Raw genomic sequence first — 57,671 nt, 5'->3', positions numbered from 1 at the left:
GGCGCAGAGAAGGCGGGGTGACCTGCGATGACGGTGGGGCGGCGGGGACGTAGACCGGCGGGCGGCACGGTGTTGCTGACGTTCGAGGTCATCGCCGAGGCCCTGCGGGAGCGGATCCGCTCCGGGGAGCTGAAGCCGGGGGACGCGCTGCCGACGCAGGCCGTGTTGATGGCGGAGTACGGGGCCTCCAGCCTGTCCGTGCAGAAGGCCATGGCCTTGCTGAAGCAGGACGGCTACGCGATTTCCCGTCCCGGCAAGGGAGCCTTCGTCGCCCACCCCGACGCCGACGCCGACACTGACTCAGGTGACGGGGAGGCGGGGCCCACGCCCGTCGGCGGGACGGCGGCGCGCGTCGAGGCACTGGAGCTGGCACTGACCGAGACGCTTGATCAGCTCACCGCTCTGCGTGCCCGCGTCGAAGCTCTTGAGGCGGGCGGCACCGAGCGAGGTTGCTGACCCGTCGGCCGCTGGACGGCCAGGGGCCGGGGTGCGTCCAGATTTTCTCTACGAGGTTCAAGGCGGGCCCCGCCCGCTGGAACCGGCCCGGCATCGCCGACCGACCCAGGGCCAGACCGGCCCCGAGGTCTTCACGGGTGTCGGCGGTCAGTGGTCTGCCAGGTCATGGCGGGGCTCGACTGGTGCCCGATGGGAGCAAGTTGTGGGGTAAGCGCTGCTTACCCCGAGCCCCGGCCAGCCGGAGCAAGTTGTGGGCTATGGACTCCTTGCCCGCGATGCGGAGCAAGATGTCGCCCACGACCGTCCTACGGCCGGTCGTTCGAGATGGCCGGCCAGGGGTTCGACCATCAAGGCCCGTCGCCGAGCCGGCCATCGGTGGGTGACTGGCGTTCGCCTCCGGCGGGAGCGAAGCTCCCGGAGCCTCGCCGTCGACCGACCCCCTCCCGTCCCGGCCCTCGCGCTGCGAGACTGGCCGACGCACGAGCCCGGCCCCGAGCCTGCCCGAGAGCATCACCGGCGGCCGAGAGCCCCCCCGACCCACCAGATTGGTCTAGACCCTTGACGGCAGCGGTGACGGCAACAATCACGAACAGCCCCGGCCGAACCCGCACTCCAGCGGAACCGTCGAACACCGTTTGACCTGCGAAAACACAGGTAGAGAGGGGTCGCGTAGCACACGTACTATGTTGTGGCAGATGGCATCCCGATCTTGGTTCATAACACCAATACGGGCTGCCCTACCTCCTATGCATTGTCACTTAATACCGGAGCCCCGAAGGGGAGCGGCGCGAATCAGGCATATCAGATCAGGACGGTCGGTTCGACTGAATATCACGCCACAGGTGGCGGAACGCAGGTGTGGGCGGACGGCCTAGACATCAATTCATCCGAACTTCTGGATGCAAAATATGTTGGAAGCCCAGGCCGGAGCCCCTTCGTGCCAGGCGGCAAGGTTCCTCATTTCATCCAGGCAAAGATTGACGCCAAGATAGACGATGAATTCTCGCGATATTCAGCTGTCGTCAACGACTCTGGAAATCCCTTGACTGGCTTGCGAGTGATCACCAATGAGTCAGGTGCCGTGCCATACTTCAAGGGCCTGATGCAGCAGCATGGAATACCCGGCTCAGTCGTCGTGGTCCCATAGAAAGGAGCAGATCAGTGACATACCTGGCCGCCTTCGAGGACCAGAGCCGTGGAGTTCAACGCTCGGCCCTGATCGCAGCCCTGGAGCGCGACTGGCCAACTGCTACGATCCGCGAACAGCAGGGCTCACAGGAGTCCAGAGATGTGGTTTGGGCCTTTTCGGAGGACAACCGGGAGCTCGAGGGATACTCCCATGTGGATGGAACCTGCATCTACCTTGAATCAAATCTTGACTTGGCCGCGAGATTTGTGCTGTGGTTTCGCAACTTGATTCCGGAAGATATCGATCTCGTATTCTGTGATGACGGATACAACTTCAGCGGAAACATCGAAATCGGCATGACTGTGGACGATGTACGCGCCATTGCCGTCGATTCATAAAGCCTTCTTCGGGAGTTCCGTCAGACTGATCATCGAACCTTCCTAGAAACTCAGCGGCCCCATCGGATTGCTTTCCGATGGGGCCGCTTGATCATTTGACGTCACCAACTGACGTCGCCGGGCTGAGTCCAAGATCCCACTTCCGGGCGGATCGTCGCCGCCGTCGTCGCAGCCACCAAGCCCGGTGTCGGGGTTGCGGAGTGCTTGGCCGAGGAGATCGATGGCGTTGCGTTGGATGCGAAGTCTGACGTGGGTGTAGACGGTGGCGGTGACGCCGATGTGGGCGTGGCCGAGGAGTTATTTGATGACGACGAGTTCGACGCCCTGGTCCAGGAGGAGGGTGGCGGTGGTGTGTCGGAGGTCGTGGAAGCGGATCCGGCGGAGGCCGGCTTGATGAAGCAGTGTGGCGAAGCGTCGGTTGAGGGTGCTGGGTTCTATCGGAAGCGCGCTGTAGGGCGCGGTGAAGACGTAGCCGCGAGGGTTCCGACGCAGTCCTGCCGCCTCATGGTCGGTCTGCTGGCGGGTCCGGTGCGCGTGCAGGGCCTGGACGCAGGCGGCGGGAAGGGCGATGCGTCGTTCGGAGGCTTTGGTCTTGGTGGGAAAGAGCACGAGGCCGTTGTCGCTGGTGCGTTGGAGTGAGCATCGGATCACAACCGTGCCAGCGTTGAGGTCGACGTCCTCCCAGGTGAGGCCCAGCAGTTCGCCCCTGCGCAGGCCGGTGTGGAGGGCGAGGTGCACCACGGGGTGGAGCGGATAGTCGCGGGTGGTGTCGATCAGGCGACGGGCCTCTTCCACGGTGAGGGGCTCGAACCGTCGCGGCCGGGGTGTGCCGAGCCGGACGTTGCGGGCGACGTTTCGAGGGATCTCCTCTTCCTGGACGGCGTGTTCCAGGGCGGTCTTGAGCACCGTGTGGATGTAGGTGAGCGTGAGCGCACTCAACACCCGGCGGCAGCAGTCACCCACGGCGCAGCACCGCTGCTTCGCCGCAGGCCGCTGGTGGTCGGTGCGGCGGGCGCAGCACTGGCAGCGAGTACGCAGGCCGTCGATCCAGGTGCGGATGTCCCGGGCGGTGAGTTTGGAGAGCTTCTTCGCACCGAGGCCCGGGATGATGTACAGGCGGGCGACGGCCGTGTAGCGAGTGTGGGTGGTCTCGCGCACGCGGTGCACCGCAACAGACTCAAGCCAGTACGTGACCCAGTTGCCGACGGTGCCTTGCGCATGGACGACCGGGGTGCCGCGGTTGCTGGCGGCTTTGGCGTCGGTGAGCTTGTCCATCGCCTGTTGGCGGGTCCTGCCGTAGACGTGGAGACGCTGTCGGTTCCCGTTGGAGGCGAGGACGTAGGCGGCGGCCTCCCATCGGCCGTCCTTGCGTTGGAAGACGGTTCCTTCGCCGTTGGCGCGGTTCTTCTTCTGGGCTGCCATCAGGCGGCTTCCTCCAGTCGGGAGGCCACGAACGAGCGGTACGAGCCGTACGGGATGCGGCGGGAGCGGCCGATGGTGATCGAACGCAGCCGGTTGGTGCGGATCAGGTCGTAGACCGCCGAGCGGCCGAGCCGCAGCCTGGCCATGACCTCGGGAACGGTCATCAGGTCGTCGTCGGACACGGCTCGCCTCCTGCTCGTTCGAGGGCCTGGTCAAGGGCGGCGCGCCATCGGACGCGTTCGTGTGGCGCCTTCGCCGGACAGCGTCCTGACCTCGCGGTCTGCAGCTTCTCGCCCATCTGATGCAATTCCCGAGGGTTATGACAGATGTCGGCTGTCGTAGGGAGAATCGAGTGACCCAGCAGTTCATGAGTGTCAAGGAGACTGCGGAGTACCTGAACATGTCTGTCGCGTGGGTGTACCGCGATGCTGCTCGTGCGGGTCTCGTGCCCTACAGGTTCGGGTGCGGGCGCAACGCCAAGCTCCATTTCAAGGTGTCCGAGGTCCAGGCATGGGTGAAGCAGCAGCGGCTGTCCGGCGGTTGAGGTCGTGTGACCGGCGTGCGCAGGCCCTGTCCCGCTCCGGGACAGGGCCTCCGCGCCTTTAGGCGGCGAGGCCGAGGTCGAGGAGTTCGGCGGCGCGGCTGATGGAGCCGGGCATGAGGTGGCGGTAGATCTTGAAGGTGATGTCGATGCTCTTGTGGCCCATCCACTCGGCGACGTCGGTGATGGGGAGGTTGTGGCCGAGACAGTTCGAGGCGAAGAAGTGGCGGAGGCCGTAGACGACCATGCCCTCGGGGATCTCGACGAGGCCGTCGTTCTTGATCCGCTTCCACTGGTTGGCGATGTAGTGGTTGGGCAGGGGCTTGGTCAGGTCGCTTGGGTGCCGGAGGAGGTAGCCGTCGATGGTGCCGTAGGTGTCGGCGTACGACTCGATGGAGTGCCGGACGCGGGCGGCGAGGGGGACGTCGCGGTAGTCGCCGGCCTTGCGGTGCTTGAGGGGCGCGTAGGCCTTGGTGGTCTGGTTGACCTGCTCGGTGATCCGGTAGACGTCGTCGGCGACGATGTTGTTGATGTTGACGGCCAGGGCTTCGCCGTTGCGTATGCCGCAGCCGCTCATGAGGTCGGCGACGAGGCGGAAGGTGTCGTCGCCGGCGGTGCGTATGTCCCGGACGTGGGCGGGGGAGGGGATGACGGCTCGCTTGGGGTCGTACTGGGGTGGCTTGACGCCGTCGAGGGGGCTGTCGTCGTAGAGGCCGAGCCGGTGGGCGTCGAGCAGGATCGACTTGAGCTTGTCGAAGGCGTTGGACTGGGTGGCCAGGCCGACGCCGTTGCGCTCCATGGTCTGGATGAAGGCCTCGACGACCTTGTGGTCGAAGGTGCCCATCCGGCGGCTGCGGAAGGCGGGGTAGAGGTGGTGGACGAGCAGTGAGTCGAGGTGGCGGAGGGAGCTGGGGCTGAGGTCGCGCTGGCCGGCCTTCCACTCGGCGACGTACGCGTGGAACTGCATCGGGCTGTACTGCTGGATCCGCGCCGCCTTGTGCTGGCTCTGCGGGTTGTTCTTGCGGGCCTGGTAGACCTCGGCGAGGCGGGACTTCGCCTTGTCCTGGGTGGCGAAGCCGGACTCCTCGGTCTGCCGTCCGGCCGCGTTGCGGTAGCGGATCTTGTACTCGTGCGGGCACCTGGGCCACCGGCTCTCGGGGTGCTCGCACTCCTTGAAGAGGCTGCCCATGCCGCGGACGAGGTTGATGGTGGCCATGGTGTCGACTCCCGGGCGTCTTGCTGACCTTTCGCTGACCCCGGATGGTCGATGAAGCCCCTGACCTGGGACGAAACGGCAGAGCCGTGGTATGTGGTGGAACTTCATCGCCCGCACCGGCGACGAAATCCGCCAGGCCCGCACCGACTGGGAAACCGGCACCCGCTTCGGCCAGGTCCACGGCTACGCCGGCCCCCGCCTCCACGCCCCGGCCCTCCCCGACATCCCCCTCAAAGCGCGCGGACGCGAGCGCTGACCTGCGGCAATTGAAGGAGGTTTGTAGGCCGCGGATTCCGAATTGTTCGGTGCGGCGGGGGAGGGTAGCGCCGTGATCATGGAAGCCTCGACCGGAAGCGCCATCGACCAGGCTCCGGCGGACCCGGCCGCCACCGACGACACGCTGGGCAGCCAGCCGGTCAGCTACTGGGCCGGCCCGGCCCAGGCGACCGTCACCCGGTACCTGCGCGACGCCATGGCCAAGGTCGATGTCACGCAGCCGCGGTACTGGGTGCTCAACCGGGTGAACGGCGGTCCTGCGGCACCGGGCCGCGAGGAGGCTGTCGCGCAGTTGGCGCTCCTCGCCGACGGACCACACGAAGTCTCCAGGGACATCGACCAGTTGCTCCAGCGAGGGCGGCTCAGGATCGACGACGGGCAGCGTCTGCACCTCACGGACGCCGGGGAGGCGGCCAGGGTGCGACTACGGGAACTCGCCACCGAGGTGCGGGCCGTGGCGCACCGGGGGCATCAGCGACGAGGAGTACGTGGCCGCGCTCAGGGTGCTGCGCCGGATGGTGGCAAACATCGAGGGCGACGGGACTCCGGCGGGCAGCGAGAGGTGACGGAAGCGCCTGTCCGCCCGCATCCTGGTGATCGGCGGCGACCTCGCCGCGGAGAGGACGCCCTGGCCGCCGACTGCGCCGCCGCTCGATTCACGGCGCGGGCCGACCGCCCGGATCTCCCCGCGGCGGGTGCCGGAGGGTCAGTACACGGCGGGGCGGAGGGGCCGGTCGGTGTGCCGGTGGGTGCTGAGGAGTTGGGCGCCTCCCCGGGTGAGCAGGCCGACGTCGGTGCCCACCGCGATGAACTGGCAGCCCGCCGTCCTGGCGGCCTCCGCGAGCTGTTCGCTGCCGGCCAGGGTCCCGACGGGTTTGCCCGCGTGGTGTGCGCGCTGGACCACGTGCCGGAAGGCCGCGAGGACGTCGCTGTGGGTCGGCTCGCCGAGGTGGCCCATGGTCGCGGCGAGGTCGGACAGGCCGACGAAGATCGCGTCGACCCCGTCCACGGCCGCGATGCCGTCGATCGAGGCGACAGCCTTCGGGGACTCGATCTGTGCGATCACGAAGGCGCGGTCGTTCGCGGTCGACAGGTACTCGGTGTCCTGCCCCCAGCGTGACGCGCGGGCCAGGGCGCTGCCGACACCACGTGTCCCCTCCGGTGGGTAGCGGGTGGCCGCGACCACCGCCGCGGCCTGCTCGGGCCCGTCGATCATGGGCAGCAGCAGGGTGTGGGCGCCGATGTCGAGGTAGCGCTTGACGGCCTCGGGCCGGGAGGTCGGCGGCCGTACCACCGCTGCGGTGGGTGTCGCGGCGACGGCTTGGAGCTGGGAGACGACGGTCTGCAGGGTGTTGGGCGCGTGTTCGGAGTCGATCAGCACCCAGTCGAATCCGATCGTCGCGCAGAGCTCGGCCGTGTACGGGTCGGCCAGGCCGAGCCACAGGCCGATCGACGGGGACTTCCGGCTGCCGTCGAGGAAGGCGTGCCCGTTCACGCGCCCGCCCCTGCGGTGCGCGTGCCGAACCGGCAGGCGACGGAACCCAGTGGCCCGTAGTCGACGTGGAAGGTGTCCCCGGGGCGGGCGAGGACCGGTCGGGTGAACGATCCCGACAGCACGACATGGCCCCTTTCGAGCACGACGCCGCGACGGGCCAGCCGGTTCGCCAGCCAGGCGACACCGGTCGCCGGATGGTTGAGCACCCCGGCGGCGATGCCGGTCTCCTCGATCACGGCGTTGCGGTGGCAGATGGCGCCGACCCACCGCAGGTCGATGTCGGCCGGGCGCACCGGCCGTCCGCCCAGGACCACTCCGGCGTTGGCGGCGTTGTCGGAGATGGTGTCCAGTACCGTCCGGGTCCGGCCGGTGTCCCGGTCCCGCTGTTCTATGCGCGCGTCGATGATTTCGAGCGCCGGCACGACGTAACGGGTGGCGTCGAGGACGTCCATGACATCGCAGTCCGGGCCGGACAGTTCGGCGCCGAGGACGAACGCGAGCTCCACTTCGACGCGGGGGACGATGAAGGAGTCGACGGGCAGGTTTGCGTCGTCGGCGAAGAACATCTCGTCGAGCAGGACCCCGTAGTCGGGTTCGGTGATGTTCGACGACATCTGCATGGCGCGGGAGGTCAGCCCGATCTTGTGGCCTCGAACGCGCTGTCCGGACTCGGCCTTGATGGCCATCCAGGCCCGCTGGACGGCATAGGCGTCGTCGATCGTCATCCGCGGATGCGACAGCGACAACTGCCGGATCTGCTGACGGGTGGTCTGCGCGGTTTCGAGGCTTTCGGCAGCGCTCTGAATTTCGGTCGCGGTCAGCACTGCTGCCATTCTCCATTCGGCTCGCGGTTTTTGTCGGTGGTTCCCGGGGGAGTGGTTCGGCGGGCTGACGGTCCGGCACCTAGACTGTGGGAATGCCTTTGCCACAGAACAGTGCTCTCGGCCGCCGCAGAAGGCTGGCGGCCACTCGGATCCGGCGGACCGCAGCGGAGGCGATGCGCCCGGTGCTGCGCGTGATGTCGCGGTCCGAGCCCGATCGCGACATCAGCGCGGCGGCACTCGGCCTGACCATGCTCTGGCTGTCGGACGATGTGATCACCACCGTGAACCGCAAGCTGGACCGGCTCGGCATCTCGGAGAACAAGCTCGACATCCTGATGATTTTCGCCGCGCAATCCGCCGAGGACGAGGAATCGCACGGGATGCGGCAGACGCCCAGCGGGATCTCGGACTACTTCGGGATCTCCAAGGCCAGTGCCACCGGCGTGATCGACTGGCTTGAGAAGCGCGGGCTCATCACCCGGACCCGTCAGGTCCAGGACCGCCGCAGCACACCCATCGAGATCACGCCGACCGGTGAGCGGTTCGTCGCCGACGCGGTGCCGGTCTTCGAGGAAGCGTGCCGGGACCTGGTCCGTACGCTCAGCGACCGGGACCGCGCGGACCTGCAGCGGATCCTCGGAAAGCTGTGGGTTCACCTCAAGGATTCCGATTCCCGGGAATCCGACGGCGATTGATTCCGACGCCATTCCCCGGCCTGGATTCGGGCCACCTGGAACGGTGCGGTGGTGGTCGTGTACCAGCCGCCGCCGTGCATCCGTCCCACCAGATTCATCCGGCCCGCGTCGACGTGTCCGCGGTCCGGATCGAGGACCACGTCGTCCTCGACGTGGGCATAGCAGATCTCGCCGATGATCAGATCGCGGTTCTGGCCGAGTTCGACGGTGCGCGTGTAGGTGCATTCCAGTGCGACCGGACTGCCGGCGATGCGCGGCGGTCCGACGGCGAACGAGGGAATCGTCGTGAGGCCGGCCTCGGCGATTTCGTCGACGTCCTCGGCGAATTCGACGGCGGTGACGTTCATCGCGTCCAGCAGATCCGCGCTGACCAGATTGATCACGAAATCGCCGGTTTCGACGATGTTGCGGGCGGAGTCCTTCGGACGCCCGTCGCGGTTCCCTATGCCGAGTACCACGACGGGAGGCGTCCCCGACACCAGGTTGAAGAGGGAGAACGGTGCCGCGTTGAGTCGGCCCTGCGCGTCGCCGCTGGTGACCCAGGCGATCGGACGGGGGACGATCAACGAGGCCAGCAGGTTGTAGCGGGGCTTGACGGCCATGGCGGCGATGTCGAAGAGCATGTGGTCCTTCTGGTGCTTGCGGCTCGGCTCCGCGCTGTCTCCCGGCGGCCCGGCTTCGGCGGTGCCGGGAGACATCCGGCGGATCGTCAGCTGGAGGGATCGGCCGGCGCGGGCCGCCGGCTCCTGCGGCACCGGCACAGCCCGAGCTGGTGGATCTCCAGGAGGTTGTTCGCCGGATCGCGCAGGAAGAGCTGCTTGAGGTTCGGCGAGGCGACGTTGTCGAGCGTGAAGTACTCCACGCCGAGGCGCTTGAGCTCCTCCTCGGCCTCGATGATGTCGTCGACGGCCAGCGCGATGTGGTTCTCCACGGGGTCCTTGCCCGGCCCCTTGCTGTACGGCGACGGTCCGTCGCTGCCGAGCAGGTGGATCTGCACGTCGCTGGGAATGTCCAGGAAGTAGCCGTGGATGCCGGGAATGTTCCAGCGCCCGGCGTCCTGCGTCAGGTCGAGCACGTCGCGGTAGTAGTCGCGCGCTTCATCGGCGGTCCTGTTGTCCATCCCCAGGCCGACATGGTGCAGCTCACGAATCTGAACAGCCATCCTCACCTCCGGAGTTCATTTAGTACGGTAGCCATATCATCTGGTCGACGTACCATCCCCCGCGCCGGGCGGTGCTGTCAAGGCCGCGTTGCGGGTGGACGCCTCGGCCCTCGCCGCCCCTGACGCCTACGCCGACCTCCGTCCAGCGCCGCTACGGCACCGCGTTCCGCGCGCTGCGCGACCTGGAGCGCGAGGCCGCCAGGCTGGCGCAAGCCGCGCAGCGCCTCGCTGAGATCGCCCGCGAAGGGCTGGGCTCCGGAGACCTGGAGCCTGGCGGGACGTGAGCGGGGAACGGCGGCGCTCCGGTCACGGACTCCGGCCGGGAGCACGGACCCGCTCGGAGAGTCCACAGCCGCGTCCGTCGCTCCTGACCCCATGCCCAGGACCCAACGGGACCGTCCGGGCGGGACTGCGTTGATCGGGGATGTGGTGTTCCCGGAACCCGGTGCCGGTGTCGCTCGCACTCCGTAGGGTGGGTGGAGCACTGTGCACATGCCCCGGGGGAGCGCATACATATGACACAGGTCGAGCGGCCCTATCCGGTGTCCGAGCTGCTGGCTGCCGTGCAGGCGGAGATCCGGGCGGAACGCCGCGACGAGGCCAAGGACGCGGAGAAGGCGTCGCTCTCGGACGGGCGGCCGGTGTCCGCCTCGGAGGGCCGTTACGAGTACCTCTTCGGATGCCGCAGGTGGCCGGGATCCTTCGACGGCAGCCCCGTCCTCGTGCGCCCCTCCCAGGCGCGTGGTGCCTGGATCCCCGGCGAGGCGTCCCCGATGCCGGACGGGAAGGTCCGGCTGGTGCTGGGCGAAGGGCTGCCGTCCGGGGCGCGCAACGTGCAGGTGCGGAAGGACGATGCGGCGGGACTGCTGGTGCTCGCCGAGCGCCTGGGAGCCGCGGGTTCGGACGACAGCGGTATCCGGGTCGAGAGCGCCGGGTGGATCGTCGGACAGGGAACACCCGCGGTGGGACCGGCGGCGGCCCCGGAGCGGTGGGTCGCCGGCTGGGACGGGCTGAAGCTCAACCCGCGCCAGCGGACCGCTGTCGCCCAGGCCCTCGCGAGTGAGGTGCTGTTCCTCTGGGGGCCGCCGGGGACGGGTAAGACCGACGTCGTCGGCCACATCGTGGAGGGCAACGTCCGTCAGGGGCACTCCGTCCTGTTCCTGGCACCGACCAAGGTGGCCGTCGACCAGGCTCTGGAGCGGATCTGCGACCTGCTGAAGGCCGATCCGGTCTTCGCCGAGGGTCTCGTCCAGCGGGCGGGGGAGATCGAACTGCCGTCGCTTCGCGAGCGGTACGGAGACTTCGTGGACCCCGCCCGGATCGCCGGCCGGGTCTCGGCGCAGTTGGACGAGGAGGCACGGGCGGCGTGGGAGGCACTGCGGCACGCCCGGGCCGGCGTCGCCCTGTACGACGAAGTCCGGGAGTTGGAGCAGCGTCTCGACGAGGACCGGAAGGCCCGCCAGGAGGCGGCCGAGTCGGCCGGAACCGCAGAACGCGACGGTCTGCGGGCGGAGGCCGAAGCGGCCCGGCTGCGGCTGGCCATCAGTGAGGCGGGGGAGCCGAAGGGCTTCTTCGCCGGGCGGAAGGAGCAGCAGCTCGCCGCATTGAGGGAGAAGCTCGCGCAGGCCACCGAGGGGGCCTTCACCGCCCAGTACATCGGGGCGGCCGCCCGGAAGCAGGCGGAGGAACTGGCCGCCCGGATCAACACGACGAGCGGAACCGTCGCGGGTCTGCGACCCCGGCTCGTCGGTCTTCCCGCGTACGCGGCGCTCGTCCGTGAGGCCGGCACCCTGCAGGAGCGCATCCAGGTCCTCGACCGGCAGCTCTCCCGCATCAAGCAGACCGTCCGGTCCCGGTGCCGGGTCATGGGAGCCACGGTCGCCAAGGCGGTGCAGTCGCGCAAGCTGCTCGACCGGGTGGACGTCGTGGTGATCGACGAGGCGGGCATGGTGGACCTTCCCTCGGCCTGGCTGGCGGCCGGCCTGGCGGGAAAGCGGATCGTTGTGGCGGGCGACTTCCGGCAGCTGCCCGCCGTCACCAAGGGGGACGGCGACCGGAAGGCCACGGAAGACGAGCGCGAGCACGCGCGGCACTGGGCCGCCCGTGACGCCTTCCACGCGGCCGGGCTGGTGAGTGGGAACGGCTCCGTGCGCCAGGACCCGCGCCTGGTGGCACTGGACACCCAGTACCGCATGCGTGAGCCGATCTGTCGCCTGGTCAACGTCGTGGCCTACCCCGACGCGCCGCTCGCCACGGGTCGCGCCGACAGCAGCCGGATCCCGGCCAACCCACTGGTCGACGCCCCGGTGATTCTCGTCGACACCTCAAAGCAGCGAATCCCGGGCCCCGACTACCGCGCCAACACCGTGAACGAGGCCGTTGTGCACGAGCTCGTCCGCGGCCTTCAGTACGAGGGAGTGCTCCCCGGCCACAAATGGGGGAGCGCCGACATCGGAGCGGGGGAGCGCGCGGCCGACCGGTTGGCGGTCATCGCGCCCTACCGCGCGCAGGTGAAGGCGCTCAAGGGAAGCCTCAAGTACCGGTTCGGGGAGGACTACGAGGGCCTGGTGGACACCATCCACCGGTTCCAGGGCAGTCAGCGCCCGATCGTCGTCTTCGACACCGCGGTCGGTGCCGGAAAGGACCCCGGCATCTTCTATGCCGGAACCGGCCTCTCCTCGCAGACGTGCCGCCTGCTGAACGTCGCGCTCAGCCGGGCCCAGGACCACCTCGTCGTCGTGGCCGACGTCGAGCACCTGCGGACTCACCTCAGTGCGCACAGCGAGGCCCGGGCCATGCTCGACCATCTGGAGAGCCGCGCCCAGGTGATCTCGGCCGACCAGCTGATCCCGACGCGTGACGCGGCCCAGCTGTCGGTCCTGTCGGACGAGGAGCTGGCACGGCCGGCCTTCTTCCCCGCTGACGAGATGCAGAAGGCCGTCGAGTGGGACATCGCCCGGGCCAGGACCAGCATCGAGATCCACTGCGCCTTCCTCGATCCCCAGCCGGTACGCCGTTGGTCGGCACTGCTCGGCAACCGCGTGGCCGACGGCGTGCGGGTCGTCGTCCACACCCGGTCGCCCGAGGAGCAGCGGGAAGCGACCGGAGCGGCCCGCCACCAGCGGCAGATCGACATCCTCAGGGCGTCCGGCTGTGAGGTGAGTTTCCGCGAGCGGATGCACGAGAAGGTGCTCATCCTCGACAGCACCGTGCTCTGGCACGGTTCGCTCAACCTCTTCGCGAGCAGTGGCCCGACGGACCTGATGATGCGCTTCACCGACCCCGCGTCCTGTGAGCGGGTCAGCCGGGTCATCGACCGGGCCCGCAAGGAGCGGGCCGCGTGGAACCCGCGAGCAGCCGGGGAACCCGCCGGCGCCGTGACGCGCGGCCCGGCCCGTACCGCATCCGGCGATCCCGGGACAGCGGGAATCCGCCCCGGGGACGTCATCGACGGGCGGCTCTACCTCAACGTCCCGTACGGGGAGAAGGACGAGGCCAAGGCACTCCTCAAAGCCCGCTGGGACAAGCCGCACGGGCTCTGGTACGTCGAAGCCGCACGGGTGACCAGAGAGCAGGCCGCCCGGTGGCTGCCGTGAGCCGTCGGCGCTGATTTACCGTCACCCGGCAGTGTCGGGCATGACCCGATGGCCGCTGCCGTCGGCAGCCCGCCGAGGCCGGGCACGTACGGTTGGCCGCCCCACCGCGCCCGGAGGACCCCCGAGCATGCCGCGGACACGGTGAGCGTGTTCTGGCGGAGACAGCGCCACCGGGCCTGGACTGGACGGGGACGCACGGACGGGGCTCCTCTCGGAGCTGCGAAGGCTGGGTATCCGGGTGGCCGATGCCACGCCCGTTCCGCCGCCCATGACGTCCTCCCAGCGTGCGAGCGCCGCGTCAGACCTCCTGCTTCGGTACGAGGAGGGACGCCGGGTGACCGAGCGGGCCCGCGCCGGGATCGTGCGTCTGACGGGCTTGGACCTGTTGGAAGAAGCGCAGCCGGACCGGCTGATCCGGAGGGCCGGTGTCACGGTGATCGGCCGGAGAACGGGGCGGAGTGCCGGGACGGCCAGGCCGGGCAGGAGGACCGCCGGCACGGGCGTGAGCCACGGCGGCGCCCGGGTGTCACAGATCCGTGGGGCAACCGGTCAACACTGCGGACGGGGCCGGGCGACGGCCCCCGGCCCCCCGACGGAGGACCCCGCCCCATGCCCGCCATCCTCGTCCACGGCGTTCCCGACACCCACCGGGTGTGGGACGCCGTGCGCCGCCGGCTGACCCGCACCGACGTGGAGGCCTGGGACCTGCCCGGGTTCGGCGCCCCGCGCCCGGACGGCTTCCGCTCCACCAAGGAGGAGTACGCCGACTGGCTGATCGCCCGGCTGGAGCGGGTCGGCGAACCGGTCGACCTGGTCGGCCACGACTGGGGCTGCATCCTCACCGCGCGCGTCGCCTCCCTGCGGCCCGACCTCGTCCGCACCTGGGCCGGCGGCAACGGCCCGGTCGACGCGGCGTACACCTGGCACCCGCTCGCCAAGGTCTGGCAGCACCGCGCCGACGGTGACCGCTTCATGCGCGAGCTGCGGGCGGACGCGTTCGCCGCCGACCTCGCGGCCGGCTTCGACGTACCGGCCGACCTGGCCGGGGAGACGGCCGGCCGGGTGGACGGGCCCATGAAGGACAGCATCCTGAGGCTCTACCGCTCCGCCGTGACCGTGGGAGCCGAATGGGAGCCGGGCCTCGCCCGGGTGACCGCGCCCTGCCTGGTGTTCTGGGGCGCGCGCGATCCCGCCTGCCCGATCGCGTCCGGCGAGCGGCTCGCCGCCGCCCTGCGCGCCCCCGGCGTCGTGGCGCTCGACTGCAACCACTGGCCGCCGCTCCAGCGGCCGGCCGAGGTCGCCGCGGCCCTTGAGGCGCACTGGGCGGCGCACCCGGGGCCGGGCGGGAGCCGCACGTGACGGACCGCCCGCCGGCCGCGGTGACGGGTGGTCAGAGCGCCTGCGGCGGAGCCCGGCAGGGGTTTGTCCGCTGCGCGCGGGCTGATGCATGATGGGGACGACCCGGAACGATCAGGGCCCGGACCTCGAACGGCGTGGTGGTGACGGATGGCGGGCGGCGCTCCGTGGCGAGGGCTGCTCGGCCGGCGCAGCGAGTGCGGAGTGCTGGACCAGGTGATCGCCGGGGCCCGGGAGGGCCGGGGCCAGGCCCTCGTGCTGCGCGGCGAACCGGGGGTCGGCAAGTCCGCCCTCGCGGAGTACCTGGTGGAACGCTCGGACGGGTGCCGCGTCCTGCGGGCGGTCGGCGTCGAGTCCGAGATGGAGCTGGCGTTCGCCGGACTGCACCAGCTCTGCGTGCCCCTGATGGGGCGGCTCGACCGCATCCCCGGCCCCCAGCGCGACGCGCTGTCCGTCGCGTTCGGCCTGAGCGCGGGGAGCGCGCCGGACCGGTTCCTGGTCGGCCTGGCGGTGCTCAGCCTGCTGGCCGAGGCGGCGGAGGAGCAGCCGCTGGTCTGCGCCGTGGACGACGCCCAGTGGCTCGACCGGGTCTCCGCCCAGACGCTGGCCTTCGTCGCCCGGCGGCTGCTGGCGGAGCGGGCGGCGATCGTGTTCACGGCGCGCACCGGGGCGCCCGCCGCGGGAGGCGACCCCTTCGGGGGGATGCCCGAGCTCGTGGTCCGGGGGCTGCGCGACGACGACGCGCGGGCGCTGCTGGAGTCGCTGGTCCCCGGGCGGCTGGACGAACGGGTCCGGGACCGCATCGTCGCCGAGACCCGCGGCAACCCGCTGGCCCTGCTGGAACTGACCCGGGGCCTGTCGGCGGCGGAACTGGCCGGTGGCTTCGGGCGCCCGGACGTCGGTCCGCTGGCCGGCCAGATCGAGCAGGCCTACCTGCAGCGCATCGGCGCCCTCCCCGCCGACGCCCAGCGGCTGCTGCTGGCGGCGGCCGCGGAGCCGGTGGGGGACCTGCCGCTGCTGCGCCGGGTCGCCGAGCGGCTCGACCTCGGCGCGGACGCCGCGGGCGCGGCCGAAGCGGCGGGGCTGATCGAGTTCGGCACCCGGGTCCGGTTCCGCCACCCGCTGGTCCGCTCGGCGGCGTACCGGGCCGCCGACCCGACCGTGCGCCGGGACGTCCACCGCGCACTGGCCGAGGCCACCGACCCGGCCTTCGACTCGGACCGCCGGGCGTGGCACCGCGCCCACGCCGCACTCGAACCCGACGAGGCCCTCGCCGGCGAGCTGGAGCGGTCGGCCGTCCGGGCCCGGGCCCGCGGCGGGACCGCGGCCGCGGCGGCGTTCCTGCGACGGGCCACCGAGCTGACGCCCGACCCGGTCCGCCGCGGGGCGCGGGCGGAGACCGCCGCGCAGGCCGCGTTCGACGCCGGATCCCCCGACGCCGCGCTCGAACTCCTCGCCACCGCGCGGCTGAGCCCCCCGGACGAGGCCCGGCACGCCCGACTGGCCCGGCTGCGCGCCCGGTTGGTCCTGGCCCGCAGGCGCGGCGGGGAGGCGCTGCCCCTGCTGCTCGACGCGGCCGGCCGGCTGGCCCTGGTCGGCGACGCACACGCCCGCGAGGCCTACCTCGACGCCCTCGGGTCGGCGGTCTACGCCGGGCGGCTGGGGGAGCCCACCGGCGTCCGGGAGGTCGCCGAGGCCGCCCGCACGGCACCGCCCGGGGCCCGCCCGCCCCAGCCCACGGACCTGCTCCTCGACGGCCTGGTGGCCTGGTTCGCCGACGGCTGCGCCGCCGGGGGACCGACGCTGCGGTCCGCGCTGGAGGCGTTCCGGCGGGCCGCCGCCCGGGACGGCGGCGACGCCATGCGCTGGCTCTGGCTGACCTGGCTGGTCGCCGGGGAGATGTGGGACGACGAGACCTGGGAGCGGCTGACGGAGCGGGCGGTCAGGTCGGCCCGGGAGACCGGCTCCCTCAACTTCCTGCCGCTGGCGCTCGGCTACCGGGCCGCCCTGTCCGTGCACACCGGCGACTTCGGCCTCGCCGCGGCACTCGTCGACGAGGCCGGCACCCTCGCGGAGGCGACCGGCCACTCGCCGATGGGCTACCCCGCGCTGCTGCTCGCGGCCTGGCGCGGCGAGGGCGCCCATGTCGCGGAGGCCATCCGGGGCGGGGCTGCAGAGGCGACCTCGTGGGGCGAAGGACGGGCGATCGGCGGCGAGCACTACCTCCTCACGGTCCTGTACAACGGTCTCGCCCGCTACCGGGACGCCCTCGACCAGGCCGAACGGGCCGTGGAGTTCGACGACCTGGCACTCGTCGGGTTCGCCCTCGCCGAACTCGTCGAGGCGGCGGTCCGCTCCGGTGCCCCCGAGGCGGCCGCGGCACCCCTGCGCCGGCTGGAGGAACGCGCGGAGGCCGCCGGCACGGACTGGGCCCTGGGCGTGCTGGCCCGCTCCAGGGCCCTGGTGAGCGAGGGCCCTGCCGCGGAGCGGCTCTACCGGGAGGCCGTCGAACGCCTCGGGCGCGTCCGCATCGCCGTCCACCTCGCCCGCGCCCACCTGGTGTACGGCGAGTGGCTGCGCCGCGAGAACCGGCGCGCCGACGCGCGCGGGCACCTGCGCACCGCCCACGAGATGCTGCGGGGCTTCGGCGCGCAGGCCTTCGCCGAGCGCGCCCGGCGAGAACTGCTGGCCACCGGCGAGACGGTCCGGCCCGGACCCGCCGACCCGGGCGGGGCGGGGCGGGAGGCCCTCACGCCCCAGGAGGGCCAGATCGCCCGGCTGGCCGCCGACGGCCTGACCAACTCGGAGATCGGCGCCGAACTCTTCATCAGCCCCCGCACGGTGGAGTGGCACCTGGGCAAGGTGTTCACCAAACTCGACGTCAAGTCCCGCAACCGGCTGCGCGCCGCCCTGGCCGACGCCTGACGGACCCCGCTGTCCGGACCCCCGGGACACCCGGGGGTCGACCCGGGGTTCCCCGGGCGCCGGCCGACGGTCCCGGGCGCCAGGGTGGTTCCCGGCGGTGCCGACCGGCGCCGCGCGCGACCGTGGCCGCCCTCGGGTGCGGCACCGCGGCCGCGCCGGGAACGACCGCGCGCCGAGCCCGGGACCCGGGCCCGGCGGGCACCGAAGGGGAGGCCGGCCGGCCCATGACTCAGGAGATGCTGGGGCGCAGCCGCGAGTGCGGGGCGCTGGAGGACCTGCTCGACGCCGTGCGCGGCGGCGGGAGCCGGGTCCTGGTGCTGCGCGGCGAGCCGGGCGTGGGGAAGACCAGACTGCTGGAGCACGCCGCCGCGCGGGCGCGCGGACTGCGCACCGCCCGGGTCACCGGCGTGCAGTCCGAGATGGAGCTCCCGTACGCCGGGCTCCACCAGCTGTGCGCCCCGTTCCTGGACCGGCTCGGCCGTCTGCCCGTCCCCCAGCGCGACGCGCTGGGCACCGCGTTCGGCCTGGCCGCGGGCGCCCCGCCGGACCGCTTCCTGGTCGGTCTCGCCGTGCTCAGCCTGCTCGCCGACGCCTCCGGGCAGGACCCTCTGCTCTGCCTCGTCGACGACGCCCAGTGGCTGGACGAGGTCTCCGCGCAGACGCTGGCCTTCGTCGCCCGGCGCCTGCTCGCCGAGCGGATCGGGCTGGTCCTCGCCGTGCGCGAGCCGTCCCCGGAGCCCCGGTTCACGGGGCTGCCGCAGCTCACGGTCGGGCGGCTCGGCGACAGCGACGCCCGCGCCCTGCTGGACTCCGTGGTCCCGGGCCGGCTCGACGAGCGCGTCCGCGACCGCATCGTCGCCGAGACCCAGGGCAACCCCCTGGCCCTGCTCGAACTGCCCCGCGGGCTCGGCCCCGAGGAACTGGCCGGCGGCTTCGGACGCCCCGACGCGCGACCGCTGGTCGGGCAGATCGAGCAGAGCTTCCTGCACCGGATCCAGGCCCTGCCGCCCGCCGCCCGGCACCTGCTGCTCCTCGCCGCGGCCGAACCGGTCGGCGACGTCGCCCTGCTGGCGGAGGCCGCCGCCCTGCTGGGCATCGAGGACTCCGCCGCCCCGTCGGCCGAAGCCGCGGGCCTGGTGACGATCGGCACCCGGGTGCGGTTCCGGCACCCCGTGGTGCGTTCGGCGGCCTACCGGGCCGCCGCGCCCGAGGCCCGGCAGCAGGCGCACCGGGCCCTGGCGGAGGCGACCGACCCGGACAGCGACCCCGACCGCCGCGCCTGGCACCTCGCCAACGCCATCGCGTGGCCCGACGAGGAGGTCGCCGCCGAACTGGAGCGCTCCGCCGGCCGGGCGCAGGCCCGCGGCGGGGTCGCGGCCGCCGCCGCGTTCCTGGAACGGGCGGCCGAGCTCACCCCCGATCCGGCCGTCCGCGCCGCCAGGGCCCTGGCGGCCGCCCAGGCCAAGTACCAGGCCGGCGGCTACGACACCGCGCGCGAACTGCTGGACGCCGCCGCCCTCGGACCGCTGGACGAGCGCCGGCTCGCCCAGGCGGACCTGCTGCGCGGGCGGATCGTCTTCGCCTCCCAGAGCGCCGGCAGCGCCCTGCCGGTGCTGGTGCGGGCCGCCGGACGGCTGGAGGCACTGGACACCGCACTGGCCCAGCAGACCTACCGCGACGCGCTGCACGCCGCCCTCATCATCGACCGGCCGCCGAGCGGCGCGGCCCTGGCCGACATCGCCCGGGCCGCGCTCGCCGCACCGCCCGGGCCGCCCCCGGAGCACAACGACCTGCTGCTGCGCGGCCTGGCCGCGATGACCGTCGACGGCTACCGGGCGGGCGCGCCCACGGTGTTGCGCGCCCTGGGCGCCCTGTGCGCCGCGGAGGTCTCCGCGGAGGAGGGCCTCGGCTGGTTCCCGCTCGCCGCCCGGATGGCCTTCAACGTCTGGGACTTCGACAGCAACACGGTGCTCTCCTCGCGGCTGGTCGAGCTGGCCCGCGGGACGGGCGCGCTGTCGGTGCTGCCGTCGGCCCTGCTGCAACTCGTCTCCAACCGCGTCCTGGCCGGTGAGCTCGACCACGCGGACGCGCTGATCGCCGAGGCACGGACGATCGGCGAGGCCACCGGCAGCCGCTACCTCGCCCACTACGCCTCCCTGGTGACCGAACCGTGGCGGGGCCGCGAGGCCGAGGTGCTCAGGGCGATCGACGCCATGGCCCGGGACACCGGCTCCCAGCGCGGCGGGCCGGGCGACGTCCCCGGCGCCGGGGAGTGGGCGAAGGCCGTGCTGTACAACGGGCTCGGCCGCTACGAGGAGGCCTGCGCCGCCGCCGAACGCGGCGCGGCGGGCCTCCAGGAGCTCGGCCTCGCGATCAGGTCGACGATCGAGCTCGTCGAGGCCGCCGCCCGCAGCGGCCGGCCGGCCCGCGCCGCCGAGGCGGCCCACCGGATCGCCGACCTGGCCCGGGACAGCGGCACCGACTGGGCCCTCGGCACCGCCGCCATGGTGCGCGCCCAGGTGAGCGCGGGAGCGGCCGCCGAGGCCCTCCACCGCGAGGCCGTCGAACGCCTGGGCCGCACCGGGGTCCTGATCACCCGCGCCCGCGCCCACCTGCTCTACGGCGAGTGGCTGCGCCGGGAGAACCGCCGGGCCGACGCCCGGGAACACCTCGGCACCGCCTACCGGGCACTGAGCCGGATCGGGGTCGAGGGCTTCGCGGAGCGCGCGTGGCGGGAGCTGCGCGCCACCGGGGCGACGGCGCCCCGGCGTCCGGCCGACTCCCGCACCGCGCTCACCGCCCAGGAGACCCAGATCGCGCGCCTGGCCGGGGACGGGATGACCAACCCCGAGATCGGGGCCCAGCTGTTCCTCAGCCCGCACACCGTGGAGTGGCACCTGCGCAAGGTGTACACGAAGCTCGGCGTCACCTCCCGCAAGCAGCTCGCCGGCGCCCTGCCCGACGGCGCGGTGGCCACGGCCTGACGCCCGGGTCCGAACGCCCGGGTCCGAACGCCCGGGTCCGGACGCCCGGGTCCGAACGCCCGGGTCCGGCAGCCCCGGTCCGGAGGCCGCCGGCCCCGGCCCGCGGCGGCGGGGTCCCCGCCCCCCGGTACCCACGGGGGTACCGGGGGGCGGGGGACCAGGCACCTTCCGGGGCGTCACGGCGGGGGCCCCGGCGAGAGCGTGTTCCCCGGGGGCATCGACGGATGCCGCAGGCGAAACGGAGCCGTGATGAGCGTGTTGACAGACCTGCCCGGGACGCGTCCGGACACCCCGCCGCGTGCCGGGGAGGCCACCCTCGACGAGGCCGCGGCCACCTTCGAGACGCTGCGGCCCCGTCTCTTCGGCACCGCGTACCGGATCCTGGGCAGTGCGGCCGAGTCGGAGGACGTGGTCCAGGACGTGTGGCTGCGCTGGCAGCTGACCGACCGCGCGGCGGTGGTCAGCCCCGCGGCCTTCCTGTCCCGCGCCACCACCCGGCTGGCCCTCAACGTGGCCCAGTCCGCCCGGTCCCGTCGGCAGACCCCGCTCGGCCCCTGGCTGCCCGAGCCCGTCGACACCGGCAGCGATCCCGAGGCCGGCGTCCAGCGGGCGGAGGAGCTGGCGGCCGCGCTGCTCGTGGTCCTGGAGCGGCTGACGCCCACCGAGCGGGCGGTGTACATCCTGCGCGAGGCCTTCGAGTACACCTACGCCGACATCGCCGCGATGCTGCGCCTCAGCGCCGTCAACGTCCGTCAGATCACCAGCCGGGCCCGTCGCCGCCTGGCCGCCGAGCAGCGGGGGGCCGTCGACCCGACGGAGCACCGGCGGCTGCTGGCGGCCTTCGTCGCGGCGGCCCGGGCCGGGGAGGTCGCGGCCCTGGAGTCGCTGCTGGCGGCGCGGTGAACGGGGCCCGCGGCGAGCGGTGCCGGGCCGGGACGCCCCGACGCGGACGGGCGGGGCGGGGGCGGCCGTCCGTGCGCCGCCCCCGCCCCGCCCGTGAGCCCCGGCTGCCGCCGGGAGGCCGCGGGCCCGCTATCGGCGGATCACCCGCAGGTGGTCCCGGACGTCCTGCCAGGTGGCGAACGTGCCCACGCCGTTGACGGTCAGCGGAGGGGTGGACGGGACGGTGGTGAGGTCGATCGCGAACTGGGAGATGGAACCCCAGGCGCCGCGCAGGGCCCGCAGCCGGGCGTTGGAGATCTGGAAGAAGGCGCCGCCGTTGCGCCCGGCGACGACCGGGTCCCAGGTGTCGCGGAAGTCGGTGAACCGGGCGGCCTCCGAGAACGCGCCGATCAGCTTGAGCAGCGACCGGGCCACGCTCGCCCGCCCGGCCGCGTCGCCCATCGACTGGTCGGCGCTGCCGACCGTCTCGGCCGAGCCGATGAACCCGTTCAGCCACTCGACCGTCGGCTCGTCCCCGGCGGTGGAGATCAGCGAGCCGTAGCTGCCACCGAAGCCCAGCGTGTTCACCTGGCCGCCGCGGCCCATCTCGGTGCGCACGTTCTCCGAGGCGTCGTTGAAGGCGTACAGCTTGCCGCTCCTGGTGCGGAAGCCGCCGACGTAGAGGTTGGCCGGGTTGAAGTAGAGGCTCGACAGCTCGTTGCCGTCGCGGTCCTGGAGCCGCAGGGCGATCAGGCCGGGCGGCGTGGCCTGGGTGATGTAGACGTCGTCGTCGCGGAACTGCCGCCCCGCCGCCTGGCGGAGGCGGATGAGCGCCGTGTGGTACCCGGCGACGTTGCCCCCGGTGTAGTTGTAGTCGAGCTTCACCTCCACGACCTTGGTGGTGCCGTCGGGCGTGTCCGCCCGGGCCGGGGACGCGGCCCCGAGGCCCGGGACGGCGAGCGCCGCGGCCACGGCGAAGGCCAGCAGGGCACGGACCCCGCGGCGTCGGAGAACTGCTGTCGTCATTCGGTGCTCCCGGTGGATGGGTGCCGGCGACCCGAGGGCCCGGCGTCGGAGGGGGCGTTCCCGCTCCCGCAGAGGAAGACCGGGAACGCCCCCGTTCTGTGACAAAGCGTCAGAAGCTGCTCGGCCGGCTCGCGTCGGGCCGTACCGGGTGCCCGCCCGGGCGGCTCACCGGGGGACCTCCTGCCAGGTCCACAGGTCCGCGGTGGCCGGGCTCCCGGTCACCGCGAGCCCCCGGGCGTTCCCGCGCGAGGTGAGGTACAGCGGACCGCCGTCGGCCGCACGCTGGGTCAGCCGCACGCCCGCGGTGGCGTGCCGGTCCGGCGTGTCGGTGCACCACAGGTAGCTGGGGTGGTCGGGCCGGAAGGCGTCCAGCGTCAGGAGCGTGTCGGGCAGGGGGTACTGGCCGGCGGCGGAGGTGTTGACGTACCGCCCGTTGTTGACCAGGTAGTAGCAGTGGTCCTCGCCGATCCGGCCCGCCGAGACGGTGGTGAACTGCTCGCGGGGGCCGTGGCCGTCGACCACCAGGTCCAGCGGGAGGCCGGGGGCGGTGCTGGTCGGCGCGGCGACCACCAGGTCCTGCGGATCGTCGTCCTGGCGCAGCAGCTCGTCCACGTCCAGCGCCTCGGTCTCGGGGTCCTGGAAGAACCACCGCTGGGAGGCGTCCGTGACGTCGAAGTCGCGGAGCACCACCTCCTCGCCGTCGGGCCCGTCGACGGCGGCGAGCACCTGGACGGTCTCCGCGTTCAGCACGATCCAGGTGCCGTCGCCCATGTCGACGAGGCTCCAGACCTGCGTGAGCCCCCGGTCGCCCTCGGGCAGCAGCACCGCCGGTGCGTTCAGCAGGCCGAACTCCTGGGTCAGGTAGGTGCGGGTCATCCGGTGCAGGATGCGGAACTGGCCCCGGTGGTCGGCGGCCGGCTCCAGGACGAGGGTCGCCATGGCACGGGTGTCGCGGTTGAGCGGCCGGGAGCCGAGCCTCCGGCCTCCGCTGCCCGTGCCGCTGCCGGGCTTGCTGGTCGGGTAGGGCGCGTTGGTGGTCCTGGCGGAGCGGGCGGTGCGGTCCCCCTTCGGCTTGGGCTTCGACGTGGACGTCGGCGCGGGCGTCGGCGTCGGCGGCGTGTCGCCCGGCGGGAGGATCAGCGTGAAGAGGACGGGGAAGTGGTCCGAGGTGAAGACGGAGTCGACCCGTTCGGCGCTGTCGAAGCGAAGGTTCGGTTCCCCGTACCGGGCCGCGATGGCTCCGAAGTCGTAGTTCATCGGGGGGCGGGTGTCATTGACCGGGAAGGTGTGACCCTCCACCCCCTGGATGTCCCACTGGGCGCGCATCCTCCGCCGGAACGCGGTGAGATCGGTGTTGAAGTCGCCGAAGACGGCGGTGGACCGCCGCTGCGGCGTGAACACGCGGCTCCTGACGGTGTTGAGCAGGGTGGTGGCGTTCTGTCCGCCTCCGGTGTCCATGTGCACGGTGAAGTAGATCGATTCGCCGATCCGCACGCCGAGCGCCGGCCGGGAGCTGGTTCCGGAGCCGGAGGGGACGACGAAGATCCGCCCGGCTCCGGTGGGGTCGGCGGGGTCGAACGCCCGCTGCTGCGTCCAGATGGCCAGGTTCATCTGGCCGATGCCCGTGGGGTTGGTGTCCGTCTGGAGCCAGTACAGGTAGCCGCTGACCCCGGCCACGGTGTGCGGGTACTCGCGGACGGGGGGTGTGTCGATGTACGCGCCCTGGACGGTCTGCCGGTGGTACGTGGTCTGCGGGATCTGGACGTGGGGGGAGTTGATCCCCAGCGGGAACGGCGGGGCGCCGGCCTCCTGGAGGAGGATCGCGTCGGGCCGGTGCTCGTTGACCATGTCCCGCACGCTCACCTGCCACTTGTCGGAGTTGTTGTTCGAGTCGGTGACGCGCTGGCCGCGCATGTTCCAGGTGATCACCTTGCGTTTGGCGTCGGTGCGGGGGTCGAGTTCGCCGCCGGTGTACCGCAGGAACAGGGAGTGGCGCTTTCCCACGTCCAGGGGGACCACGCCCTGGCCCGTGTAGTCCAGCGTCTCGCGGCCGGTCCAGTCGGCGATGGCCTGCCCGCCCTGGCCGAGCGGCTGGAAGCTGTTCGGCTCCTCGCTGTCGGAGCCGAACTGGAAGGCGGTGCCGGTCCGGGTGCCGTAGGGCCCGTACGGCTCGAACGGGCCGCCCGGGGTGCTCTGTTTGAGCATCGTGTTGTTGTAGAAGACGTTCTGCGGCCCGGAGGAGCCGGACCACTTCCCCGCCTTGGGGCCGGCCGCCCACCAGATCGGGTACCACGTCCCCTCGTCCATCTCGCCGCCCTCGCCGCCGCAGTTGGCCTGGCAGCTGCCGGAGCGGTGCTCGTACGGGATCCGCAGGGTGTTCTGCTCGAAGAGGTTGTTGTGCTCCCACCCGCCGTGCAGGTTGAGGTCGGAGTCGAGGTCGTTGCGGAAGGCGACGTTGCCGCCGGCCGACCACTGGAAGGTGAAGTGGCGCAGGTTGCGGCTGACGTTCTGGGCCCACAGGGAGTTCCAGACCCGGCTGCCGCGCAGGTAGCCGTTGCCGCCCTTGCCCTTGTTCCAGGCGCCGTCGAAGGTGTTGTGCTCGATCTGGAGGTTGCGGGCGTTCTCCGTGACGATCGGGTGCGAGCCGGTCATCTCGGCGTTCAGCCCGCGCGCCCAGCTGTTGGCGGCCCACTTGAAGACGATGCCGTGCATCGCGTACTCGGGCGCCAGGTTGCCGTAGTTGTGCACGGCCTGCTCGGGCGTCAGGTGGTAGGTCTCCTGGCCACCGATCTTCGGCAGGCCGTCCATCTCCTGGGTGAACGCGAAGTCCTCGAAGCCGACGCCCTCGACGGCCTTCAGCGGAGTGATCTTGCTGGCGTACGGGGTGCCGCTGCCGTTGATCGGCGGCGAGCCGTCCGACTCGGAGTTGACCGGCAGGTCCCACTCCAGCGGACGGTCCAGGGTGACCGTCTTCGCGCCGGCGTCGACGCGGACGACCTTGAACATCTGCTGGCGCATGTGGAGCGCCTCGATCATGCTCGGGTCGCTGATGCCCTGCTGCGCGTAGAAGTTCCTGCTGTTGGCCGCGCCGACCCAGACGTAGCCGCCGGTGCGGAACTTGTTCATGTCGACCTTGGCGTCCAGCCGGACGGCGGACGACCCCTTCCGGGCGGAGTAGCCCGGGTCGCCGTCCTGGGCGGCCAGTTTCAGGCCGGAGACCCAGTGCTGGTTGACGCTGCCCTCGAAGATGTCCTTGCGCATGGGGACGGTCGTGGCCGCCGCCCAGTCGTCCTGGTAGCGGGCGGCGACCTCCCGGGTCTGGACCCGGAACATGCCGCGCCCCGGCCACATCCAGCCACCGGTGCCGACGTCGCTGCCGGTCCCGGCCACCATGGAGTCCTGGTCCCAGCGGCCGTTGACCACCGTGTCGTACCGGGTGCTGAGGTCGGGGCGGAAGACCAGCCGGGTGCCGCCCGCGCCCGATCCCTTCCCCCGGAGGGTCAGGAAGTCGGCGTCGACGTAGATCTGCCGGGACAGGTCGATCCGGCCGGCGGGCAGTTCGATGAGGGAGAGGCGGTTGAAGTCGGCCTTGGGGGAGCACTGGGCCTTGATGTCGTCGATCGCGCGCTGCAGGCCTGCGGTGTCGTCGGCCCCGTCGTCCGGGCGCACCCCGTAGCCGTCGGCGAGTCTCTGCGGGGAGACGCGGCAGGTGGCGTCCTCGGTCAGGGCCGACTCGCCGCGCGGCAGGTTCTGCCCGTCCCGGTAGCCGACGTGCGACCAGTCCGGCATGCCGATCGGCGGGGCGGTGCGGTTGGCGTAGCTGAGGTCGGGCTCCTCCGCGGCGGCGGCCGCGGCAGCGTCGGCGGTCGTGGTCGCGGTCGGGGCGGAGAGCGGCGGTGGGGCGGGCGCCGGGGCCGCGGTGGCCGGATCCGGTGCCGCGAAGGGAATCAGCAGGGCGGCCAGGAGGGCCGTTGCTGGTCGGCGGAGTTTCACGGGGCCTCGTCTTCCTGTGGCGTCGTGCCGGGCGCGAAAGGCGCCTGCTACCTCAGGAAGACCGTTAGGGACCGGCCGATGTGACAGAACGTCACCTGCGGTCGTGAGGCGCCGGCGGGTGCGGGGAGGCCGCGCGGCTGCGGAACCGGGGCGGCTGTCACAGACCGGACCGCTGCCCGGTCTGTACGGGTGACCGGACGGCGCGGCCCGCGGCGGCGCCGTCGAGGCCGCCGACCGACCCTTCGCAAGGAGAACACCCATGATCCAGAGCAGCCCCGCCCGCCTTGACGCGCCGGTGGGCGACGAACCGGTCCCGTCGCGCTACGCGTTGAAGGTCGGTGACATCGACGTGCTGGTGATCAGCGACGGGGTGCTGCCGATCTCGCCCACGACGCTGGCCACCAACGCCGCCCCGGCCGAGCTGAAGGCCTGGCTCGGGGACATGTACCTGCCGCTGGAGTCGATCAACTGGCCGCTGAACGTGGCCGTTGTGCGCAGCGGCGGCCGGACCGTCCTCGTCGACTCCGGCCTGGGGACGGAGTTCCCGGGCTTCCCGCGGGCCGGGCAGCTGGCCGCGCGCCTGGACGCCGCCGGGATCGCCCCCTCGTCGGTGACCGACGTGGTGCTCACCCACCTGCACATGGACCACATCGGCGGGCTGCTCGTCGAGGGGCTGCGGGGCCGGCTGCGCAAGGACCTGCGAGTCCATCTGGCCGCAGCAGAGGCCGAGTTCTGGGCGGCGCCCGACTTCTCGCGCACCGACATGCCGGCACCGGTGCCGGACGTGCTCCGCACGACCGCCTCGCGGTTCCTCGACGTGTACCGGGGCCAGTTGCGGCCGTTCGAGAAGGAGTACGAGGTGGCGCCGGGCGTCCTGATCCGCCGCACCGGCGGTCACACCCCCGGCCACAGCATCATCCGCCTGGAGTCCGGCGGCGACCGGCTGACGTTCGCGGGCGACGCCGTGTTCCAGTGCGGGTTCGACAAGCCCGACTGGCACAACGGCTTCGACCACGACCCCGAGGAGTCGGCCCGCATCCGGACCCGTCTCCTGACCGAACTGGCCGAGACCGGCGGGCAGCTGATGGCCAGCCACCTGCCCTTCCCGTCCGTCTGCCACGTGGCGGACGCCGGCAGCGGCACCTTCCGCTTCGTGCCGGTGGTCTGGGACTACTGACCGCCCCCGCCCCGGACACCCCCCTGGTGCGCGGGAAGCCGGCGGAGTCGGCCGGCCTCCCGCGCACCGCTCCCGCCGTACCGACTGGAGGACCCCTGTGGAGCGTCTCGCACCGCACCCGCACCCGCTCGACCCGCACGCGCCCGAGCTGGACGCGCCCGACCCGCTGGTGCTCGACCCGACCGGCCGTGCCCGGGAGGCCGAGACCGCCGAGCTGTCCGCCCGCGGCCCGGCCGCACCGGTCGACATCCTGGGCGTCCGGGCCTGGTCGGTGTCCGACCCCGTGCTGCTGGAGGAACTGCTCAAGGACCCCCGGGTCTCCAAGGACGGCCGGCAGCACTGGCCCGCGTTCGACGAGGCGGTGCGGACCTGGCCGCTGGCCCTGTGGGTGAGCGTGCGCAACATGTTCAACGCGCACGGCGCCGACCACCGGCGGCTGCGCCGCCTGGTGAGCAACGCCTTCACGCCCCGCCAGGTCACCGCGATGACCTCGCGCATCGAGGCGCTGACCGACGGCCTGCTGGCCGACCTCGCCGAGAGCGCCCCCGGCGAGGTGGTGGACCTGCGCGACCGCTTCGCCCATCCGCTGCCGATCCGGGTCATCTCCCAGCTGCTCGGCCTTCCGTACGAGGTGACCGAGGGCTTCCGGGAGGTCGTCGACAAGGTGTTCGCCACCACCCTCACCCCCGAGGAGTCGGCGGCCAACGCGGCGGCGTTCCAGACCCTGCTGGAGGAGCTGATCGCCGACAAGCGCCGCGTGCCGGGCGACGACATGACCTCCCTGCTGATCGCCGCCCGCGACACCGAGTCCGACGCCGGCTGCGCCGCACTGAGCGAGGAGGAACTGCGCGACACCCTGCTGCTGATCGTCACGGCCGGCTACGAGACCACCGTCAACCTGATCGACAACGGGATCACCGACCTCCTCTCCCACCCCGGCCAGCTCGCCCTGGTACGCGCGGGCGAGGCCGGCTGGGACGACGTGGTGGAGGAGTCGCTGCGCCGGGACGCCCCGCTCGCCCACCTGCCGCTGCGCTTCGCGGTGGAGGACATCGAGCTGCCCGGCGGGGTGACCGTGCGCCGCGGGGAGCCGATCCTCGGCGGCTACGCGGCCGCGGGGCGCCACCCGGTGCGGTACGGGGACGGCGGCGCCGCGTTCGACGTCACCCGGCCGGTCAAGGACCACCTCGCCTTCGGGCACGGTCCGCACTTCTGCCTCGGCGCGCCGCTGGCCCGTCTGGAGGGGCGCATCGCGTTGAGCCGGCTGTTCGCGCGGTTCCCCGACCTCGCGTTCGCCCCGGACGCCCGGCTGGAGCCGGTCGACTCGCTGATCTCCAACGGGCACCGCGCGCTGCCGGTGCTGCTCGGTGCCGCCCGGTGACGGGGCCGCGGTCCGGTGAGGAGGCCGCGGTCCGTCACCCCGCCGGCTCCTCCCCGGGCCCGGTCCGGCCGGCCACCGCGTCCCGGGTGGTGGCCTGCGCCAGCCGGTCGAAGGTGCGGCCGAGGACCGCCCGGCGTTCCTCCTTGAAGGCCGGGGAGGGCTCCAGATCGTCGATGCTCCGCTCCCAGGCGGCCATGAACGCGCTCTTCCACTGCGCGATCACCCCGGCGTCCGGCAGGTCCTGGGCGCCGTAGCCGGCCCGGACGAGGGTGTGCAGCAGCTCCAGGTTGCACGGCACGGCGACGCCCCAGTACTCGTCGGCCTCCAGCTCGACGGGATCGCCCGCCATCGCCTCGGCGACCTCGGCGACGAGCCGGCCGACGACGGCCGACAGGTGGTCCAGGGCCGTGTCGCTCTCGAAGTTCCCGCTGCCCCACGTACCCACACGATCTCCTTTGCACGGTGTCGCTGTCTGTCCCGGTCATCAAAGCAGACCGCAGCCGTGGCTCCCGCCGCTGAACGGGCACCGCCGCCGAGGCCGGAGCGGCCGACCCGGAGGCCTCGGCCGGCAGCCCGCCGTGATCTTCGAGGGGGGACGCGCCGGGATCTTCGAGGGGGACGCGCCGGGAGCCCGACCGGCCGAACGGGCGCCGGGAAGCGTGCGCGGTGTTGGGCCGATCGGAGGTCAGGCGTCCGTCGTTCGGCGCGGCGCCCCGGTGGGCGGGCTAGGTTCGGGGGCGTGACCGGCAATGACGCGGTCCTGGCGCTGATGGTCCTCACGGCGCTGGGCTTCGACTTCACCAACGGCTTCCACGACACCGGCAACGCGATGGCCACCTCGATCGTCACCGGGGCCCTGCCGCCGCGGGTCGCGGTCGCCGTCTCGGCAGTGCTGAACCTGGTCGGCGCGTTCCTGTCGACCGCCGTGGCGGCGACCATCGCCAACGGCCTGGTCTCCAGCGGGGAGGTCACCCTGACCGTGGTCTGCGCCGGTCTGACCGGCAGCATCCTGTGGAACCTCGCCACCTGGTACCTCGGCATCCCCTCCAGCTCCTCGCATGCCCTGATCGGCGGGGTGATCGGGGCGACGATGGCCGCGGCCGGCTCCTCGGCCGTCAAGTGGCAGGGCCTGGTCTCCAAGGTGATCGTGCCGGCCGCGCTGTCGCCGTTCATCGCCGGCCTGGTGGCCGTGGTCGGCACCTGGCTGATCGGCCGCATCACCCGGGAGGTGTCCGAAGGCCCGCGCGAGCACGGGTTCCGGCTGGGCCAGATCGGCTCGGCGTCCATGGTGTCGCTCGCCCACGGCACCAACGACGCCCAGAAGACCATGGGCGTCATCACCCTCGCCCTGATCGCCAACGGCACCCTGGCGCCCGGGGCGAAGGCCCCCGACTGGGTGATCGTCTCCTGCGCGCTGGCGATCGCCCTGGGCACCTACGCCGGCGGCTGGCGGGTGATCCGCGCCCTGGGCAAGGGGCTGGTGGAGATCGCCCCGCCGCAGGGGATGGCCGCCGAGTCGGCGTCGGCCGCCGTGATCCTCTGCTCGACGGACTTCGGCTACTCGCTGTCCACCACCCACGTGGCCACCGGATCGATCCTGGGCTCGGGGGTCGGCTGGAAGGGCGCCGAGGTGCGCTGGCAGCTCGCCCGCCGGATGGTGACGGCCTGGCTGTTCACCCTGCCGGCCGCCGCCCTGGTCGGCGCGGCGGCCTACTGGGTCGCCAACGGGATCGGCGGGACGGCCGGGGTGGTCGTGGTCTTCACCGTGCTGGTGCTGGCGTCGACCGCCTTCTTCGTCGCCTCCCGCCACCCGGCCGTGACCCCGGAGAACGTCAACGCCGCATGGACCGGCTCGGTGGTCCCGGACTCCGCCGAGGTCGCGGTCGCGCCCAAGGACGAGGTGGGCTCGTGAACTCCTGGATCAACCTGGACGCGGTCTGGCGGATCGTCGTGGTGGGCCTGCTCACCGGCGCCGGCCTGCCCGCACTCTTCGCCCTCGGCCTGCGCCTGCTCAACCCACCCGGCCCCACCACCGGCCCCGCAGCCGCACACCCCACCGCCGGCCCGGCCCGCCAGGCCCTGGCGGGCCTGCTCTTCGCGGTGGTGCTCGCGTCGATCGGCTGGGGCATCTCCGTCATCGTCGGCCACAGCTGACACCCGGTCCGCTCCGCGTGCGGTGATGACTTCTTGTGGCTCCCGGACGTTACCTGACAGGATCTCAGGTCGTGCACCTCCCGGACGGTGCGGATCGGACATCGGCCGGGGCGGCGCGGAGAGGGAGACGGGATGGCACGGGTGAACCTGCGGGCCGCGTTCATGAGCGGCCTGTCGTCCACCGTCACGGCGCAACAGGTCTTCACCAACCGCGTCGACGAGGTGGCCGCCTTCAACCGGTCGGTGGAGAGCCTGTGCCGGACGCTGGACGAGGCCGAGGTCTCGCCGGTCGTGGACCGCGGGCAGGGCCGGCGCAACGTTCTGACGCTCTACGGGGTCGGCGGCATAGGCAAGACGACGCTCTCCCAGGAGCTGGAGCGCCGGCTGCTCGCCGATGCGGCCGCCGAGGGACGCGACGACGTCGTGGCGGTCCGGGTCGACCTCTCCGAGGACGGTGCCTGCGACATCGAGAACCTGCTCATGCGCCTGCGGGCCGGCCTCGGACAGCTGGGCAGCAGGTGGCAGGCCTTCGACCTGGCACTCGCCTCGTACTGGGTCCGCGCGCACCCCGGCGAGACGCTCCAGGACTTCCTGGACTCGTCGCCGGCGCTGCGCCGCGCCTCCCGCAGCGTCGGACTCGGCGACCAGATCGCCGAGAGCGTGCGGCAGGTCGACCCGGCGGGGCTCGGCGGCCTGGCCGGGCTGGCGCACCGCGCGGCCCTGGCCACCTACCGGGCCGTGCGCGACCGGGTGCGCGAGGGGCGTCTGCTCGCCCACTGCGAGCTGTTCGCCGAACTGGTCGAGGCCGAGGCCGACTACGAGACGCTGTCGTACTTCCCGTACCTGCTGGCCTGGGACCTCGACCACCTGCCCCGACGGGGCAGGCCGGCCCGGCGGCCGACGGTGTGCGTCTTCCTCGACACCTTCGAGGTGGTCAACGGCCGCGCCGACCGGACGGTGGAGCGGCTGATCCAGCGCTGCGTCTACCTGATGCCCAACGTGCTGTTCGTGATCACGGGCCGCAACCGCATCGACTGGGCGGACGCGGCCGTCGGCGGTGAGCTGGACTTCACCGGTCCCCAGTGCTGGCCCCATCTGCACTTCAGCAACGACACCGTCGAGCCGCGGCAGCACCTGGTCGGCTACCTCTCGGAATCCGACGCCGACAGCTACCTCCGGGAGGCGCTCGTCCGCGACCGCGAGCCCGCCATGGCGGAGGAGGTCCGCCGTCGCATCATCGCCGGTGGCCAGGGCCTGCCCCTGTACCTGGACCTGTCGGTGTCGCACTTCGCGGCGCTCCTGGCCCGGGGCGGGCAGCCGTCCGCCACGGACTTCGGCGGCTCGTTCACGGCGGTGGCCACCCGCTCGATCCGGGACCTGCCCCGGAAGGAACGCGACCTGGTCCGCACCGCGGCGCTCACCGACCGCGTCGGAGCCGAGCTCCTGCGGGCCGGCCAGCCCGGCGTCCCGGACGGCAGCGTGGCCCGGTTCCTGCGCCGGCCGTTCCTGATGCACGACGACGCCTACGCCTTGCCGTACTCCCTGCACGCGGCGCTTCGCCACGCCATCGTCGAGGCGGACCGGACCCTCCCGGACGGCTGGTCCGACCGCGACCGCACCGAGGTCGCGGCCCGGCTGCTCGCCTGGCTGGGCGAGCGGCTCGGGCCGTCCGCCGGGCGGGTCGCCGCCGCCAACGCCCTCGAATCGGCCCTCAGGCTCGCGGCCACGTACGGGGTCTTCGAGGACTGGATGGCCCGCGCCACGCAGCGCCTCGTCGAGGCCGGGCAGTGGTCGGACCTGGGCGCCGGGCTCACCGTCGAACGGGCCGCGACGCCGGAGTGCCGAGCCCTGGTCGCCGCCATACGGGGCGTTCAGCTGCGCCGAACCGGCCGGGCGGCGGAGGCCGTCGAACTGCTCTCCGGCGCGGGCGAGGGCGTCCGGCGGGGCAGTGCGACGGCGCAGCTGGTGCAGATCCACCTCGCCCACGCGCTGCGCAACCACGGTGACTACACCGCGGCGGCGGAGATCTACCGCGTCCTGGTGGGAGGCGAGTTCGACGCGGCGGCCCGCTACTGGCTCTGCGACTTCGAGTACCTCAACGGGCGTTTCGGCGCGGCGCTCGGCCCGCTGCGCGAGCAGCGCAGCCACGGGCCCGAGGCCGAGGGCGAACGGCTCCGGCTGATCGGGCACATCTGGCGGGTGAACGCCCGCTTCGACGAAGCCACCGCCTCGTACACGGAGGCGATCGACCTCGCCCGGCGCGAGGGACTGGCCGCCGCGGAGGCGAAGGCGCTGGCCAACCTGGCGCAGACCGCCTGCTGGTCCGGCGCCGCGGAACCGGTCTCGGACGCGGCGTCCCGGGCGCGGGACCTGCTCGACCTGGTGCCCAACCCGGTCGAGCTGGTCAAGATCCGTTCCGCCGAGGCGGTCGCGCTGGCGGTGGCCGGTGACGCCGGGGCCGCCGCGGAGGCCGTCGAAGGCACCCGGCGGCTGGCGGACGGCATCGGTTACCGCGGTGGCCACAACCTGGCCGACGTGGCCCAGATCCTGCTCGGGGTGCTCGGCGGCGACCACGACGGAGCCCGTCGCACACGGGCCGAGCTCGAAGCGCGCACCCGCAGGTCGGGCGGCAACACCTACTGGGTGCCGATCGTGACGAGCTGGATCGACGGTGTCCCGACGGCGGCGGAGCACGACCCGGGGATCGAGTGGGTCGACGGCCCGGCCGCGTCGTTGGGCCGGTGGGCCGAGGTGGCTGTGCGACGATCGACGGACACCGGGCCCGGGGTGGGCCGTGACGGGCGAGGGGACGAGGCTTCATGACCGACCGGGCGGGCGTCGGGCCGGTGCGTGTCGGCCTGGTCGGGGTCGGCGTCATCGCCGGGACCCACCTGGCCGTGCTCGCCGAACGGCAGGACGTGGAACTGGACTTCACGGCCGACCCGAGGTCGGTGGAGCCGGTGGTGTTCCGGGGCGCCACGCCGCCCCACTACGGCAGCCTCGCCGAGGCGCTCGACGTGCACCGGCCGGACCTGGTCGTGCTCGCGACCCCGACGGAGACCCACGCCGAGCTGGCCGCCCTGGCCCTCACCCGGTCGAAGGCCCGGATCCTGGTGGAGAAGCCGCTCGTGCACGATCTCGCCTCCCTCGCCGGGCTGCGCGACCCGGACGGCGGGGCGGGGGCCCGGGAGCGCCTGTTCACGGCCCACCACTTCGCGTTCTCCCCCGAGGTCGACTGGGCGTCCGAACTGCTCGCCGGACACCCGGAATGGGGTCCGGTCACGGCCATCACCTCGGCGTTCTACGACCCCTACGTCCTGCGCGGACCCGAGGCCTTCGCCACCTACGTGTCCAGCTGGACGGACTCGGGGGTGAACCAGCTCAGCATGCTCACCCGCTTCGTCGACCTCACCGGACCCGCATCCGCCCGGCAGTCCGACGGTGGCGCGAGCGCGTGGTGCACGGTGGGCTTCCGTTCCCGCGGCGAGGCCGGGACGGCCCGGCTGCGCAGCAGCTGGCTGACCGGCTCCAGCAGCAAGGAGAGCAGCCTGGTGCTCGGCCGCTCCGGTGTGGAGATCTGGATCGACCACACCGCCATGACCGGATTCGCCGCCCGGGAGGGGGAGTTGCTGGCCGCCTTCGGCAACGACGGCCGGACGGCGCGGAAGGTCGCCCACTACCGCCCGCTCTACGCCAGCCTGCTCTCCGGCCGGCCCGACGCGGTGCTCGGATTCGACGCCGCGGCGACGATCACCGCGATCCATCTCGGGAGCCCCGGGGCACGGTAGTCGCATCGCAGGCCCGCGGCCGCGAGCGGAGGGATCACGGCTCGATGGTGAGGTCGTGGACGAGGGTGCTGCTCGGTTGGGGGAGTTCGCCGTACTCGGGGTCGTCGCCGGCGACGGGGAGTTGGTGGATGACGGCGGCGAGGCGGGGGGGGAGGCGCACGTCGAGGCCGTGGTGGCAGCGGGCGAGGATGTCGGTGAGGACTCCGGCGGGCAGCAGGGTGCGGGTGGAGCCGAGGACGCGTTGGGGGGTGCGGGGTTTGGTGGCCAGGGCTTCGGCCTGCTGGCGCCAGACCTCGGCGTCCAGGAACTCGCCGAGGCTGCGGTGCAGCAGGCTGAGGAAGGACGCGGAGGTGTAGGAGCCGCCGCCGGCCGCGAACTGCCACCAGAACTGGGCGCCGTCGCGGTGGCCGGCGACGTGGAGGAGGGCGCCGAGGACGAGGGCGCCCTCGGGGTGGATCCGGTCGCCGTCGACGAGCAGGGCCAGGGAGTCCGCGGCGGAGGGCATCGCGAGGACCAGGGAGACGGCGAGGTCGAGTTCGTGGGCGGCCTGCTGGTGGTCGGAGGAGGCCGGGCTCGGGGCGGTCAGCAGCCGGTCCCAGGACACGCCGGCGCCGCCGGGCTGCGGGCGCGGGGTGCGGGTGGGGTGCAGGGCGCTGTCGGGTTCGGTGGTCACCGGCCCTCTCCCCTCCGGCCGCCGAGCGAGGCGGCCAGACGGTCGAGGGCCTGGCCCACGGTCGAGCGCACGCCGGCCTGGGTCGTGCCCAGGTAGTCGGCGATCCGGTCGTCCGGCAGGCCGAGCAGGTAGCGCAGCACGATCACGTCGTGACGCCGTTCGGAGAGCCGTCGCAGCGCGGCGTAGAGCTGTTCGTCGCTGCCTTCGGTGTCCGTCAGGTGCTGCGCCCGCTCGGCGGCGGTGCGCACCGCGCGGACCCAGGCCGGGACGCTCGTCTGCGTCGGCAGCGGCTCGCCGTTCATCATCATGCCCGCCAAGGAGGCACCGATCTCTTCCTTGAGAATCGCCCAAGCGTGGAACGGGGGGATCTTCTCACGCAGGATGCGCGTCCACCCCTCCCACACGCGGACCTTCGCGAGTTCCACCACCGCGTGGGCGACGGCTTCGTCCCGCAGGCGCGCGCGGGCGAACCCGAGCCAGGCCTTCCCGTGCGTGTCGCAGAACGCGTCGAACGTCAGGCGGTCCCGGTCCCCGACCACCCAGTCGCTCTCGTTCACGTTCCATCCTCCCCCGCGGCGTCCTGGTCGGCCGCCGCCCGGTGCGGGCCGCCGGCCGCGGGGCACCCGCGGCCGTACGGCGGTCACAGCGGGAACGCGCGTCCCCGGGAGGAAGATTAAGGCGTATTAGGTGCCGAGATGTTAAGGCGGGGCAAAGGGTTTGAAGGTCAGACAGAACGCGCGCCGGACGGTGACAGAAATCTGTTCGAACATGGTCGGAACGGGTCGTCATGTGATCGAATTCAGCCGTCCTCCTGTGCGGTCCCGCCGCCGTGGGTCGTGGCCCTTGATTGGGTGTTCGGGCCTGTGGGCATAGTGATCGGGCCGCGCCAGGGGGCGGCGCCAGCGACGATCCAGCCAGCAGGGGGCAGCACATGACGGACGGCACCGCCAGGAACGGCGAGGTGGAGGTCGAACTCGACATCCACCTGGCGCACTCGGCGCGGATGTACGACTACTACCTCGGCGGCACGACGAACTTCCCCGCCGACCGGGAGGCCGCCGGGCGGGCCCTGGCGGTCTTCCCCTTCGCCCGGACCGCCGCGCGGGCCAACCGCGCGTTCATGCGCCGCTCGACGCGGTGGCTCGCCGAGGCCGGCATCCGGCAGTTCCTGGACATCGGCACCGGGATCCCCACCTCGCCGAACCTGCACGAGGTCGCGCAGTCGGTCGCACCGGACGCCAAGGTCGTCTACGCCGACAACGACCCGATCGTGCTGCTGCACGCCCAGGCGCTGCTGCGCGGCACCGAACAGGGCGTCACCGCCTACGTCCAGGCCGATGTGCGCGAGCCCGGCGACCTCCTGGAGGCGGCCCGCGCCGTGCTGGACTTCAGCCGGCCGATAGCGCTCAGCATGAACGCGCTGATGCACTTCGTGCCCTTCGACGCCCACCGGATCACCGAGGGGCTCAAGGCGGAACTGCCCAGCGGTTCCGCGCTGGTGATCAGCCACGTCACCCCGGACTTCGCGCCCGGGGAGACCGCCCGCCTCATCCAGGTCTACACCGCGGCCGGGACCCCGGTCGCCGCCTGTACCCGCGAGGAGTTCGCGCGGTTCTTCACCGGCTGGGACCTCCTGGAGCCGGGCGTCGTCGCCACCACGCGCTGGCGCCCGGACCCGGACGACACCGAGTCCATCAGCGACGCGGAGGCCTCCTGCTACGGGGCGGTCGCCCTCCGCCCCTGAGCGGTGGGCGGGGAACGGAGCGCGGGGGAGCGGGGGGAGCGGACGGGAGGGGAAGGGGGACGGACCGCAGGCGCACCGGCCCCGCGGCGAGGGACGCGGGGCCGGTGCGCGGGGTCAGACCACGGTGAGGGGTCAGACCACGGTGAGCAGGGTGCCCTCGTACGCCAGCCACTGCGAGTAGGCGTGCAGCCCCTTCGCCGGCGCGGTGGCCGGCGCCCAGCCGGGCGGGCGCGAGCCGTCGGCGAACTCCGGTGCGACGGCGGGGAGGTCGACGTCCGACGGGCCGTTCAGGACCGGCACCGGGCGGACGGCGGCGTGCACGGCGTTCGCCAACGCGCCGAGCGTCGTGGGCTTCTCGTCGGCGACGGTCAGGGTGCGCGCCGCCGGTCGGGTGCGGATCACCGTCAGGACGGCGTCGGCCAGGTCGTCCACGTAGACGGGGTGCACCTCGGCCTCGGGGCTGCCCTGGACGGTCACCGGCAGGCTGCGCAGGGCGTCCCACACCATGCGCCCGATGAGGGTGTCGCGGGAGCAGCCGGGGCCGTAGACCTCGCCCACGGCCAGGGTGTACGGGCGCGGGTCGTCGGGCAGCCGGATCCTCAGCTCCCGGGCCGGGCCGCCCTCGCGCAGCCCGGTCAGGTCGAGGACGGCCTCGGGGAGCCCGTCGCCGTCCGCGCCCGCAGGGCCGGTCAGGTCGGTGAGCCGGCGCACCAGGTGCTCGCCGAGCGGTGAGGCGCCGCCGCGCACGGTGAGGCCACCGGGGCGGTGGGCCCGGCGGGTGCCGGTCCGCCCGGTGGCCGCACCGTGCGCGGCGGCCTCGTACCCGGCGGCCAGCGCCCGCCGCGCCGCGTCCGCCAGGACCTCGCGGCGTTCGGCGATCCGCTCCTCGGTGCTGGTGTTGCTGATGCCGCCGGACCCGATCGTCGCGATCGCCTCGGCGTACACCTCGGGGCGCACCGCCGGTGCCGAGCCGTCGGGGTCCAGCCCGAGGCGGGCGGCCTCGTGGCCCATGGCGAGGGCGGTCAGCCAGGTGCCCCGGACGTCGGGCGCGTCCGCCTGCGGCCCGGTGGGCGGCACGAGCAGCGTGCGGGGCAGCTCCAGGCCGCGCAGGTACTGCTCGCAGTCCATGTGCAGCCAGCGTTCGGGGCCCGGGCCGTCGACCCGCACCGCGCAGCGCGCGACGCCGTACTTGAAGAACGGCAGGACCCTCAGGCCGGTCAGCCGCCGGTCCTCGTCGCCGGCCCGGTCGTCGGGCAGGAAGCAGACCGAACGGCGCGGCCCCCGGAAGGCGTTGCCCGAGATCGAGCCGTGGTCCTGGTGTTCGGCGAGATTGGGGACGGAGACGTAGCGGGGAACGCCGAGGTCGGTCAGGTAACGGTGCATCAGGATGTCGTCGGGCCAGCCGCCGAGGCGCTCGCGGCCGTAGCGGACGAAGCCCTCGGCGACGGTTCGGGGAAGTACGATCGCGACGCACGGGAAGTACTCGTTGACCGCGCCGACCCAGCGGGCGCCGGCCATCGCACCGAATCGGATCGCGGCCCCGTTGCGGGAGTCCCACAATGCGAACAGCGCCAATGCCGCGTCCGGCATCGCGGCGACCGCCTGGTCGACCCGCTCGAAGAACGATTCGGACAACAGCATGTCGTCCTGGACCACCAGTTGGTGGGTGGCGCCGTCCTCGATGGAATCCCACGCGGCGAGCGCCGTGCGCAGCACCGACGGGGTGCCGGTCGGGTCCGGGTCCATGACGACGCGCAGGGCGCCCGGAGGTGCGGCCTGGGCCATCCGCTCGGCGGCGTGCCGGCGCTTGGGGTGGGTCATGACCGCCCCGCTGAGCTGATGGCGCGTCACGTCGTTTCCCTCTTTCTGTTGGGGTGTGGGGGACTTGATGGCACTCGTGTCGTAATCTGCTACTGCGGGTGCCATCGATTCCGGACAGTACGGATCGAGCCCGGGGCTGGCAAGAGTGCCGAATTCACACTGGTGTCACGGTTGGTGGCCAAAGGATGCTGGACTGGCACACCACCTTCTGTGTGAAGCGTGTGGCTGTGCGTGAGCGCGTATTTCGAGAGTTCGCCGTCTTCACGGAGGGAACCCCTTATGTCCGCTGGATCGCATGCACCGATGAACGAGACCGGAACCGGCGGCGGTGAGAGCGTCGAGGCCCGGTTGGAGAAACTGCGTGATGCCCGCATCGTGGTGACGGGAGGCGGCGGCCTGGTGGGCAGCCGGCTCACCGCCCTGCTGGTCCGCGCCGGCGCCGAGGTGTCCGTCCTGGACCGGATGGACGCCTACCCCGGGGACGTCCACACGATCTTCGGGGTCGAGAAGACCGGGGCCAGGCTCGTCGTCGGCGACATCTGCGACCGGGAGGTGGTCGCCGGACTGCTCCGGGACGCCGACTACGTGGTCCACGCCGCCGCCTACGCGGACGTGGCCGCCTGTACCCGCAACCCCGACATCGCCTTCCGGGCCAATGTGCAGGGCACCCAGGTCATCCTGGAGGAGGTGGCCCGGACGGGTGTGCGCCGCCTGGTGCTGGTCTCCTCCGCGTCCGTGTACGGCGACGGCCCCACCGACTCGCCCGGTCCGCACATGTTCCACGAGGACCAGGCGCTGTTCCCGCTGTCCGTCTACGCGAACGGCAAGCTGTGGGCCGAGCACCAGACCCGGCTGATGCTCGGGGCCGCGTCGGGGGCCGAGTACGCGATCGTGCGGTACTTCTCGGTCTACGGCGAGCCGCAGGTCCCGAAGCCGGGCAGCCACTCCTGGATGGTGCCGTGGCTGTCCCTGCAGGCCAAGCTGGGCCGTCCGATGCGCCTGAACGGCGGCGGCGTCCAGGTGCGCGACATGATCCACGTCCAGGACGTGGCCGAGGCGACGGCGCTCGCGCTGGTCGAGGAGGGGATGGCCGGCCGGACGGTGAACGTGGGGACCGGGCGTCCGACCGCGGTCCGGGACGTCGCGGACCTGCTGATGCCCTACTTCCCCGACGCGCAGCGGATCGTCACCCCGCGCCCCGAGGGCGACCCGCTCGGCGGGTACGCCGACACGGAGCGGTCCCGGGAGCTGCTGCGCTGGCAGGCCCGGATCGACGTCGCGGAGGGCGTCGACCGCTATGTGCGGTGGCTGGAGAGCACGCCCGAGGCGGTGCCGCGCTGGCTCACCGAGGACGGCGCGTGACAGTCTGCGACCTCGTGGACGTCCGCCGCGGGGCGGACGCCGAGGGAGGTGGTGCGCGCATGGGCTACGTCGGGTCCTACGTCTGGTCGCTGCGTCAGAAGGTGGGCGGCAGACGGCTGCTGGTCCCGGGGGCGCAGGTCCTGCTGATCGACGGGGAGGGCCGCGGGCTGTTCCAGCAGCGGGCCGACAACGGTCTGTGGGAGCTGCCCGCGGGTGCCTGCGAGGAGGACGGCGGCTTCGCCGACGCCGCCGTCCGGGAGCTGGCGGAGGAGACCGGGCTGCGGGTCGACAAGGAGGACCTGGTCGCCTTCGGCTCGCTGTCCGACCCGGCCGTGCACACCGTGACCTACCCGAACGGGGACGTCAACCACTGCTTCGCGCTGTGCTTCGCGGCCCGGCGCTGGTCCGGGGAGCTCTCCCCGGGGGCGGACGAGGTGGTCCGGGCGCGGTTCCGGCCGCTCGACGATCCGCCGGAGCCGCTGCACCCGCCCACGCGGGTCGTACTGGAGATGTACCGCGCGTTCCTCACGGACGGGAGGTTCCGGGCAAGGTGAACGAAGAGCAAGTGATCCGGGTGGCGGTGCCGTGCCGGGCGTGTCTGTCGGGGGAGGACCTGGACTGGCTGGGCGACGGCCGCTCGGTCAGCCTGGCCCTGGACCTGCCGACCACGGTCGAGGTGGTGCCCGCCGGAACGCCCGGAGCGCGGCCGCCGGCCGAGGACGGCTGGCCGGAGCAGGTGTGGGCGTTCCTGGGCGAGCGGCTCCCCGACGTGCACGGCCCTGCGCCGGCCGTGCGCGTCGGCAGCGAGGCGCCCTCCGCGAGCGGCCTGTCCTCCTCCACGGCGCTGATCGTGGCGCTGTTCCGGGCGTTCGCCCGGGTGGCCGGGACGCCGGACGGCGTGCCGGTGCCGGACGCCTCGGTGGTCCAGTGGGCGTACGAGTTCGAGTTCGCCCGGTTCAACGGCGGCGGCATGGACCACCTGGCCGTCGCCGAGGGCGGGGCGCTGCTGATCGAGGGCCGGGAGCGCGGCCTGCCGCTCGTCCGGGAACGGCTGGAGCTCCCGGACGACTGGGGGGTGGTCGTGGTGGACTCGGGCACCCGGAAGAACACCGCCGACCACATCCGCACGGTGCGGGCGCAGCTGGCGGCCGGTGATCCGGCCCTCGCGGCGTACCGGGCCGAGGCCGACCGGGCTTCGGAGGCCGCCTGGGCGGCGCTGCGCGGGCACGACCACGAGGCACTGGGGGCGGCGATGAGCCGGGCGCACGTGGCGATGCGTGACTTCCAGGGCATGTCGACCCCGCTCCTGGAGGAGCTGCGGACGCTGGCGCTGCACGCCGCCGGCCTGCCGCTGAAGCTCAGCGGGGCCGGCGGCGGCGGTTCGCTGGTCGGCGTGTGCCCGTCGGCCGAGCTGCCCGCCGTGGTGGCGCGGCTGGCCGACGCCCTGCGCGGCCCCTTCCCCGGGGCACGCGTGATCCCCGCCCGGGCGGCTCCGGGGAGCCGGAGTGCCCGGACGGGGGAGCGGGTCGGCGTCAGCGCCGACTGACGGTCACAGGAACGGGTCGTAGTCCTCCCCCGGGGGGACTGCGCCCGTTCCCTGTCCTATCAGCTCCAGCTCCAGGTTGGAGCGGTGCCGCGCGCAGTGGAAGCGGCAGTCGCGGCTCGGGTCGACGATGCCGCGGTCCGAGGTCTTCCAGATGTCGGCCAGGCTGTCGGTGACGGCGTCGCCGATCCGGGCCAGCGGGTTGCCCCGGTGGTAGGAGCAGATGTACACCCCGGACGGGGTGACCAGGGTGCGCAGTTCGGCGACCGCGCAGCGGTGGTAGTCCTTGGGCTGGACCGGCCCGGTGTGCCGGCGCAGCGAGGTGAGCGTCGAGGAGTTGATGAGCTGGAAGGTGTCGCTCTCCAGCCGCGCGGCCTGCGCGAGCTGGTCGTCGACCGAGTCGAGGATCTCCTGGGAGACCTGGATGACGTGGTGGTCGTCGTCGAACATCGCCTTGGTCTCGAAGTAGTCGCAGCCGATGTCGTGGGCGAGTTCGGCGGCCTGCAGGACCTCCGTGTGATTGCTGACGAGCCGGCCGTCCGGCTCCTGGCGGGTCATGACGAGGAAGGAGTAGCCGAGCGCGCCGGTCTTCGCCTCGGCGAGCAGCCGCATGTTCGCGACGACCTTGTCGAAGACGCTGCGGCCCTTGCGGTCGGGGCGGAAGAGGCCGTACGTGCCGGAGGTGCCGGCGTCCATGGAGACGCGGACCCAGGAGGCGTAGGTGGCCAGTTCGTCGAGGTTCTTGTCGATCATGGTGCCGTTGGTGACGACCCCGACGGCGATGCCGGCCCCGCCGAGGATGCGCAGGACCTGGCGGGTGCCCCGGTGGGCGAGCGGTTCGCCGCCCCCGATGAGGACCACCGCCCGGACGGACATGGAGACCAGCTCCTCCGCGAGCGCGGCCAGCCGCTCGGGGGTGAACCGGCCCTGGTTGAGCAGCTTGCCGCTGATGCACTCGGGGCAGGCGAGGTCGCAGAAGGTCGTCGGGTCGAGGTCCACGACGAGCGGGGCGTCGGAGGCGGCCCCTTCGGCCGCCTGAAGGATGCGTGGCCAGCCGGAGGGCTGGTAGAGCTTGGAGACGAGATCGAGACGGTCGTGCGTCACGGAGTCCTCCTGTGGACGTGAACGGGGTGCGACCGGGGCAGGGTGTTCGTCGTGAGGGGTCAGCCCTTGACCGCCCCGGCCGCGAGGCCGGAGGCGATCCTGCGCTGGATGACGAGGAAGAAGACCACGACGGGCAGGGCGGTGAGCGTGGCTCCCGCCATCAGGCCGCCGTAGTCGGTCCCGCGGCTGGTCGTGAAGGAGACCAGCCAGATGCTGACGGTCTGCTTCTCGGGAGTGGACAACAGGATGTAGACGAGGACGTACTCGTTCCAGGCCTGGACGAGTGCGAAGACCGAGGTGGCCACGATGCCGGGGGCGAGCAGCGGGAGCACGACCCGGCGGAACGCGCCGAGGCGGCCGCAGCCGTCGACCATGGCCGCCTCCTCCAGCTCCACCGGGACCCCGTCGATGAACCCGCGCAGCATCCACACCGTGAACGGCAGGGTGAACACCAGGTAGGTGAGGATCACCCCGCTGAGGCTGTCGGTCAGCCCGGCGTCGTTCAGCAGCAGGTACAGCGGGATGATCAGGGCCGTGAGCGGCACCATCTGGACGACGAGGATCACCACGACGAAGGCCTTGCGGCCCGTGAAGCGGAACCGGGAGAGGGCGAACGCGGCCAGCGTGCCGACGATCAGCGACACCACGACGGTGCCGACGCCGATGACGACGCTGGAGCGGACGTTGTCCCAGAAGAGCTCCGACCCCAGGGCCCGGGAGAAGTTGTCCCAGGAGGGACGGCCCGGCCAGAACTTCGGCGGCATGCTCAGGATCTCGGAGGCCGGCCGGAAGGCGGTGAGCACCATCCAGTAGATGGGGAAGCCGATCACCGCGGCGACGAGCAGCCCGAGGAGGTCGCGGCCGAGCGACCGTTGACGCCTCATTCGAGCTCTCCCGTCCTGAGCATCTGACGCAGGTAGACGACCGATCCGGCGAGCAGCAGCACGACGGTCACGAGCGCGATCGCGGCTCCGGTGCTGTACCGGTTCACCGCGAAGGACTCGATGAAGGAGTAGACGCCCAGCAGGTAGTACTCCCGCTCGGGCTGGCCGCCGCGCATCAGCCAGATCTGGTTGAAGACCCCGAAGTTCCAGATGGCGTTCAGCGTGGTGACCATGAGCAGCACCGGTCTGATCACCGGGAGGGTGACGTGCCGGAAGACCTGGAACGGCCGGGCGCCGTCCAGGATCGCGGACTCCTCCAGTTCGTGCGGGACCTGCGCCAGCGCGGCCCGCAGCGTGATGGCGGCGAACGGCAGCGAGCCCCACACCACCACCGCGACGATCACGGTGAAACCCTGCCAGGGGTCGATGAACCAGTTGTGGTGGGTCATGTCGACCCCCGGCAGTTTGGACAGCACCCAGTTCGTGACGCCGTAGTCGGTGTCGAACAGCCAGCGGAAGATCGACGCCGCGACCATCGCGGGCATCGCCCACACGGTGACCAGCACCCCGGCCATGACGGCACGCACCCAGGGGGAGACCCGGTGCATCAGCTGCGCCGTGAACAGCCCGAGGGCCACGGTGACCACCACGGTCACCGCGGTGAAGAGCACCGTGCGGCCCACCACCGTCCAGAAGAAGCCGTCCCCGAGGATCTTGGTGAACTGGTCGAGCCCGGCCCACGGCGGCGCCTCGCCGCTGAAGAGCTGCTCACGGGTCATGTCCTGGAAGGAGAGCACGACCATGTCCACCAGCGGGTAGCCGAGGACCAGGACGAGCGCCAGGACGGTGGGGGCGATCAGCAGGTACGGCAGCAGCGGGCGACGCCGCTGCTGCCGGCGCCGGTCAGCGCTCATTGATCACTTCGTTGATCCGCTGGTCGGCCTCACGCGCGGCCTCCTCGACGGACTGCTTGTTGTTGGCGATGCGCTCCAGCATCTCGGGCAGGATGTTGGACTTCTCCACCGACGTCCAGCCGGGCGCGAACGGCGTCATCCAGCCCCCGGTGGCCGCGGCCTGGGCCGCCGGGCCGTTGATGCCGCCCGCCGCGACCTCGGCCAGCTGGACGGTGTTGTTGGGCAGGGTGTCCACCTCGATCAGGGTCTTCTGCGACTGCGTGTCGGTGAACATCTTGATCCAGTCGGAGGCCAGGTCCTTGCGGTTCGACTTGGCCGGCACCGCCAGGGTGGAACCGCCGAGGAACGGCGGCAGGAGGTTGCCGGACGGGCCGGGGAAGGGGAAGGTGCCGAACTTGTCCTTCAGCTTCGGGTCGCCGCCGGAGCGCTCGTCGGTGGCCATGGCGGACTCCCAGGTGTTGCCGTAGAAGACGCCCACCCGGCCCTGGCCGACCACGGCCGGCTGGTCGGAGTTGTCCTTGGCCCGGTCACCGACGTAGTAGGTGTCGATCAGCCGCTTCCACTCGGTGAGCCCGGCCACGGACTTGGGGGAGGCCAGCGAGCTCTTCCACTTGTCGCCCTCCTTCACGGCGATCTCGCCGCCGGCGTCCTTCACGAAGGCCATGGCGGCGTACCAGTAGCGGCCGGGCATGTAGAGCGCCGAGTAGTTGGGGTCCTCGGGGCCCAGGGTGGCCTTCAGCTTGTCGAGCGCGGAGAGCAGCTCGGGGTAGGTCTTCGGGGCTCCGGCGACACCCGCGCGGGCGAACTGGTCGGTGCGGTAGATGCCGATCCGGGCCCCGACGTAGTACGGCACGCAGTAGGTCTTGCCGTTGGCACGACAGGCGTCGGCGAGCGCCGGCAGCCACTCGGCCGAGTGGTCGAAGCGCGCCGGGTCCACCGGGGCGAAGGCGTTGTTGACGATGTAGTTGGTGGTCTCGCTGTTGCCCATCTCGACCACGTCGGGAACGTTCTTCCCGGCGAGGACGGCGTCCAGCTTCTGGTTCTTGGTCGTCCACTGCTGGTACTGGACATCGACCTGCACCCCGGGGTGGGCCTGGGTGAACCGGTCATTGGTGGACTGGACCAATTGCGGCCAACTCTCCTGCGCGTCCACCGCCAGCCACACCGTCAGTTTGCCGCCCTCATCGCCTCCGCCACCCGACCCGGAGCTGCAGCCGGTGGCGGCGAGGGACAGGAGAAACGTGAGCACAAGGGGGCGATAGGACATGCGAATGGCCATGAGGTCTCCAAGTTCGCTATGGGGGTACCCATCTGATTACCCGTCTGATCGCCAAGAGTCGCAGAGGTCCAGACATTCGGCCGGAAGATGACGTTCAGTGTCCCGCATAGAGATCAACCCTTGACGCCTCCCGGGCGGTACCCGCAGGTTAGGCCTCTGCACCCACGTGATCCCGATACGAAGGGCCTGTTACGTGTCCGAGCAGACGACTTCCCCCGAAGAGACCCCCGACGCCGCCGCCCGACCGATCCGGGTCAACGCCTGGAACGGCTGGGACCCGCTGCGCCACGTGATCGTCGGACGCGCCGAGGGCACCGTGGTCCAGGCCCCCGAGCCCGCGGTGCGCCGGGACTACCCCGAGGACGGCTTCCCCCTGGGCACCTTCGGCCCGATGCCCGAGGACATGGTGGCCGAGGCGGAGGAGCAGCTCGACAACTTCGCCGGGATGCTGACCCGCCGCGGCATCCGGGTGGACCGCCCCACCCCGATCGACTTCAACCAGAAGGTGTCCACGCCCGAGTGGAGCCAGGACTCCATGTTCGGCTGCATGCCGCCCCGCGACCTGCTGCTGACCGTCGGCAACGAGGTCCTGGAAGCGACCATGTCCTACCGCAGCCGCTGGCACGAGTACCTCGCCTACCGGCCCCTGCTGCAGAACCTGTTCGACTCCGACGAGCACATGCGCTGGGAGGCCGCACCCAAGCCGCGGCTCACCGACGCCTCCTACAACACCAAGTTCTGGGACACCTACAACGACCTGCCGACCGAGGAGCAGCTGGCCCGGGTCCGCGACTACGACCTGGTGCTGACCGAGGCCGAGCCGCTGTTCGACGCCGCCGACGTCGCCCGCTTCGGCAAGGACCTCTTCGTCCAGCTGTCCTTCGTCACCAACCGCAGCGGCTACCAGTGGCTCAAGCGCCACTTCCCCGACCACCGGGTGCACGCGGTCACCTCCACCAACACCCACCCGCTGCACATCGACGCGACCTGGGTGCCGCTGCGCCCCGGCCTGGTGCTGCACTGCGGCGAGCGCCTGGCGGACGCCGAGCTGATGGAGTTCTTCCGGCTCAACGACTGGGAGATCATCGAGGCGGTGCAGCCGGCGAGTTGGGACCACCCGCCGAAGCTGTCGTTCTGCAGCCCGTGGCTCGCCGGGAACATGCTGAACATCGACGAGAACACCCTGTGCATCGAGGAGAAGGAGGTCCGGCTCTCGGAGCAGCTGTCCTCCTACGGCTTCGAGATCGTGCCGGTGCCCTTCCGGGCGGTCGGGCCGTTCGGCGGCGGGCTGCACTGTGCGACCGTCGACATCGAACGGGAAGGCACGCTGCAGGACTACTTCCCGCGCCGGCACGGCCGGTACTGAGGCCGGGCCGGTGCCGTCCGTGCCTCCGGTTCCCGCCCGGCCCGTCGTGCCGTCCGGGGCCTCTCCGGACGCGCCGCCGCAGGTCCGCGCCGTCGTCTTCGACTTCTACGGGACGCTGGCGCGGATGGTCGAGCCGCTGCCGCCCGAACACCGTGCGATCTTCGACCGCCGGGGCCTGTCCGCCCAGGGCGCCCGCTGGGGCGACCAGTGGACGGTGGGCCCCGCCGAGGGTGAGCATCACGCGGCCCACTCGGTCAGCCAATCCGCGTACCACCATTGGGAGTTGGAACGGCTCCGGCGCAGGGCCCGCGGTTGTGGGGTGCCGGAGCGGGAACTGGAGGGACTGGTCGGGGAGCTCGACCGCGCCATGAAGGCCGTCCGGCTGGAGCTCTTCGAGGACACCCGCCGTGTCCTCGGGGAGCTCCGCGCCCGGGGGCTGCTGGTCGGCATCTGCTCCAACTGGTTCTGGAACCTGGAGGACTGCCTGGAGGAGGTCGGCCTCGGCGGGGCGGCCGACGTCGTGGTGGGCTCCGCCCGGGCGGGCGCGCGCAAGCCGCATCCGCTGATCTACCGGGTGCTGCTGGAGCGGTGCGCCCTGCCGGCCCGGCAGGTGCTGTTCGTCGGCGACATGTGGGCGCCCGATGTGCTCGGCCCGGTCGGGGCCGGGATGCGGGCCGTTCACCTGTGCCGGCCCGACCCGGCGGTGCTCGGCTCCGAGCCGCCCCTGCCGGACGGGGCGGCCCGGATCCGCGGGCTGGACGAGTTGCTCAGTCTCGTGCCGAGCGGTGCCGCAGCCGGTCCAGCAGGTTGCGGGTGACCCGGACGACGCCGGCGTCCTGGTCGTTCCCGCAGACCACCGGCCAGTCGGTGGTGCCCGCGGAGAACACGGTGCCGCCGGCGGTGTAGACGCCCATGGTCGCGGCCCGGGGGCTGGTGATGCCGGCCTCCCGGGCCGGACCGTTCCAGTGGCTCCACTTGAAGTCGTGGAAGTCCTCGTGGACCGGTTCGAGCACGTGGATGCCCAGGATGAGGAAGGAGTCCGGGGTGCCGTCCTCGCCGGTGGCGCGGGCGACGCCGTGCTCGTCCCGGGCGTAGGCGGCGCCGTCGCACTCGTACCCGATCAGCGTGGTGCCCGCGCCGAGCCGGTCGGGCTCACCGCCGTCGGAGCCGTCGCGCAGCCCGGTGCCGGCGAAGACCCAGTGGTCGGCGTGCTGCACGGTGTACCCCTCGCGCGGACGGTCCCCGGGCCACCCCTCGGCGCTCGCCCACATGCCGCCGTTGCGGAAACTCACGCCGGTGAGGGAGTTCTCCGGGCGGCCCACGCCGTTCGGCGGCTCCGGCCACCACTGGTCGGTCGCCGGAAGGTGCGGATACGCGTCCCCGACGTGGTGGTCGGTGTCCGAGACGAAAGCGGTGTTCCGGTCGGTCGGATGAATGCGCCACCAACAGGTGTTGGCGCTCAGGAAGGCGATGTTCCCGCCGCCCCGGACGAATCGCTCGGCCTGGTCGCGCATCGCCTCGCTCCAGTATTCGTCATGGCCGACGCTGAGCAGCAGATCGTACGACGACAGCAGCTCCGGATCCTCGTGCAGATCGAGATCCGTGCAGAATTCCACCGGGTAGCCGTTGCGCTCCAGCCAGGCGATGAAAGGGGCGTCCCAGTAGGCCAGGTCGATGATTCCGCCGGGCCGGTGCAGGCTCACTTTGTGCCCGCGGGGATCGCCGTCCGGCAGGTACACCGGGTGGTCGTACAGGCTGACGGCGCGTTCCTCGCCCGGGCGGTCGGAGCGGTTGTAGGCGTGCCGGGTGTACGTCGACTTCTTGTAGAGGATGCGCGAGCCGCTGCCGGCCCGCCGGGGCCGTACGACGAAGAACTCGCGGGCGGGGCCCTCGATGCTCGCGGCGTCCAGCAGCGGCGGGTCCTCGCCGTCCTCGACGAACTGGACCAGGTGCATGCCGGGCGTCCAGTGCTCCGGCACGGGCACGGTCAGCGGTGGCCAGTCCCAGTCGTGGGCGGGCGAGACCCGGCCCGGCACGCCGTCGGGGTGCGGGGGCGCCGGGTGCCGCGACCCCGGGTACGGGCCGCTCTCCGCGAGCAGTTCCACGCCCTCGCCCAGCCGGTAGAACCTCAGCCGGAACCGCGCGGCGTCGGTGGAGACGTGGACGGTCAGCTCCTCCCCGGGGACGACGCTTTCCCTGCCGAGATATCCCTCTGTCATTCCGCCTCCCAGCAGAGCGAGCGGCCGGTGAATAGGTGTCCGGCGGCTTCGGCCCGCCATCGTAGGCGGTGCCGGGAATTCCCGGCAATCGGTGCCGTGGAACCGGACATTCAGCGCCGCCTTTCGGACAGCGAAGCGGACCGGGAGAATCCTCTACGGCCCGGCCGGGTAACCGGAATTCAGCCGGGCCGGCCCGGCTGTCGCAAATCCTTCGGCTCAGGCCAGGAACGAGGCTTCGCATGAGCAATGAATTCCGGGTGAGGGAACTCGTCCTCGGAATCGAGGGCCTGGCGCTGCTGCGCCACGCCATGGACGGGGACGAGAAGTTCCTCAAGGAACGCGTCGAGGACATCCGGCGCTTCGTGGCCGGTGACGGCGAGCTGCCGGCCGGGGGCACCGACGTCAGCGAGCTGGGCCTGTCCGAGGGCTACGCGTCCTGGTCGACGATCTACGACTCGCTGCCCAACTCGTTCATCGAGGTCGAGGAGCCCGTGCTGCACGGGATCGTCGACACCCTCCCCGTGGGCACAGCCCTGGACGCCGCCTGCGGCACCGGGCGCCAGACCGGCGCGCTGGTCGCGCGGGGACACCGCACCATCGGCGTGGACCAGTCGCCGGAGATGCTGGCCAAGGCCGCTGAGCGCGCCCCGCAGGCCGAGTTCCGCACCGGGCGCCTGGAGAGCCTGCCGCTCGACGACGACTCGGTCGACCTGGCCGTCTGCTCGCTGGCCATGACCCATCTGCCGGACCTCGCGGCGGGCGTGGCCGAGCTGGCCCGGGTGGTCCGCCCGGGCGGGCGGATCCTGGTCTCGGACCTGCACCCGTTCGTCATCGCCCTCCAGGGGCAGTGCGTCTTCGTGCACGGCTCCGACCAGCTCGCGTTCGTGCGCAACCACGTCCATCTGCCCGGGGCGTACCTGGAGGCGTTCACCTCGGCCGGGCTGCGGGTCCGGGCCTGTCATGAGCCGCTCTTCAACGGCCGCCTGGCGCCCGGGGGTTACGAGGAGTTCATCGCGGACGCGGCCCGCGCGGCCTGGGACGGGCTGCCGATCGTCATCGTCTGGGACGTCGAAGTCCCGGCCTAGGAACACGAGAAGAGAAGAGGAGGACGACGAGATGGCCCTGGTCGTGGTGACCCACGCGGAGAAGCCCGAACTGTGGGACCGCATGCCGGAACGGTTCGCCGGCATCGTGCCCGAGTACAACCTGCACGGCGACGTCAACGACGGCTACTGGGACCGGCTGTTCGCGGACTTCCCGGAGTGCCAGTTCGTCCTGTACGACGACGAGCGCGAGGAGGTGGCGGGCGCCGGCCGCTCGCTGCCGCGCACCTGGGACGGCACCGGGGCCGACCTCGGCCCCGGGCTGGACGACTCGATCGCCCGGGCCTTCGCGGACCGCGAGGCGGGCCGGACCCCCGGCGCCCTGTGCGCGCTGGGCATCGAGGTCGCGGAGGACTACCAGCGCCGGGGCCTGTCCAGCCTGCTCCTCGGCGGGATGCGCGAGGTCGCGCGGCGGGCCGGCCTGTCGACGGTGCTGGTGCCCGTGCGGCCCACCTGGAAGGACCGCTACCCGCTGGTGCCGATCGAGCGTTACGCGGCCTGGCGGCGTGAGGACGGGGCTCCGTTCGACCCGTGGATCCGTACCCAGGTGGGCGCCGGCGGCGCGATCGCCGGTGCCTCCGAGCGTTCCTCGCGGATCACCGGCACGGTGGCCGAATGGGAGCGCTGGACCGGCCTCGCCTACCCGGAGGACGGCGACTACGTCTTCCCGGCGGGCCTGTCCACCCTGCGGATCGAGCGCGAGCGGGACCTCGGCTCCTACTGGGAGCCCGCGGTGTGGATCACCCACCCGGTCACCCCGGACGTCACCGGGTAGGTCACGCCGGAGGTCACCGGGTGGGCCGCGCCGGCGGCCACCCGGTGGGCCGCCCGGGGGCCGCCGTCCGGGTCACGCGGGGGGCCACTTCTCCCCGGCCCTGACGGCGGTCCAGGCGAAGGCCGACATCAGCCGCACCTCGTCCGGCCCGGCCTCCGGGCGGCGCTCCGGCGGCAGGCCGGCGGGACCGGCGGTGGACACCGCCGCGTCCCGCAGCCGGGCGAGGGCGGCCGGCGGTACGTCGCCGGGGCCGTCGCCCAGCCGGCGGGCGGCCTCGGCCGCCTGCCGGCCGAGCAGCAGGCAGTGGATCCACAGCTCCTCGGCGAAGTCGCGGCCGAACCGCCCGGCCACCTGCGCCGCCAGGTCCTCCGGCATGTCCTCGGCCACCGCGTCGAGCACCGCGCGCTCCGTGAGGCCGGTCGCCGGCAGCGCGTCGCGCCACCGGTGGTGGCCGCGCCCGCCGTCCGCGCCGTGCTCCTGGCCGACCAGCCGGATGTAGCCCTCGCCGTAGCGCATGTACGGGATCCAGCCCGGCTCCTCCAGGACGCGCCCGTGCTCCAGGAGCGGTTCGGCGTCGGCGGCGTCGGTGGGGCAGACGGCGAGCCGGATCCCCTGGGTGGCGTGGCCGTTGATGCTGCTGGTGCCGATGTGCTCCACCACGTTGGGCACGGCGATCAGGGCCATCCGCCCGCGGGCGCGGAAGAAGACGGAGAAGAGCTCGTCGTCGTGGCGCTCGGCGCTGCCGGTGGCGAACCGGCGGAACTCCTCGGCGGTGCCGAGCGGCAGGCAGACGGCCAGCGACGGCGTGAACTCGTCGGGCACGGCCCGCACCCAGGAGGCGCCGGCGAGCGCGGCGAGCCGGGAGGCGCCGCCGTTGCGCGCGTGCCAGTTGGTGTAGAACACCAGGGCCTCGTCGGGGAACCGGGCGGCCGCGCGGCCGACCAGCGCCACCAGGTTCTCCGGGGCGGACACGTCGTCCTGGACGACGAGGTGGTGGCTCCCGCCGGTCTCCGCCGCCGCCCAGGCCACCAGGGCCGTCCGGAGGGCCGAGGGCGGACCGTCCGGCTCCGGGTCGAGCGCCAGCCCGTCCAGCCCGAGGCGCTCGGCCAGCTCACGGGCCTGGACCAGGCGTACCGGGTGGGTCATGACCGCCGAACTCACGCGCACCGTACGCACCGTGGCTCTCCCTCGCTTCTGGGGTCTCGCGCCATCGTGGCAGGCGCCGCCCCGCGGCCGGAAGGGCGCGGAGTGATCTCGGCCGGTTACCGACGTCGGGCTCAGGGCCAGTGGCGCCCTCTCCAGCGCGCGGCGATGCGCGGCTCGTTCTCCGCCCGGTAGGGGAGGGCGGCGAGCAGCGGCGGAGCCGCGCAGTCGTCCACCGGGTCGACCGGCGGCTGCCGGCGCGGGAAGGCCATCGCGGCGATCGACAACCAGCTCACCAGCACGAACCCGTCCACACACAGGGCGGGGACCAGCGGCATCCCGTCACCGGCGTGCACGGCCGTCACCACACCGGCACCGATCACGGCCGCGATCCCAACGATGAGACCACGTACGGCCCTTCGCATGACTTCTCCACCCTGCAGTCGTGCGGCCGGTGAACCCGGCCGCTCGGGGGCAACAGTGAACGGCACACCAACGCCTGTTGTGACGACGTATTCCGGACAGAATTGGAGTAGACCAATTTTTCCCTGTCGCGGAGCCCCGGAACCTGCGCGCGGCCGGCGCCCGGCGGCCGTTGTCAAGCTCCGTTCGATCTCTTGTCAATTTCGATGTTTGAAATCCGGGAACTGCTGCTGAACTGGTCGATTCCGCTGCGGGCGGGTTCCGGGCCGTGTGAAGATGTCCGGCGTGTCGTCAGCTCCCGAACTCCGCCGGTGGCTCTCCAGTCAGCCACCGGACGCCCTTCAGCACCTGCTCGCCTTCCTGGCCGTCGTGCACGGCCACCCCTTCGCCTACAAGGGCGAGCCGACGAGGCAGGCCCGCGCCAGTGCGGCCGGGATGCGTTCCTGGGTCGCCAGGGCACCCTCGGACATGCTGCTGCGCATCGCCGAGGTCGGGCACGAGGTGGCCGACCGGATGGCCCGTCAGCACGGCTCCGCGAAGCAGGGGCTGCAGGGCGCGGACACCGAGTGCCTGCGGGGGGCGTTGACGACCCTGCCGCCCTCGCTCGCCTGCCTCGCGCTCCACTGGTATCCGCTGGCCGGTGAGGACGCACCCGAACGCGGCCGGGTCCTGGAGCACTGGGACTCCCTGTGGGAGGCCGCCGCGACCTCGGCGGACTGGCCCGAGCCGAAGCGGCGCCTCCGGGGGAGCAGGGCGGAGGCACCGGCGCTCGGCACGGCCTCGCAGGAGGCTCCGTACGGAAATCAGCACAGCACGCGGCCCGACGCCGCGGACGGGGGGAACTCGGTGTCCGACGACCTGGCGGAGCAGCTCGAAGCAGCCGCGCACCGGCTGCGCAGCGAGGGCGAGGTGCTGGCCGGCCGGCTGGAGGGCCTGGCGGCGGACGTCCGGCGAGGAGCCGGGCAACGCGACGCCGATCTGGCCGCCGCGGTGGACGCCTGGTTCGGCCGGCGGACCGCCACGGCCGAGCTGGCGCTCGGCCTCGGCGGTGACGTCCGGTGGGAGCCCGCCCAGACCCATGACGACCTCGACCGCATCCTGGCGGAGGTCCGCTCGGCCAAGGTCGACGAGGAGATCGCGAAGGTCGAGGCCGAGCGCGAGGAACTCGTCGCCATGGCGGCCGCGGCGGTGAGCTACCCGGCGGTGCGCAGCGCACTGCAGGTGGAGGTCGACGCCAAGAACGCCCGGATCGGCGAGCTGCGGGCGCTGAAGGAGCGGCAGCCGGGACGCGGCCCCCTCGACGCCACCCGTCCGGAGGAGCGGCCGCGACCGGTGGCCGCGGAAGCCCCCCGGCCCGTGGCCGGGCGGGAGGTGCCGCCGCCGGAGGCCACGGTCGAGCCGCCCGTGCCGCCCGTCGAGGACGCCCCCTGCGCGCCGGTCTCCGAGGACTCCGAGCCCTCCGAGCCCTCCGAGTCTTCCGAGCGCGCGTGTGCGGCCCCGGAGGCCGGACCGGCGGAGCCCGCCGTGGTCGACGGCACGACCGGACCCGGGCCGGGGCCCGCCGGTGCGGCCGGAGCCCCGGTGGAGCCGGGCGCGTCCCTGCGGACCGCCGAGGAGCCGGACGGCCGGAGCCGGCCCGTCGCCCCGGTCGAGGCCGGCCGGCCGCCGGCCGCACCGGAGCCGGTGGCGCGGCCCCTCCACCGGCCCGGCGTCCCGAAGCAGCCGTCGGCCGCCTCCGCGACCGCCGCCTCCGCGCCCGCCGCCTCCGCGCCCGCGGCCGTGGAGGCGGTCGAAGCACCGGTCGCCGTCGAGCCGACCGACGTCTGGACCCGGACCGGCGCGACGGCCTCGCCGGTCGAGCAGCTGATCGCCGGGGGCAGGCTGACCGAGGCGTACTGGCTGACCCGCGCCGCTCGGGACCGCCGGGAGCGGTGCCGGTCCCTGGCCTTCGCCTCGTCGGCGTTCGGGCTGGCCCCCGGGCAGCAGGCGGCGATATCCCTGCAGGTCGGCGTCGAGGACCGGGCGCTGCCGGCCGCGGACGACCGGGACGGCTACCTCATCGCCCTGGCGGCCGCGGTCCGCAGCGGGCTGCAGGCGGGGTGGGCGCTCCCGATCGTCAACGACTTCGCCCAGCTCCCCGGGCTGCCCGAGGTCTGGAACGAGCTCTTCCGGACGCTGGCCCTGGAGATCCGCAAGGGGGTCCCCTTCCAGCCGGGCGACGAAGCCAGGCTCGGACCGGACGACACCGTCGACCCGGCGGACCTGCGGGACCGCGCGGAGGCGCTCAAGGCCCGGCTGGGGACCAGCAAGACGGCGTACCAGCTCGCCTCGCGCGTCCTGCAGACCATGCTCAAGGACGACGCCGAGCTCGGGCACAGCCTCAACCTGATCGTGGCCTGGTCGACCGGCCTCGCCACCGCGGAACAGCTCCGCCAGGACCTGGAGGACACCTACGGGGAGGACGACGCGATCGACCGGATCATCCGGGAGACCACGCGCCGGGTCAGCTCGCCCAACCAGCGGAAGACCAAGATCATCGCCACCGCCCTGGACCAGCTGCGCGGGCGCATCGGCGAGGTGATGACGCTGCTGCGCGAGGCGGTCCAGGTCGCCGAGATGCCGCCGCGCGGCGACAGCCGCCGCCTCGGGAGCGAACTGCTCGCCGCCCGCCGGGCGGCGCGCCAGGAGGCGCTGCTCCCGGGCCCCGGCGGGGAGGCGGTCCGGCTGCTGCTCGACTGGATCGACGACGGGGCGGCCCCGGGCGTCTCCAGGGTGCCGGCCGGTCCGCCCGGCACCGACCCGCTGCTCGTCCTGCCGCGCCTGGCCTGGACCGCGACGGCCGACGGCCAGGACGTGCCGGACCTCGACGCCCCGGATGCCCTGGACGCCCTGCTGGAGGTCCTGCAGCCGGCCGACCCGGGGACGGCCTTCGCCGCCCACCTCGACCGCGGTGACCTGCACATCGCCGGGCGACTGCTCGACCTCGTGGCCACCGGCCGGCCGGGCTCCGCCCCCGCACCCGAGGCGAACCAGCTGGACGCGTGGCGGCGCAGGCTCGCCGACGCCGAGGCCCACTGGCGCGAGAAGGCCGGCACGGCCCTGAACCGGGCCGACATCCTCTTCGCCCAGGTCCGCCTGCAGAACCTGCTCACCCCCGAGCAGGAGAGCGAACTGGCGGCCCAGCTCCTCGACCTCAAGACCTCGGACCGCGGCCTGCGGTTCCGCCCGCTCCTGGAGCAGGTGCGGGGCGTCGTCGCCCAGCTGAACGCCAGGATGCTGGAGAAGACGGACCAGCTCCGCGCGCAACTGGTCGAGCTGAAGCTCGAAGGGGCGGACCTCGTCCGGGTCAGCGCCCTGATCGACGGCGGCGACGTCGCCACCGCCGAGGAACTGCTCTCCTTCGCCCGCAAGGGCGAGCGCATTCCGGAACAGGTCGTCGAGATCGGCACCGAGCTGGCGGCCTTCCTGGAGGGCGTGCGCCACCCGGACTCGCCCAGGGCCGGCAGCACCGGGGCCGACGCGCGCTGGTGGTTCGACCACTACGCGCGCGGGCGTTCCGGTCAGGCGGAGACCGACGCGGTCACCGTCGCCCTGGCCGCCTGGGAGTCGCTCGGGCGGCTGAACGAGCGCCGCAACTCCTTCCAGAAGCACGTCCCCAGCGTGCTGCGGATGCTCGGCCTGAGCGTCAAGGGACCGGTCCGGCTGGTGGACCAGGACCGCAAGGACTGGCAGGTGATGACGCTCTCGATCACCGCGGAGATCAGCGACAACGTCCCGGGCTACGTGTCCCGGATCGGCTCCCGCGCCAAGGGCGTCTACCGGGTCCTCATCGTCGGCACCGAGGAGGTCGGCCCGGACGCCCTGCTGCGCCACCTCCCCGAGTCCGCGCTCGGGGCCAACATCATCCTCTATCTGCAGCCGCTCGGCATCGCCGGGCGGCGGCGGCTCGCCCAGGCCTCCCACCAGAAGCCGCAGCAGGCCATCGTCGTCGACCCGGCGGTGTTCGGCTGGATCGCCGCCGGTGAGGCCCGCTCCTTCCGCGCGGTGCAGCGGGTGACGCTGCCCTGGGCCGCGTACCGGCCGTACGAGCCGTTCCAGGCCGGCCAGGTCGCCGCCGAGGTGTTCAAGGGCCGCGACGACGAGAAGCGCACGATCATGGCCCGCGAGGGCGGCCTCTTCCTGTACGGCGGACGGCAGTTGGGCAAGTCCTCGCTGCTCCAGCAGGTGGCCGACAGCTTCCGGACCGGGCACGGCGGCAACCAGGTCGCGGTCTACACCGATCTGCGGTTCGCCGAGATCGGGCTCAGCCGGCTCCCGCAGGAGATCTGGAGCGTGCTGGCCCAGCAGCTGAAGGCCGCCGGGGTGCTCGACCGCAGCGTCTCGGAGCACGCCAGCGCCACCGCCATCGGCGACCAGGTCCAGCAGTGGCTGAACGAGAGCGA

At 72.6% G+C, this 57,671-nt stretch carries 45 protein-coding genes and 2 pseudogenes (1 of these 47 cut by a window edge); 27 read left to right on the top strand and 20 right to left on the bottom strand.

What is annotated here, in order from left to right:
* Positions 1–69: 69 nt before the first annotated feature.
* The 3 genes from ACFVVL_RS19005 to ACFVVL_RS18995 all read left to right on the top strand — a co-directional run bounded on the left by ACFVVL_RS19005 (position 70) and on the right by ACFVVL_RS18995 (position 1,983).
* Positions 70–456, top strand: coding sequence for a winged helix-turn-helix domain-containing protein (locus ACFVVL_RS19005; RefSeq protein ID WP_387676617.1), 387 nt, complete (start codon positions 70–72; stop codon positions 454–456).
* 688 nt (positions 457–1,144) lie between these two features.
* Positions 1,145–1,603 (top strand): restriction endonuclease fold toxin-2 domain-containing protein, encoded by a 459-nt coding sequence (locus ACFVVL_RS19000; RefSeq protein WP_387676614.1) that lies wholly within the window; start codon positions 1,145–1,147, stop codon positions 1,601–1,603.
* A gap of 14 nt (positions 1,604–1,617) precedes the next feature.
* A complete protein-coding gene (locus tag ACFVVL_RS18995) occupies positions 1,618–1,983 on the top strand; it encodes a hypothetical protein (RefSeq protein WP_387676611.1) in 366 nt (121 codons plus the stop codon).
* Positions 1,984–2,280: 297 nt separating this feature from the next.
* Here the strand turns inward: ACFVVL_RS18995 and ACFVVL_RS18990 are convergent, their stop codons facing one another.
* Positions 2,281–3,405, bottom strand: coding sequence for a tyrosine-type recombinase/integrase (locus ACFVVL_RS18990; RefSeq protein WP_387676608.1), 1,125 nt, complete (start codon positions 3,403–3,405; stop codon positions 2,281–2,283).
* Positions 3,405–3,569: a helix-turn-helix domain-containing protein gene (locus tag ACFVVL_RS18985; RefSeq protein ID WP_030397625.1), complete on the bottom strand. Its 165-nt coding sequence runs from the start codon at positions 3,567–3,569 to the stop codon at positions 3,405–3,407. Before ACFVVL_RS18985 ends, ACFVVL_RS18990 begins: the two co-directional genes overlap by 1 nt.
* Before the next feature lie 188 nt (positions 3,570–3,757).
* Here ACFVVL_RS18985 and ACFVVL_RS18980 point away from each other — a divergent pair, with 188 nt between their 5' ends.
* Positions 3,758–3,949, top strand: coding sequence for a helix-turn-helix transcriptional regulator (locus ACFVVL_RS18980; RefSeq protein ID WP_387676605.1), 192 nt, complete (start codon positions 3,758–3,760; stop codon positions 3,947–3,949).
* A 58-nt stretch (positions 3,950–4,007) separates the two neighbouring features.
* On the opposite strand, the gene ACFVVL_RS18975 is transcribed toward ACFVVL_RS18980, so the two are convergent.
* Entirely contained in the window at positions 4,008–5,162 is a 1,155-nt protein-coding gene (locus ACFVVL_RS18975; protein WP_387676602.1) for a tyrosine-type recombinase/integrase, read from the bottom strand.
* A 91-nt stretch (positions 5,163–5,253) separates the two neighbouring features.
* On the opposite strand from ACFVVL_RS18975, the pseudogene ACFVVL_RS18970 reads away from it, so the two are divergent.
* Together ACFVVL_RS18970 and ACFVVL_RS18965 are read left to right on the top strand one after the other, a co-directional pair.
* Positions 5,254–5,418, top strand: a pseudogene (locus ACFVVL_RS18970) (pirin family protein); the annotation flags it as partial.
* 78 nt (positions 5,419–5,496) lie between these two features.
* A pseudogene (locus ACFVVL_RS18965) lies at positions 5,497–6,004 on the top strand (MarR family winged helix-turn-helix transcriptional regulator).
* A gap of 140 nt (positions 6,005–6,144) precedes the next feature.
* Here the strand turns inward: ACFVVL_RS18965 and ACFVVL_RS18960 are convergent.
* Positions 6,145–6,933 (bottom strand): HpcH/HpaI aldolase/citrate lyase family protein, encoded by a 789-nt coding sequence (locus ACFVVL_RS18960; protein ID WP_387676599.1) that lies wholly within the window; start codon positions 6,931–6,933, stop codon positions 6,145–6,147.
* Entirely contained in the window at positions 6,930–7,757 is an 828-nt protein-coding gene (gene hpaH, locus ACFVVL_RS18955) for a 2-oxo-hept-4-ene-1,7-dioate hydratase (RefSeq protein ID WP_387676596.1), read from the bottom strand. The genes ACFVVL_RS18960 and hpaH overlap by 4 nt, the downstream gene beginning before the upstream one ends.
* Before the next feature lie 92 nt (positions 7,758–7,849).
* Between hpaH and ACFVVL_RS18950 the strand changes: the two genes are divergently transcribed.
* Positions 7,850–8,452: a MarR family winged helix-turn-helix transcriptional regulator gene (locus tag ACFVVL_RS18950; RefSeq protein WP_387676593.1), complete on the top strand. Its 603-nt coding sequence runs from the start codon at positions 7,850–7,852 to the stop codon at positions 8,450–8,452.
* Here ACFVVL_RS18950 and ACFVVL_RS18945 read toward each other — a convergent pair.
* Both ACFVVL_RS18945 and ACFVVL_RS18940 read right to left on the bottom strand, forming a co-directional pair.
* A complete protein-coding gene (locus ACFVVL_RS18945) occupies positions 8,410–9,150 on the bottom strand; it encodes a flavin reductase family protein (protein WP_387676590.1) in 741 nt (246 codons plus the stop codon). The genes ACFVVL_RS18950 and ACFVVL_RS18945 overlap by 43 nt on opposite strands.
* An 11-nt stretch (positions 9,151–9,161) precedes the next feature.
* On the bottom strand, positions 9,162–9,614 hold the full coding sequence (locus ACFVVL_RS18940) for a VOC family protein (RefSeq protein ID WP_387676587.1): 453 nt from the start codon (positions 9,612–9,614) through the stop codon (positions 9,162–9,164).
* A 515-nt stretch (positions 9,615–10,129) separates the two neighbouring features.
* Between ACFVVL_RS18940 and ACFVVL_RS18935 the strand changes: the two genes are divergently transcribed.
* The 5 genes from ACFVVL_RS18935 to ACFVVL_RS18915 all read left to right on the top strand — a co-directional run bounded on the left by ACFVVL_RS18935 (position 10,130) and on the right by ACFVVL_RS18915 (position 21,378).
* Complete coding sequence (locus ACFVVL_RS18935; protein ID WP_387676584.1) at positions 10,130–13,210, top strand: AAA domain-containing protein; 3,081 nt, start codon at positions 10,130–10,132, stop codon at positions 13,208–13,210.
* Between the two features lie 609 nt (positions 13,211–13,819).
* Positions 13,820–14,569, top strand: coding sequence for an alpha/beta fold hydrolase (locus ACFVVL_RS18930; RefSeq protein ID WP_380296954.1), 750 nt, complete (start codon positions 13,820–13,822; stop codon positions 14,567–14,569).
* 147 nt (positions 14,570–14,716) lie between these two features.
* Positions 14,717–17,491 (top strand): LuxR C-terminal-related transcriptional regulator, encoded by a 2,775-nt coding sequence (locus ACFVVL_RS18925; RefSeq protein ID WP_387676580.1) that lies wholly within the window; start codon positions 14,717–14,719, stop codon positions 17,489–17,491.
* Between the two features lie 224 nt (positions 17,492–17,715).
* Positions 17,716–20,475, top strand: a complete 2,760-nt coding sequence (locus ACFVVL_RS18920) for an AAA family ATPase (protein WP_387676577.1) — start codon at positions 17,716–17,718, stop codon at positions 20,473–20,475.
* A gap of 249 nt (positions 20,476–20,724) precedes the next feature.
* Positions 20,725–21,378 (top strand): sigma-70 family RNA polymerase sigma factor, encoded by a 654-nt coding sequence (locus ACFVVL_RS18915; protein WP_387676574.1) that lies wholly within the window; start codon positions 20,725–20,727, stop codon positions 21,376–21,378.
* Positions 21,379–21,507: 129 nt separating this feature from the next.
* Here the strand turns inward: ACFVVL_RS18915 and ACFVVL_RS18910 are convergent, their stop codons facing one another.
* Together ACFVVL_RS18910 and ACFVVL_RS18905 are read right to left on the bottom strand one after the other, a co-directional pair.
* Positions 21,508–22,383, bottom strand: coding sequence for a ribosome-inactivating family protein (locus tag ACFVVL_RS18910; RefSeq protein ID WP_387676571.1), 876 nt, complete (start codon positions 22,381–22,383; stop codon positions 21,508–21,510).
* A 165-nt stretch (positions 22,384–22,548) separates the two neighbouring features.
* Complete coding sequence (locus tag ACFVVL_RS18905) at positions 22,549–26,376, bottom strand: endonuclease/exonuclease/phosphatase family protein (protein ID WP_387676568.1); 3,828 nt, start codon at positions 26,374–26,376, stop codon at positions 22,549–22,551.
* A 259-nt stretch (positions 26,377–26,635) separates the two neighbouring features.
* Here ACFVVL_RS18905 and ACFVVL_RS18900 point away from each other — a divergent pair, with 259 nt between their 5' ends.
* Entirely contained in the window at positions 26,636–27,553 is a 918-nt protein-coding gene (locus ACFVVL_RS18900; RefSeq protein WP_380298176.1) for an MBL fold metallo-hydrolase, read from the top strand.
* Positions 27,554–27,701: 148 nt separating this feature from the next.
* Complete coding sequence (locus tag ACFVVL_RS18895; RefSeq protein ID WP_387676668.1) at positions 27,702–28,934, top strand: cytochrome P450; 1,233 nt, start codon at positions 27,702–27,704, stop codon at positions 28,932–28,934.
* 34 nt (positions 28,935–28,968) lie between these two features.
* Here ACFVVL_RS18895 and ACFVVL_RS18890 read toward each other — a convergent pair whose 3' ends face one another.
* The gene (locus ACFVVL_RS18890) at positions 28,969–29,379 is read right to left on the bottom strand and encodes a DUF4259 domain-containing protein (protein ID WP_387676565.1); all 411 of its coding nucleotides are present in this window, start codon (positions 29,377–29,379) and stop codon (positions 28,969–28,971) included.
* 294 nt (positions 29,380–29,673) lie between these two features.
* Here ACFVVL_RS18890 and ACFVVL_RS18885 point away from each other — a divergent pair, with 294 nt between their 5' ends.
* The 4 genes from ACFVVL_RS18885 to ACFVVL_RS18870 all read left to right on the top strand — a co-directional run bounded on the left by ACFVVL_RS18885 (position 29,674) and on the right by ACFVVL_RS18870 (position 34,876).
* Positions 29,674–30,846 (top strand): anion permease, encoded by a 1,173-nt coding sequence (locus ACFVVL_RS18885; protein WP_387676562.1) that lies wholly within the window; start codon positions 29,674–29,676, stop codon positions 30,844–30,846.
* The gene (locus ACFVVL_RS18880) at positions 30,843–31,088 is read left to right on the top strand and encodes a hypothetical protein (RefSeq protein WP_387676559.1); all 246 of its coding nucleotides are present in this window, start codon (positions 30,843–30,845) and stop codon (positions 31,086–31,088) included. Before ACFVVL_RS18885 ends, ACFVVL_RS18880 begins: the two co-directional genes overlap by 4 nt.
* A gap of 132 nt (positions 31,089–31,220) precedes the next feature.
* Complete coding sequence (locus ACFVVL_RS18875; protein ID WP_387676556.1) at positions 31,221–33,911, top strand: tetratricopeptide repeat protein; 2,691 nt, start codon at positions 31,221–31,223, stop codon at positions 33,909–33,911.
* The gene (locus tag ACFVVL_RS18870; RefSeq protein WP_387676553.1) at positions 33,908–34,876 is read left to right on the top strand and encodes a Gfo/Idh/MocA family oxidoreductase; all 969 of its coding nucleotides are present in this window, start codon (positions 33,908–33,910) and stop codon (positions 34,874–34,876) included. Before ACFVVL_RS18875 ends, ACFVVL_RS18870 begins: the two co-directional genes overlap by 4 nt.
* A gap of 34 nt (positions 34,877–34,910) precedes the next feature.
* Here ACFVVL_RS18870 and ACFVVL_RS18865 read toward each other — a convergent pair whose 3' ends face one another.
* Together ACFVVL_RS18865 and ACFVVL_RS18860 are read right to left on the bottom strand one after the other, a co-directional pair.
* Positions 34,911–35,549, bottom strand: coding sequence for a hypothetical protein (locus ACFVVL_RS18865; protein ID WP_387676550.1), 639 nt, complete (start codon positions 35,547–35,549; stop codon positions 34,911–34,913).
* Positions 35,546–36,106 (bottom strand): RNA polymerase sigma factor, encoded by a 561-nt coding sequence (locus ACFVVL_RS18860; protein WP_380290856.1) that lies wholly within the window; start codon positions 36,104–36,106, stop codon positions 35,546–35,548. Before ACFVVL_RS18860 ends, ACFVVL_RS18865 begins: the two co-directional genes overlap by 4 nt.
* Before the next feature lie 374 nt (positions 36,107–36,480).
* Here ACFVVL_RS18860 and ACFVVL_RS18855 point away from each other — a divergent pair, with 374 nt between their 5' ends.
* Complete coding sequence (locus ACFVVL_RS18855; RefSeq protein WP_380290854.1) at positions 36,481–37,293, top strand: SAM-dependent methyltransferase; 813 nt, start codon at positions 36,481–36,483, stop codon at positions 37,291–37,293.
* Between the two features lie 132 nt (positions 37,294–37,425).
* On the opposite strand, the gene ACFVVL_RS18850 is transcribed toward ACFVVL_RS18855, so the two are convergent.
* A complete protein-coding gene (locus ACFVVL_RS18850; protein ID WP_387676546.1) occupies positions 37,426–39,144 on the bottom strand; it encodes a hypothetical protein in 1,719 nt (572 codons plus the stop codon).
* Between the two features lie 273 nt (positions 39,145–39,417).
* Here ACFVVL_RS18850 and ACFVVL_RS18845 point away from each other — a divergent pair, with 273 nt between their 5' ends.
* From ACFVVL_RS18845 to ACFVVL_RS18835, 3 genes are read left to right on the top strand one after another with little or no spacing between them, the layout of a single operon-like run.
* Positions 39,418–40,476, top strand: a complete 1,059-nt coding sequence (locus ACFVVL_RS18845) for an NAD-dependent epimerase/dehydratase family protein (protein WP_380290850.1) — start codon at positions 39,418–39,420, stop codon at positions 40,474–40,476.
* Complete coding sequence (locus ACFVVL_RS18840) at positions 40,473–41,030, top strand: NUDIX domain-containing protein (protein WP_387676543.1); 558 nt, start codon at positions 40,473–40,475, stop codon at positions 41,028–41,030. Before ACFVVL_RS18845 ends, ACFVVL_RS18840 begins: the two co-directional genes overlap by 4 nt.
* Positions 41,027–42,022 carry a mevalonate kinase gene (locus tag ACFVVL_RS18835; protein WP_380290846.1) on the top strand — a complete coding sequence of 332 codons (996 nt, stop codon included), beginning with the start codon at positions 41,027–41,029 and terminating at the stop codon, positions 42,020–42,022. Before ACFVVL_RS18840 ends, ACFVVL_RS18835 begins: the two co-directional genes overlap by 4 nt.
* A 3-nt stretch (positions 42,023–42,025) precedes the next feature.
* Here the strand turns inward: ACFVVL_RS18835 and ACFVVL_RS18830 are convergent, their stop codons facing one another.
* The 4 genes from ACFVVL_RS18830 to ACFVVL_RS18815 are packed head-to-tail and all read right to left on the bottom strand — an operon-like array spanning position 42,026 to position 46,170.
* Positions 42,026–43,123, bottom strand: a complete 1,098-nt coding sequence (locus tag ACFVVL_RS18830; RefSeq protein WP_387676540.1) for a radical SAM protein — start codon at positions 43,121–43,123, stop codon at positions 42,026–42,028.
* A gap of 59 nt (positions 43,124–43,182) precedes the next feature.
* The gene (locus ACFVVL_RS18825; RefSeq protein ID WP_380290842.1) at positions 43,183–44,007 is read right to left on the bottom strand and encodes a carbohydrate ABC transporter permease; all 825 of its coding nucleotides are present in this window, start codon (positions 44,005–44,007) and stop codon (positions 43,183–43,185) included.
* Complete coding sequence (locus tag ACFVVL_RS18820; protein ID WP_380290840.1) at positions 44,004–44,921, bottom strand: carbohydrate ABC transporter permease; 918 nt, start codon at positions 44,919–44,921, stop codon at positions 44,004–44,006. The genes ACFVVL_RS18825 and ACFVVL_RS18820 overlap by 4 nt, the downstream gene beginning before the upstream one ends.
* Positions 44,911–46,170 (bottom strand): extracellular solute-binding protein, encoded by a 1,260-nt coding sequence (locus ACFVVL_RS18815; protein ID WP_380290838.1) that lies wholly within the window; start codon positions 46,168–46,170, stop codon positions 44,911–44,913. Before ACFVVL_RS18815 ends, ACFVVL_RS18820 begins: the two co-directional genes overlap by 11 nt.
* Before the next feature lie 223 nt (positions 46,171–46,393).
* Here ACFVVL_RS18815 and ACFVVL_RS18810 point away from each other — a divergent pair, with 223 nt between their 5' ends.
* The gene (locus ACFVVL_RS18810) at positions 46,394–47,566 is read left to right on the top strand and encodes a serine/threonine protein kinase (RefSeq protein ID WP_380290836.1); all 1,173 of its coding nucleotides are present in this window, start codon (positions 46,394–46,396) and stop codon (positions 47,564–47,566) included.
* A 19-nt stretch (positions 47,567–47,585) separates the two neighbouring features.
* Positions 47,586–48,383, top strand: a complete 798-nt coding sequence (locus ACFVVL_RS18805) for an HAD family hydrolase (protein ID WP_387676535.1) — start codon at positions 47,586–47,588, stop codon at positions 48,381–48,383.
* Here the strand turns inward: ACFVVL_RS18805 and ACFVVL_RS18800 are convergent.
* Positions 48,334–49,785 (bottom strand): N,N-dimethylformamidase beta subunit family domain-containing protein, encoded by a 1,452-nt coding sequence (locus ACFVVL_RS18800; RefSeq protein WP_387676532.1) that lies wholly within the window; start codon positions 49,783–49,785, stop codon positions 48,334–48,336. The genes ACFVVL_RS18805 and ACFVVL_RS18800 overlap by 50 nt on opposite strands.
* 239 nt (positions 49,786–50,024) lie before the next feature.
* Between ACFVVL_RS18800 and ACFVVL_RS18795 the strand changes: the two genes are divergently transcribed.
* Positions 50,025–50,870, top strand: a complete 846-nt coding sequence (locus ACFVVL_RS18795; protein ID WP_387676529.1) for a class I SAM-dependent methyltransferase — start codon at positions 50,025–50,027, stop codon at positions 50,868–50,870.
* A 31-nt stretch (positions 50,871–50,901) separates the two neighbouring features.
* On the top strand, positions 50,902–51,663 hold the full coding sequence (locus ACFVVL_RS18790; RefSeq protein WP_380290828.1) for a GNAT family N-acetyltransferase: 762 nt from the start codon (positions 50,902–50,904) through the stop codon (positions 51,661–51,663).
* A 72-nt stretch (positions 51,664–51,735) separates the two neighbouring features.
* Here the strand turns inward: ACFVVL_RS18790 and ACFVVL_RS18785 are convergent, their stop codons facing one another.
* Both ACFVVL_RS18785 and ACFVVL_RS18780 read right to left on the bottom strand, forming a co-directional pair.
* The gene (locus ACFVVL_RS18785) at positions 51,736–52,809 is read right to left on the bottom strand and encodes a hypothetical protein (protein WP_387676525.1); all 1,074 of its coding nucleotides are present in this window, start codon (positions 52,807–52,809) and stop codon (positions 51,736–51,738) included.
* A gap of 131 nt (positions 52,810–52,940) precedes the next feature.
* Positions 52,941–53,189: a hypothetical protein gene (locus tag ACFVVL_RS18780; protein ID WP_380290824.1), complete on the bottom strand. Its 249-nt coding sequence runs from the start codon at positions 53,187–53,189 to the stop codon at positions 52,941–52,943.
* 325 nt (positions 53,190–53,514) lie between these two features.
* On the opposite strand from ACFVVL_RS18780, the gene ACFVVL_RS18775 reads away from it, so the two are divergent.
* Positions 53,515–57,671 carry the 5' portion of a hypothetical protein gene (locus tag ACFVVL_RS18775; protein ID WP_387676521.1) on the top strand. It continues 1,759 nt past the right edge of the window, so 4,157 of the gene's 5,916 nt are visible here — the first part of the coding sequence; the start codon lies at positions 53,515–53,517; its stop codon lies beyond the right edge, outside the window.

Source organism: Kitasatospora sp. NPDC058115 (assembly GCF_042884635.1).
In the GTDB taxonomy this organism is placed as follows: Bacteria; Actinomycetota; Actinomycetes; order Streptomycetales; family Streptomycetaceae; genus Kitasatospora.
This window is presented reverse-complemented; position numbering and strand designations above follow the sequence as displayed.

Bases quoted from the DNA above. Each gene is read 5' to 3' on its own strand.
- ACFVVL_RS18825 (WP_380290842.1), bottom strand. From the start codon at position 44,007: ATGAGGCGTCAACGGTCGCTCGGCCGCGACCTCCTCGGGCTGCTCGTC.
- ACFVVL_RS18845 (WP_380290850.1), top strand. From the start codon at position 39,418: ATGAACGAGACCGGAACCGGCGGCGGTGAGAGCGTCGAGGCCCGGTTG.
- ACFVVL_RS18785 (WP_387676525.1), bottom strand. From the start codon at position 52,809: ATGACCCACCCGGTACGCCTGGTCCAGGCCCGTGAGCTGGCCGAGCGC.
- ACFVVL_RS18800 (WP_387676532.1), bottom strand. From the start codon at position 49,785: ATGACAGAGGGATATCTCGGCAGGGAAAGCGTCGTCCCCGGGGAGGAG.
- ACFVVL_RS18855 (WP_380290854.1), top strand. From the start codon at position 36,481: ATGACGGACGGCACCGCCAGGAACGGCGAGGTGGAGGTCGAACTCGAC.
- ACFVVL_RS18870 (WP_387676553.1), top strand. From the start codon at position 33,908: ATGACCGACCGGGCGGGCGTCGGGCCGGTGCGTGTCGGCCTGGTCGGG.
- ACFVVL_RS18985 (WP_030397625.1), bottom strand. From the start codon at position 3,569: ATGACCGTTCCCGAGGTCATGGCCAGGCTGCGGCTCGGCCGCTCGGCG.
- ACFVVL_RS18900 (WP_380298176.1), top strand. From the start codon at position 26,636: ATGATCCAGAGCAGCCCCGCCCGCCTTGACGCGCCGGTGGGCGACGAA.
- ACFVVL_RS18945 (WP_387676590.1), bottom strand. From the start codon at position 9,150: ATGTCTCCCGGCACCGCCGAAGCCGGGCCGCCGGGAGACAGCGCGGAG.
- ACFVVL_RS18975 (WP_387676602.1), bottom strand. From the start codon at position 5,162: ATGGCCACCATCAACCTCGTCCGCGGCATGGGCAGCCTCTTCAAGGAG.
- ACFVVL_RS18910 (WP_387676571.1), bottom strand. From the start codon at position 22,383: ATGACGACAGCAGTTCTCCGACGCCGCGGGGTCCGTGCCCTGCTGGCC.
- ACFVVL_RS18990 (WP_387676608.1), bottom strand. From the start codon at position 3,405: ATGGCAGCCCAGAAGAAGAACCGCGCCAACGGCGAAGGAACCGTCTTC.
- ACFVVL_RS18950 (WP_387676593.1), top strand. From the start codon at position 7,850: ATGCCTTTGCCACAGAACAGTGCTCTCGGCCGCCGCAGAAGGCTGGCG.
- ACFVVL_RS18940 (WP_387676587.1), bottom strand. From the start codon at position 9,614: ATGGCTGTTCAGATTCGTGAGCTGCACCATGTCGGCCTGGGGATGGAC.
- ACFVVL_RS18790 (WP_380290828.1), top strand. From the start codon at position 50,902: ATGGCCCTGGTCGTGGTGACCCACGCGGAGAAGCCCGAACTGTGGGAC.
- ACFVVL_RS18820 (WP_380290840.1), bottom strand. From the start codon at position 44,921: ATGAGCGCTGACCGGCGCCGGCAGCAGCGGCGTCGCCCGCTGCTGCCG.
- ACFVVL_RS18875 (WP_387676556.1), top strand. From the start codon at position 31,221: ATGGCACGGGTGAACCTGCGGGCCGCGTTCATGAGCGGCCTGTCGTCC.
- ACFVVL_RS18935 (WP_387676584.1), top strand. From the start codon at position 10,130: ATGACACAGGTCGAGCGGCCCTATCCGGTGTCCGAGCTGCTGGCTGCC.
- ACFVVL_RS18920 (WP_387676577.1), top strand. From the start codon at position 17,716: ATGACTCAGGAGATGCTGGGGCGCAGCCGCGAGTGCGGGGCGCTGGAG.
- ACFVVL_RS18925 (WP_387676580.1), top strand. From the start codon at position 14,717: ATGGCGGGCGGCGCTCCGTGGCGAGGGCTGCTCGGCCGGCGCAGCGAG.
- ACFVVL_RS18915 (WP_387676574.1), top strand. From the start codon at position 20,725: ATGAGCGTGTTGACAGACCTGCCCGGGACGCGTCCGGACACCCCGCCG.
- ACFVVL_RS18930 (WP_380296954.1), top strand. From the start codon at position 13,820: ATGCCCGCCATCCTCGTCCACGGCGTTCCCGACACCCACCGGGTGTGG.
- ACFVVL_RS18795 (WP_387676529.1), top strand. From the start codon at position 50,025: ATGAGCAATGAATTCCGGGTGAGGGAACTCGTCCTCGGAATCGAGGGC.